At 65.5% G+C, this 47,441-nt stretch carries 86 protein-coding genes (1 of these 86 cut by a window edge); 8 read left to right on the top strand and 78 right to left on the bottom strand.

Annotated features, from left to right (window positions below; genetic code table 11):
- On the bottom strand, nt 1-2,038 hold the beginning of the coding sequence (locus ACVCAG_RS29750; protein WP_447190733.1) for a hypothetical protein. The gene continues 2,762 nt to the left of window position 1, outside the view; the window shows 2,038 of its 4,800 coding nt (coding positions 1-2,038); it begins with the start codon at nt 2,036-2,038; its stop codon lies off the left edge, out of view.
- Nucleotides 2,039-2,139: 101 nt separating this feature from the next.
- Between ACVCAG_RS29750 and ACVCAG_RS29755 the strand changes: the two genes are divergently transcribed.
- The gene (locus ACVCAG_RS29755) at nt 2,140-2,427 is read left to right on the top strand and encodes a hypothetical protein (protein ID WP_447190734.1); all 288 of its coding nucleotides are present in this window, start codon (nt 2,140-2,142) and stop codon (nt 2,425-2,427) included.
- Between the two features lie 379 nt (nt 2,428-2,806).
- On the opposite strand, the gene ACVCAG_RS29760 is transcribed toward ACVCAG_RS29755, so the two are convergent.
- The 27 genes from ACVCAG_RS29760 to ACVCAG_RS29890 all read right to left on the bottom strand — a co-directional run bounded on the left by ACVCAG_RS29760 (nt 2,807) and on the right by ACVCAG_RS29890 (nt 20,377).
- Nucleotides 2,807-3,346: a hypothetical protein gene (locus ACVCAG_RS29760; RefSeq protein WP_447190735.1), complete on the bottom strand. Its 540-nt coding sequence runs from the start codon at nt 3,344-3,346 to the stop codon at nt 2,807-2,809.
- On the bottom strand, nt 3,347-3,835 hold the full coding sequence (locus tag ACVCAG_RS29765; protein WP_447190736.1) for a phage tail tube protein: 489 nt from the start codon (nt 3,833-3,835) through the stop codon (nt 3,347-3,349).
- Nucleotides 3,832-4,101, bottom strand: a complete 270-nt coding sequence (locus ACVCAG_RS29770) for a hypothetical protein (RefSeq protein ID WP_447190737.1) — start codon at nt 4,099-4,101, stop codon at nt 3,832-3,834. Before ACVCAG_RS29770 ends, ACVCAG_RS29765 begins: the two co-directional genes overlap by 4 nt.
- A complete protein-coding gene (locus ACVCAG_RS29775) occupies nt 4,101-4,424 on the bottom strand; it encodes a hypothetical protein (protein ID WP_447190738.1) in 324 nt (107 codons plus the stop codon). The genes ACVCAG_RS29770 and ACVCAG_RS29775 overlap by 1 nt, the downstream gene beginning before the upstream one ends.
- A gap of 62 nt (nt 4,425-4,486) precedes the next feature.
- Nucleotides 4,487-4,900, bottom strand: coding sequence for a hypothetical protein (locus tag ACVCAG_RS29780; RefSeq protein ID WP_447190739.1), 414 nt, complete (start codon nt 4,898-4,900; stop codon nt 4,487-4,489).
- Complete coding sequence (locus ACVCAG_RS29785; RefSeq protein WP_447190740.1) at nt 4,897-5,289, bottom strand: hypothetical protein; 393 nt, start codon at nt 5,287-5,289, stop codon at nt 4,897-4,899. The genes ACVCAG_RS29780 and ACVCAG_RS29785 overlap by 4 nt, the downstream gene beginning before the upstream one ends.
- A gap of 1 nt (nt 5,290) precedes the next feature.
- The gene (locus tag ACVCAG_RS29790; RefSeq protein ID WP_447190741.1) at nt 5,291-5,683 is read right to left on the bottom strand and encodes a DUF6093 family protein; all 393 of its coding nucleotides are present in this window, start codon (nt 5,681-5,683) and stop codon (nt 5,291-5,293) included.
- Entirely contained in the window at nt 5,680-6,279 is a 600-nt protein-coding gene (locus ACVCAG_RS29795) for a hypothetical protein (protein ID WP_447190742.1), read from the bottom strand. The genes ACVCAG_RS29790 and ACVCAG_RS29795 overlap by 4 nt, the downstream gene beginning before the upstream one ends.
- Before the next feature lie 60 nt (nt 6,280-6,339).
- On the bottom strand, nt 6,340-6,927 hold the full coding sequence (locus tag ACVCAG_RS29800) for a hypothetical protein (protein WP_447190743.1): 588 nt from the start codon (nt 6,925-6,927) through the stop codon (nt 6,340-6,342).
- Nucleotides 6,924-7,292: a hypothetical protein gene (locus tag ACVCAG_RS29805; protein ID WP_447190744.1), complete on the bottom strand. Its 369-nt coding sequence runs from the start codon at nt 7,290-7,292 to the stop codon at nt 6,924-6,926. Before ACVCAG_RS29805 ends, ACVCAG_RS29800 begins: the two co-directional genes overlap by 4 nt.
- 28 nt (nt 7,293-7,320) lie before the next feature.
- Nucleotides 7,321-7,776, bottom strand: a complete 456-nt coding sequence (locus ACVCAG_RS29810; protein ID WP_447190745.1) for an endonuclease VII domain-containing protein — start codon at nt 7,774-7,776, stop codon at nt 7,321-7,323.
- 419 nt (nt 7,777-8,195) lie between these two features.
- On the bottom strand, nt 8,196-9,266 hold the full coding sequence (locus ACVCAG_RS29815; RefSeq protein ID WP_447190746.1) for a major capsid protein: 1,071 nt from the start codon (nt 9,264-9,266) through the stop codon (nt 8,196-8,198).
- 14 nt (nt 9,267-9,280) lie between these two features.
- Nucleotides 9,281-10,030: a hypothetical protein gene (locus ACVCAG_RS29820; protein ID WP_447190747.1), complete on the bottom strand. Its 750-nt coding sequence runs from the start codon at nt 10,028-10,030 to the stop codon at nt 9,281-9,283.
- Nucleotides 10,031-10,101: 71 nt separating this feature from the next.
- The gene (locus ACVCAG_RS29825; RefSeq protein WP_447190748.1) at nt 10,102-10,371 is read right to left on the bottom strand and encodes a hypothetical protein; all 270 of its coding nucleotides are present in this window, start codon (nt 10,369-10,371) and stop codon (nt 10,102-10,104) included.
- Nucleotides 10,372-10,445: 74 nt separating this feature from the next.
- Nucleotides 10,446-11,468: a VG15 protein gene (locus ACVCAG_RS29830; protein ID WP_447190749.1), complete on the bottom strand. Its 1,023-nt coding sequence runs from the start codon at nt 11,466-11,468 to the stop codon at nt 10,446-10,448.
- A 3-nt stretch (nt 11,469-11,471) separates the two neighbouring features.
- A complete protein-coding gene (locus ACVCAG_RS29835) occupies nt 11,472-12,989 on the bottom strand; it encodes a phage portal protein (protein ID WP_447190873.1) in 1,518 nt (505 codons plus the stop codon).
- A gap of 22 nt (nt 12,990-13,011) precedes the next feature.
- Nucleotides 13,012-14,613, bottom strand: coding sequence for a hypothetical protein (locus tag ACVCAG_RS29840; protein WP_447190750.1), 1,602 nt, complete (start codon nt 14,611-14,613; stop codon nt 13,012-13,014).
- Nucleotides 14,614-14,659: 46 nt separating this feature from the next.
- Nucleotides 14,660-15,112: a phage terminase small subunit gene (locus ACVCAG_RS29845; RefSeq protein WP_447190751.1), complete on the bottom strand. Its 453-nt coding sequence runs from the start codon at nt 15,110-15,112 to the stop codon at nt 14,660-14,662.
- Nucleotides 15,113-15,341: 229 nt separating this feature from the next.
- Nucleotides 15,342-16,271, bottom strand: coding sequence for an HNH endonuclease (locus ACVCAG_RS29850; RefSeq protein ID WP_447190752.1), 930 nt, complete (start codon nt 16,269-16,271; stop codon nt 15,342-15,344).
- A 114-nt stretch (nt 16,272-16,385) separates the two neighbouring features.
- Nucleotides 16,386-16,637 (bottom strand): hypothetical protein, encoded by a 252-nt coding sequence (locus tag ACVCAG_RS29855; RefSeq protein WP_447190753.1) that lies wholly within the window; start codon nt 16,635-16,637, stop codon nt 16,386-16,388.
- 239 nt (nt 16,638-16,876) lie between these two features.
- Nucleotides 16,877-17,065, bottom strand: coding sequence for a hypothetical protein (locus tag ACVCAG_RS29860; RefSeq protein WP_447190754.1), 189 nt, complete (start codon nt 17,063-17,065; stop codon nt 16,877-16,879).
- Between the two features lie 159 nt (nt 17,066-17,224).
- Nucleotides 17,225-18,151: a hypothetical protein gene (locus ACVCAG_RS29865; protein ID WP_447190755.1), complete on the bottom strand. Its 927-nt coding sequence runs from the start codon at nt 18,149-18,151 to the stop codon at nt 17,225-17,227.
- 47 nt (nt 18,152-18,198) lie between these two features.
- Entirely contained in the window at nt 18,199-18,585 is a 387-nt protein-coding gene (locus ACVCAG_RS29870) for a hypothetical protein (RefSeq protein WP_447190756.1), read from the bottom strand.
- The gene (locus ACVCAG_RS29875) at nt 18,585-18,830 is read right to left on the bottom strand and encodes a hypothetical protein (RefSeq protein WP_447190757.1); all 246 of its coding nucleotides are present in this window, start codon (nt 18,828-18,830) and stop codon (nt 18,585-18,587) included. Before ACVCAG_RS29875 ends, ACVCAG_RS29870 begins: the two co-directional genes overlap by 1 nt.
- Entirely contained in the window at nt 18,827-19,327 is a 501-nt protein-coding gene (locus ACVCAG_RS29880; protein ID WP_447190758.1) for a hypothetical protein, read from the bottom strand. The genes ACVCAG_RS29875 and ACVCAG_RS29880 overlap by 4 nt, the downstream gene beginning before the upstream one ends.
- Nucleotides 19,328-19,423: 96 nt before the next feature.
- On the bottom strand, nt 19,424-19,579 hold the full coding sequence (locus ACVCAG_RS29885; RefSeq protein WP_447190759.1) for a hypothetical protein: 156 nt from the start codon (nt 19,577-19,579) through the stop codon (nt 19,424-19,426).
- Nucleotides 19,580-20,041: 462 nt separating this feature from the next.
- Nucleotides 20,042-20,377 carry a hypothetical protein gene (locus ACVCAG_RS29890; protein WP_447190760.1) on the bottom strand — a complete coding sequence of 112 codons (336 nt, stop codon included), beginning with the start codon at nt 20,375-20,377 and terminating at the stop codon, nt 20,042-20,044.
- A gap of 140 nt (nt 20,378-20,517) precedes the next feature.
- On the opposite strand from ACVCAG_RS29890, the gene ACVCAG_RS29895 reads away from it, so the two are divergent.
- From ACVCAG_RS29895 to ACVCAG_RS29905, 3 genes are all read left to right on the top strand, one after another.
- On the top strand, nt 20,518-21,141 hold the full coding sequence (locus tag ACVCAG_RS29895) for a hypothetical protein (RefSeq protein WP_447190761.1): 624 nt from the start codon (nt 20,518-20,520) through the stop codon (nt 21,139-21,141).
- Between the two features lie 3 nt (nt 21,142-21,144).
- The gene (locus ACVCAG_RS29900) at nt 21,145-21,609 is read left to right on the top strand and encodes a hypothetical protein (protein ID WP_447190762.1); all 465 of its coding nucleotides are present in this window, start codon (nt 21,145-21,147) and stop codon (nt 21,607-21,609) included.
- A gap of 1,239 nt (nt 21,610-22,848) precedes the next feature.
- The gene (locus ACVCAG_RS29905; RefSeq protein WP_447190763.1) at nt 22,849-22,980 is read left to right on the top strand and encodes a hypothetical protein; all 132 of its coding nucleotides are present in this window, start codon (nt 22,849-22,851) and stop codon (nt 22,978-22,980) included.
- A gap of 460 nt (nt 22,981-23,440) precedes the next feature.
- Here ACVCAG_RS29905 and ACVCAG_RS29910 read toward each other — a convergent pair whose 3' ends face one another.
- The 14 genes from ACVCAG_RS29910 to ACVCAG_RS29975 all read right to left on the bottom strand — a co-directional run bounded on the left by ACVCAG_RS29910 (nt 23,441) and on the right by ACVCAG_RS29975 (nt 29,421).
- Nucleotides 23,441-23,896 carry a hypothetical protein gene (locus tag ACVCAG_RS29910; protein WP_447190764.1) on the bottom strand — a complete coding sequence of 152 codons (456 nt, stop codon included), beginning with the start codon at nt 23,894-23,896 and terminating at the stop codon, nt 23,441-23,443.
- 3 nt (nt 23,897-23,899) lie between these two features.
- Nucleotides 23,900-24,193 (bottom strand): hypothetical protein, encoded by a 294-nt coding sequence (locus ACVCAG_RS29915; RefSeq protein WP_447190765.1) that lies wholly within the window; start codon nt 24,191-24,193, stop codon nt 23,900-23,902.
- Nucleotides 24,193-24,471: a hypothetical protein gene (locus ACVCAG_RS29920; protein ID WP_447190766.1), complete on the bottom strand. Its 279-nt coding sequence runs from the start codon at nt 24,469-24,471 to the stop codon at nt 24,193-24,195. The genes ACVCAG_RS29915 and ACVCAG_RS29920 overlap by 1 nt, the downstream gene beginning before the upstream one ends.
- Before the next feature lie 67 nt (nt 24,472-24,538).
- The gene (locus ACVCAG_RS29925; RefSeq protein ID WP_447190767.1) at nt 24,539-24,676 is read right to left on the bottom strand and encodes a hypothetical protein; all 138 of its coding nucleotides are present in this window, start codon (nt 24,674-24,676) and stop codon (nt 24,539-24,541) included.
- 116 nt (nt 24,677-24,792) lie between these two features.
- The gene (locus tag ACVCAG_RS29930) at nt 24,793-25,089 is read right to left on the bottom strand and encodes a hypothetical protein (RefSeq protein ID WP_447190768.1); all 297 of its coding nucleotides are present in this window, start codon (nt 25,087-25,089) and stop codon (nt 24,793-24,795) included.
- Entirely contained in the window at nt 25,086-25,472 is a 387-nt protein-coding gene (locus ACVCAG_RS29935) for a DUF6221 family protein (RefSeq protein WP_447190769.1), read from the bottom strand. The genes ACVCAG_RS29930 and ACVCAG_RS29935 overlap by 4 nt, the downstream gene beginning before the upstream one ends.
- Before the next feature lie 31 nt (nt 25,473-25,503).
- Nucleotides 25,504-25,638, bottom strand: a complete 135-nt coding sequence (locus tag ACVCAG_RS29940; protein WP_447190770.1) for a hypothetical protein — start codon at nt 25,636-25,638, stop codon at nt 25,504-25,506.
- A 179-nt stretch (nt 25,639-25,817) separates the two neighbouring features.
- Nucleotides 25,818-26,657, bottom strand: coding sequence for a BRO family protein (locus tag ACVCAG_RS29945; RefSeq protein WP_447190771.1), 840 nt, complete (start codon nt 26,655-26,657; stop codon nt 25,818-25,820).
- A 259-nt stretch (nt 26,658-26,916) separates the two neighbouring features.
- A complete protein-coding gene (locus ACVCAG_RS29950; RefSeq protein WP_447190772.1) occupies nt 26,917-27,075 on the bottom strand; it encodes a hypothetical protein in 159 nt (52 codons plus the stop codon).
- A gap of 104 nt (nt 27,076-27,179) precedes the next feature.
- On the bottom strand, nt 27,180-27,734 hold the full coding sequence (locus ACVCAG_RS29955; RefSeq protein ID WP_447190773.1) for a DUF6221 family protein: 555 nt from the start codon (nt 27,732-27,734) through the stop codon (nt 27,180-27,182).
- Nucleotides 27,731-28,021, bottom strand: coding sequence for a hypothetical protein (locus tag ACVCAG_RS29960; protein ID WP_447190774.1), 291 nt, complete (start codon nt 28,019-28,021; stop codon nt 27,731-27,733). The genes ACVCAG_RS29955 and ACVCAG_RS29960 overlap by 4 nt, the downstream gene beginning before the upstream one ends.
- Entirely contained in the window at nt 28,018-28,434 is a 417-nt protein-coding gene (locus ACVCAG_RS29965) for a hypothetical protein (RefSeq protein ID WP_447190775.1), read from the bottom strand. Before ACVCAG_RS29965 ends, ACVCAG_RS29960 begins: the two co-directional genes overlap by 4 nt.
- Nucleotides 28,434-28,886 carry a hypothetical protein gene (locus ACVCAG_RS29970; RefSeq protein ID WP_447190776.1) on the bottom strand — a complete coding sequence of 151 codons (453 nt, stop codon included), beginning with the start codon at nt 28,884-28,886 and terminating at the stop codon, nt 28,434-28,436. Before ACVCAG_RS29970 ends, ACVCAG_RS29965 begins: the two co-directional genes overlap by 1 nt.
- A 286-nt stretch (nt 28,887-29,172) precedes the next feature.
- On the bottom strand, nt 29,173-29,421 hold the full coding sequence (locus tag ACVCAG_RS29975; protein WP_447190777.1) for a hypothetical protein: 249 nt from the start codon (nt 29,419-29,421) through the stop codon (nt 29,173-29,175).
- 216 nt (nt 29,422-29,637) lie between these two features.
- Between ACVCAG_RS29975 and ACVCAG_RS29980 the strand changes: the two genes are divergently transcribed.
- Complete coding sequence (locus tag ACVCAG_RS29980) at nt 29,638-30,609, top strand: hypothetical protein (protein WP_447190778.1); 972 nt, start codon at nt 29,638-29,640, stop codon at nt 30,607-30,609.
- A gap of 4 nt (nt 30,610-30,613) precedes the next feature.
- Here ACVCAG_RS29980 and ACVCAG_RS29985 read toward each other — a convergent pair whose 3' ends face one another.
- Nucleotides 30,614-31,453, bottom strand: coding sequence for a hypothetical protein (locus ACVCAG_RS29985; RefSeq protein WP_447190779.1), 840 nt, complete (start codon nt 31,451-31,453; stop codon nt 30,614-30,616).
- Between the two features lie 12 nt (nt 31,454-31,465).
- Between ACVCAG_RS29985 and ACVCAG_RS29990 the strand changes: the two genes are divergently transcribed.
- The gene (locus ACVCAG_RS29990; RefSeq protein WP_447190780.1) at nt 31,466-31,708 is read left to right on the top strand and encodes a hypothetical protein; all 243 of its coding nucleotides are present in this window, start codon (nt 31,466-31,468) and stop codon (nt 31,706-31,708) included.
- A 61-nt stretch (nt 31,709-31,769) separates the two neighbouring features.
- On the opposite strand, the gene ACVCAG_RS29995 is transcribed toward ACVCAG_RS29990, so the two are convergent.
- The 18 genes from ACVCAG_RS29995 to ACVCAG_RS30080 form a co-directional block, all read right to left on the bottom strand.
- A complete protein-coding gene (locus ACVCAG_RS29995) occupies nt 31,770-32,189 on the bottom strand; it encodes a phosphatase domain-containing protein (RefSeq protein ID WP_447190781.1) in 420 nt (139 codons plus the stop codon).
- A complete protein-coding gene (locus ACVCAG_RS30000) occupies nt 32,186-32,584 on the bottom strand; it encodes a hypothetical protein (protein WP_447190782.1) in 399 nt (132 codons plus the stop codon). Before ACVCAG_RS30000 ends, ACVCAG_RS29995 begins: the two co-directional genes overlap by 4 nt.
- A gap of 49 nt (nt 32,585-32,633) precedes the next feature.
- On the bottom strand, nt 32,634-32,846 hold the full coding sequence (locus ACVCAG_RS30005) for a hypothetical protein (RefSeq protein WP_447190783.1): 213 nt from the start codon (nt 32,844-32,846) through the stop codon (nt 32,634-32,636).
- Nucleotides 32,843-33,028 carry a hypothetical protein gene (locus ACVCAG_RS30010; RefSeq protein ID WP_447190784.1) on the bottom strand — a complete coding sequence of 62 codons (186 nt, stop codon included), beginning with the start codon at nt 33,026-33,028 and terminating at the stop codon, nt 32,843-32,845. Before ACVCAG_RS30010 ends, ACVCAG_RS30005 begins: the two co-directional genes overlap by 4 nt.
- Nucleotides 33,025-33,270: a hypothetical protein gene (locus tag ACVCAG_RS30015; protein ID WP_447190785.1), complete on the bottom strand. Its 246-nt coding sequence runs from the start codon at nt 33,268-33,270 to the stop codon at nt 33,025-33,027. The genes ACVCAG_RS30010 and ACVCAG_RS30015 overlap by 4 nt, the downstream gene beginning before the upstream one ends.
- Entirely contained in the window at nt 33,267-33,482 is a 216-nt protein-coding gene (locus ACVCAG_RS30020) for a DUF2283 domain-containing protein (protein ID WP_447190786.1), read from the bottom strand. Before ACVCAG_RS30020 ends, ACVCAG_RS30015 begins: the two co-directional genes overlap by 4 nt.
- Nucleotides 33,479-34,021: a hypothetical protein gene (locus ACVCAG_RS30025; RefSeq protein WP_447190787.1), complete on the bottom strand. Its 543-nt coding sequence runs from the start codon at nt 34,019-34,021 to the stop codon at nt 33,479-33,481. Before ACVCAG_RS30025 ends, ACVCAG_RS30020 begins: the two co-directional genes overlap by 4 nt.
- Nucleotides 34,008-34,283, bottom strand: a complete 276-nt coding sequence (locus tag ACVCAG_RS30030; protein WP_447190788.1) for a hypothetical protein — start codon at nt 34,281-34,283, stop codon at nt 34,008-34,010. Before ACVCAG_RS30030 ends, ACVCAG_RS30025 begins: the two co-directional genes overlap by 14 nt.
- A 65-nt stretch (nt 34,284-34,348) precedes the next feature.
- On the bottom strand, nt 34,349-34,819 hold the full coding sequence (locus tag ACVCAG_RS30035; RefSeq protein ID WP_447190789.1) for a beta barrel domain-containing protein: 471 nt from the start codon (nt 34,817-34,819) through the stop codon (nt 34,349-34,351).
- Between the two features lie 3 nt (nt 34,820-34,822).
- Entirely contained in the window at nt 34,823-34,948 is a 126-nt protein-coding gene (locus tag ACVCAG_RS30040; protein WP_447190790.1) for a hypothetical protein, read from the bottom strand.
- A gap of 4 nt (nt 34,949-34,952) precedes the next feature.
- Nucleotides 34,953-35,117: a hypothetical protein gene (locus tag ACVCAG_RS30045; protein WP_447190791.1), complete on the bottom strand. Its 165-nt coding sequence runs from the start codon at nt 35,115-35,117 to the stop codon at nt 34,953-34,955.
- Between the two features lie 3 nt (nt 35,118-35,120).
- Complete coding sequence (locus ACVCAG_RS30050; RefSeq protein WP_447190792.1) at nt 35,121-35,396, bottom strand: hypothetical protein; 276 nt, start codon at nt 35,394-35,396, stop codon at nt 35,121-35,123.
- 4 nt (nt 35,397-35,400) lie between these two features.
- Complete coding sequence (locus ACVCAG_RS30055) at nt 35,401-35,853, bottom strand: DUF6283 family protein (RefSeq protein WP_447190793.1); 453 nt, start codon at nt 35,851-35,853, stop codon at nt 35,401-35,403.
- Nucleotides 35,854-36,067: 214 nt separating this feature from the next.
- Entirely contained in the window at nt 36,068-36,268 is a 201-nt protein-coding gene (locus ACVCAG_RS30060) for a DUF7167 family protein (protein WP_447190794.1), read from the bottom strand.
- Nucleotides 36,269-36,366: 98 nt separating this feature from the next.
- Nucleotides 36,367-36,582: a hypothetical protein gene (locus ACVCAG_RS30065; RefSeq protein ID WP_447190795.1), complete on the bottom strand. Its 216-nt coding sequence runs from the start codon at nt 36,580-36,582 to the stop codon at nt 36,367-36,369.
- A 74-nt stretch (nt 36,583-36,656) separates the two neighbouring features.
- Nucleotides 36,657-36,875, bottom strand: a complete 219-nt coding sequence (locus ACVCAG_RS30070; protein WP_447190796.1) for a hypothetical protein — start codon at nt 36,873-36,875, stop codon at nt 36,657-36,659.
- A 358-nt stretch (nt 36,876-37,233) separates the two neighbouring features.
- Entirely contained in the window at nt 37,234-37,485 is a 252-nt protein-coding gene (locus ACVCAG_RS30075) for a hypothetical protein (protein WP_447190797.1), read from the bottom strand.
- A gap of 79 nt (nt 37,486-37,564) precedes the next feature.
- Nucleotides 37,565-37,945: a hypothetical protein gene (locus ACVCAG_RS30080; RefSeq protein WP_447190798.1), complete on the bottom strand. Its 381-nt coding sequence runs from the start codon at nt 37,943-37,945 to the stop codon at nt 37,565-37,567.
- Nucleotides 37,946-38,040: 95 nt separating this feature from the next.
- Here ACVCAG_RS30080 and ACVCAG_RS30085 point away from each other — a divergent pair, with 95 nt between their 5' ends.
- The gene (locus ACVCAG_RS30085; protein ID WP_447190799.1) at nt 38,041-38,322 is read left to right on the top strand and encodes a hypothetical protein; all 282 of its coding nucleotides are present in this window, start codon (nt 38,041-38,043) and stop codon (nt 38,320-38,322) included.
- 4 nt (nt 38,323-38,326) lie between these two features.
- Here the strand turns inward: ACVCAG_RS30085 and ACVCAG_RS30090 are convergent, their stop codons facing one another.
- The 16 genes from ACVCAG_RS30090 to ACVCAG_RS30165 form a co-directional block, all read right to left on the bottom strand.
- Entirely contained in the window at nt 38,327-38,638 is a 312-nt protein-coding gene (locus ACVCAG_RS30090; protein WP_447190800.1) for a DUF6011 domain-containing protein, read from the bottom strand.
- Nucleotides 38,554-38,865 (bottom strand): hypothetical protein, encoded by a 312-nt coding sequence (locus ACVCAG_RS30095; RefSeq protein ID WP_447190877.1) that lies wholly within the window; start codon nt 38,863-38,865, stop codon nt 38,554-38,556. Before ACVCAG_RS30095 ends, ACVCAG_RS30090 begins: the two co-directional genes overlap by 85 nt.
- A complete protein-coding gene (locus ACVCAG_RS30100; protein ID WP_447190801.1) occupies nt 38,858-39,283 on the bottom strand; it encodes a hypothetical protein in 426 nt (141 codons plus the stop codon). The genes ACVCAG_RS30095 and ACVCAG_RS30100 overlap by 8 nt, the downstream gene beginning before the upstream one ends.
- The gene (locus ACVCAG_RS30105) at nt 39,273-39,584 is read right to left on the bottom strand and encodes a hypothetical protein (protein WP_447190802.1); all 312 of its coding nucleotides are present in this window, start codon (nt 39,582-39,584) and stop codon (nt 39,273-39,275) included. Before ACVCAG_RS30105 ends, ACVCAG_RS30100 begins: the two co-directional genes overlap by 11 nt.
- Complete coding sequence (locus ACVCAG_RS30110) at nt 39,577-39,783, bottom strand: hypothetical protein (protein WP_447190803.1); 207 nt, start codon at nt 39,781-39,783, stop codon at nt 39,577-39,579. The genes ACVCAG_RS30105 and ACVCAG_RS30110 overlap by 8 nt, the downstream gene beginning before the upstream one ends.
- Entirely contained in the window at nt 39,783-40,157 is a 375-nt protein-coding gene (locus ACVCAG_RS30115; RefSeq protein WP_447190804.1) for a hypothetical protein, read from the bottom strand. The genes ACVCAG_RS30110 and ACVCAG_RS30115 overlap by 1 nt, the downstream gene beginning before the upstream one ends.
- Nucleotides 40,158-40,212: 55 nt before the next feature.
- Nucleotides 40,213-40,437, bottom strand: coding sequence for a hypothetical protein (locus ACVCAG_RS30120; RefSeq protein ID WP_447190805.1), 225 nt, complete (start codon nt 40,435-40,437; stop codon nt 40,213-40,215).
- A gap of 79 nt (nt 40,438-40,516) precedes the next feature.
- Nucleotides 40,517-40,876, bottom strand: a complete 360-nt coding sequence (locus ACVCAG_RS30125) for a hypothetical protein (protein WP_447190806.1) — start codon at nt 40,874-40,876, stop codon at nt 40,517-40,519.
- 32 nt (nt 40,877-40,908) lie between these two features.
- Nucleotides 40,909-41,457 (bottom strand): hypothetical protein, encoded by a 549-nt coding sequence (locus ACVCAG_RS30130; protein WP_447190807.1) that lies wholly within the window; start codon nt 41,455-41,457, stop codon nt 40,909-40,911.
- A 148-nt stretch (nt 41,458-41,605) separates the two neighbouring features.
- Nucleotides 41,606-41,929, bottom strand: coding sequence for a DNA translocase FtsK (locus tag ACVCAG_RS30135; RefSeq protein WP_447190808.1), 324 nt, complete (start codon nt 41,927-41,929; stop codon nt 41,606-41,608).
- The gene (locus ACVCAG_RS30140) at nt 41,926-42,144 is read right to left on the bottom strand and encodes a hypothetical protein (RefSeq protein ID WP_447190809.1); all 219 of its coding nucleotides are present in this window, start codon (nt 42,142-42,144) and stop codon (nt 41,926-41,928) included. The genes ACVCAG_RS30135 and ACVCAG_RS30140 overlap by 4 nt, the downstream gene beginning before the upstream one ends.
- On the bottom strand, nt 42,141-42,614 hold the full coding sequence (locus ACVCAG_RS30145) for a J domain-containing protein (RefSeq protein ID WP_447190810.1): 474 nt from the start codon (nt 42,612-42,614) through the stop codon (nt 42,141-42,143). The genes ACVCAG_RS30140 and ACVCAG_RS30145 overlap by 4 nt, the downstream gene beginning before the upstream one ends.
- A 6-nt stretch (nt 42,615-42,620) precedes the next feature.
- Entirely contained in the window at nt 42,621-42,860 is a 240-nt protein-coding gene (locus ACVCAG_RS30150; protein WP_447190811.1) for a hypothetical protein, read from the bottom strand.
- A complete protein-coding gene (locus tag ACVCAG_RS30155; protein ID WP_447190812.1) occupies nt 42,857-43,471 on the bottom strand; it encodes a zinc finger domain-containing protein in 615 nt (204 codons plus the stop codon). Before ACVCAG_RS30155 ends, ACVCAG_RS30150 begins: the two co-directional genes overlap by 4 nt.
- The gene (locus ACVCAG_RS30160) at nt 43,468-44,574 is read right to left on the bottom strand and encodes a helix-turn-helix domain-containing protein (protein WP_447190813.1); all 1,107 of its coding nucleotides are present in this window, start codon (nt 44,572-44,574) and stop codon (nt 43,468-43,470) included. The genes ACVCAG_RS30155 and ACVCAG_RS30160 overlap by 4 nt, the downstream gene beginning before the upstream one ends.
- Nucleotides 44,575-44,650: 76 nt before the next feature.
- Entirely contained in the window at nt 44,651-45,991 is a 1,341-nt protein-coding gene (locus ACVCAG_RS30165; RefSeq protein ID WP_447190814.1) for an HNH endonuclease, read from the bottom strand.
- A gap of 135 nt (nt 45,992-46,126) precedes the next feature.
- On the opposite strand from ACVCAG_RS30165, the gene ACVCAG_RS30170 reads away from it, so the two are divergent.
- Complete coding sequence (locus ACVCAG_RS30170; RefSeq protein WP_447190815.1) at nt 46,127-46,375, top strand: hypothetical protein; 249 nt, start codon at nt 46,127-46,129, stop codon at nt 46,373-46,375.
- A gap of 26 nt (nt 46,376-46,401) precedes the next feature.
- Here the strand turns inward: ACVCAG_RS30170 and ACVCAG_RS30175 are convergent, their stop codons facing one another.
- Nucleotides 46,402-46,671, bottom strand: a complete 270-nt coding sequence (locus ACVCAG_RS30175; RefSeq protein ID WP_447190816.1) for a hypothetical protein — start codon at nt 46,669-46,671, stop codon at nt 46,402-46,404.
- Nucleotides 46,672-47,441 lie beyond the last annotated feature (770 nt).

A 47,441-nucleotide genomic window follows, 5' to 3' on the forward strand; every position in this document is an offset into this window, starting at 1 on the left:
GCGTACCCAGCGCGAATGCCGACGCCTTGATAAGTGGCGTGCCGACCTCCATACCAGTAGTCAGCAGATCCATGCCGGATCGAATCGTGGGGAAAATGGCTGGCTGGAGGCTCTGCTGCCACTTCTCGTAGGTGTCGGTGAAAGCCTTGATGTCCTTGGCAAGCTGTCGCTCTTCTTTGCTGAGCTTGCTCATCTTGGTCGCAGCACCGCCAGCGGCAGCACCGGCCTGCTCCATGGCCGCCTTCTGCTGAAGCTGCTCGACCCTTAACGCCTGACGAGCGCGAAGCTCGTCACGCTGCGCCTTGATCACAGCTTGCTGCGCTTCGGCCACCTTGCGCTGAGCGTCGCCAATGTCACGCAGAGCACGAGCCGCGTCCTGGCTCGCCTGAGCCGCATCACGCTGAGCAGCCGCAACGCCCTGAGCGGCCTGTGCCTGCGCCTCTCCTACAGCCTGAGCCGCCTCCGCTTCACGACGCTGAGCGTCGATGAGCCTTTCCTTCGCGGCCGTGACCTCATCGCTGCCCTCGACGCCTTTGCGGTCCGATTCGGCCTTTTCCTTGGTGAGGTCGCCGTTGCGTTCACGGACCTCTTCGAGGCGCTGCAGCGCCTCCCGGTAGGCGAGGTCGGCTTCGCGTTTGGACAGGTCCGTGGACTTCGGGTCGGCGTTGATCGCGTCCAGGCGCATTTTGGCGCGCTCGATCGCGATATTCGCACCCTCTTCGTCCAGCGCCCCACGCTTGGTCGCCAACTCAAGATCTTCGATGCGTTCGATGGCCCGCTCACGTGCCCGCGTGAGATCTTCCACGGCCATCTGGGTGGCGCGGTGGGCGTCGGCCAAGGATCGTTCGGCTGCGCTTACCCGCGCGGCTCCGGCAGCCTGCGCCTCACTGACCCGCTCAGCCGCCAGGGCGGCATTCTCCTGAGCCGTTCGGTACGCCTCCTGCGCGTCTCTGACATTCCTCAGCGCATCGCGGACTCCCTGCTGAGCAGTTTTGACCGCCGTAGCAGAGTCCTTAACCCGGTCCTGCGCCTGCGCTAATGACAGCGCCTTGGCCGCAGCCTCAGCCGCCGCCTGGGCAGCCGACTTCATGGCGCCACCCGCACCACCCGCTGCGCTCTCAGTCTCCTTGAGCGCCTCGTTCACGCGGCCAATCGCCGGCACCGCAGCAGCGGCGAAACCTACGGCGCCCAAGCCGGCGGCGGAAAGAGCACCACCGAGCACACCCACGCCGATGCTGATCGTCGCCGCTGCAGGCAGGGACGCGACCGCAGCAGCGACCGCAGCAATGACGAGCAATGCCCGAGAACCATCTGCGGTAATGCTGATATTGGCCGAGCGTCCGCTCATCCGGGACGTCTCAGTGCTGACAGCCCGGATCTGCGCCAGTGCCTGCGCGGTGTCCGCGCGCACCTTCACATCAGCGGAGGTGGCGTTAAGACGCTGCAGATCGCGCTGAATCGCGGACAGCTCCGCTTTGGCCGCGCCGGCATCCAGGTCGACGCCGATCCTGCGACGAGCGTTGAGCTCGTCCAAGCGTCGGCGAAGGTCGGCTACCTCCTGTTGCGCCTGCGCGGTATCAGCATCGACGTCTACCCGGGCGGACTCGCCGCTGATCCGGTCGACCTCTTGCTGGATTCCTCGCAGTTGCGTCAGAGCCGCCCCGATATCAGCCCGCACCTCGAACGAGGCGCCACGCTCAACCTCTGCGAGCTCCCTTTGAAGGGTGGACATCTCGATGAGCGCCTGGGTGACATCAGCATCGACCTCGATGTCCTTCGCAGCCAGCTTCTCCAGCTTCGCGCGGAGCTCCGCGACCTTGATCTCCGCAGGCTTGGAGTTGGCGTCGATCTCGATCTTCGGGAGCTTCTTCGTGGCGTCTTCGAGCTTCTTCCGCATGCCCGCCGCGAACCCAGCGGTCTCGGTGAGCTTGCGGTTGACGCCCGTCAGGTTGCGCTGGATTCCCTTACTGCCCGCTTCGAATTCCGCGATCTTGAGGCGGACTCTGATACTGACGCTGCGCTCCGCGATCGGACTCACCACCTATCAGTTAAGGAATGAGTCGTTATGACGGCGTGCCGGGATGCGGCGTGGGATCATCACCAGCGGATCGGGGGATCTCGGAAAAGTGAGGAGTCCCCGTGGCCTGGAATGAAGTCCTTGCCTTGGCCGCAGCAGTAGGCATCGGCGGGTTTCTCGCTTGGCGAGCAGCCGCCCTTCTGAAGCGATGGGCGAAAGGCGTCGGCGGAGTCGAGCCGCCCGACCTCGTACAGCGCCTGGACGCCAAGTTCAACGGCGACCGCGAGGTCACCTGGCGTCTACGAGGCGGCTTCATCTATCTCGAAGACCTCGTCACAGCCGCCGGCACCAGGGGATATCGCTTCGTAGGTGAGGTCAACGGTGAGGCGATTTTTCAGCGCAACTACTAGCAGTCGCAGGCTTTCTCAATGTGCCTCAGTAGCGCCCCTGGCCGTTTGACGTTGTCTTTCGCCGCGGCGTCCTGCGCCCGAATGAGCGCATCACATGCCTGGCAGCGGGCAGGGGCAGGCACCTTGTAGGTGTGGACCGGCCTACCGTTCGCCATTTCTGTGGTCTCATCCAGTGGTAGACCACACGGGCCTGGACACCGCGTGTTCTGCTCGCGCAGGTAAGCGGTGTGCCAGGCCACGTCTTCCTCTGTCCACTCCGGTTCCCGTGTGGTGACGGAGCGAACCAGTCGGCCTTGCTTGTCGTAGTGGTGCCGCGTGATCTCCCTCGGCTCACGGCCGAGCAACCGACTCCGCGGGATGCGGAGGGCGTGGGCGAGCGTCAGCTCCTCGTGGAGCTCCGCAGAATCCCGGAGGCGGCGGATGAGGAAGGGATGTCATGCTTCACCCTGTTCAGCAGGAATACCTGCTGCCATAGGGTGTCCCACTGGCCCTGGGTGAGGATCTCGTCAACGAGTTCTTCCACTTCGGGGATGCTCATCTGCGGGTCCAGGCAGCATGCGGCGACCGCGGCGATGGGCCCGGTTTCCAGGTTGCACATGCCGCCCTCGGCCTTGTCTTCGGGCCGAGGCGGGTGCTTGGCCATAAGGTCTCGCCACTGGGTGCGCGGTAGGGCGCGCAGCCGGAACACGGTGACCTCGTCTGCCATCTGCTGACGTAGAGCCTCGATCTTCTCGGCGAGGGCCCGCTCCTCTGCGCTCGCTCCGCCAGCCATCGTTCTGGGGCCTTCGGGGCGGGCGCTGATCTCCTCCAGTTGGCGGACGAGGTCTTCGAAGGTGCCTTGCAGGTCACCTGTCAGGCACAGAGGGACTGACCTCTCGGGCAGCTTGGCCTTGGCCTTGATGTCTGCGAACTTGGCCACCTACGCCGCCACGGTGGAGTCGATGTTGTACGTCGAAGAGGCGAACATTTTGATCATGAACTTCTCGTACGACTCACGCTCGATCGGCACCTTACGACGCTCACCACAGGTCACGCCGTACACGTCCACCTTCTGCGATGCCGCATACCCGGTCGTCGCGGCCATGGCCGTACGCACCACCAGGTAGCCGGCGGTGCCGCGGACCATAACCGACCACATGCGGTCAGACGCTGGCGAAGAGTCCCGGTACCCGGTCAGCTCGATGTTCGCCTTGATACGCCCCGGACCTTCGAAGTCCTGAACGGACGCCAGAGTGGGGCCGGTCACCACACCCTCGTCGAACTCGATGCTCAGGCCATCGTCGGTGAGGGTGTTCTCCAGCGGGACAATGCCGACCGCAGTCAGTTCCGCCACCGTCGGCGCGGTGATGGAGGCGATGCTGGGCACGAACGTCACCTTGGTGTTGCCGTCAGTCAGAATCTGGCTCATCGGGGACCTGCTCCTTCAACGTTCTGGGCAGGCCGCGAGGCCGCCTTCCTTGGGGTGGTGGGGGTGCCGGGCTCCTCCGGCGGAGTGGGCTCACCAGAGGTGGGCTGCGCCACGCCTGAGGAGGTGTCGCCAGGGGCAGGCTTGGCGTCCGGTTCAGGGGCAGGGCCGACGATCGTGTAGCCCTCGCGGTGCTCCCAGAACGGCAGCGCGGACTCGTCGATCTCGATCTCACGGGTGGCCGGGTCCCGGACCACGTAGCGGCCCATCAGTGGCGCTCGTAGATGAAGGTGACGCTCGGCGTAGCCGACCACGTCAGCGAGATCAGGCCGTCTGCTGGGTCGATGTACACCGGCAGCATGAGCGCCGCCTTAGTGACGCCCGCCCCCACAGTGATCACCGGGTCAGGGTTGGGCTGCCCGTATGAGTTGTTGCCGACGACGGTGATCGTCGCGGTGATCGAGCCGCCGGAGTCATTGGTGATCCGCAGGATTGCGTTCGTGTCGTAGTTGAGCTTGTCGCCGGCTGCGGCGGTCCTCGGCGTCAAGACCACGCCTGCGGCAGTGATCGGTTCAGCAGTGTAGGTAGCCATCTACGGGCTCTCCTCAAGGCATGAAAAAAGCCCGCACGTGGCGGGCCGGAATGGGTGAAAGATCAGAGTGGATCGGAGCGGCTCAGATACTGAGCTGTGGCGTAGAACAGGCCTGTGCTCGCGTCGTCTCTACGAATGGGTTGCGAGTCCTCTTCGATCGCAGGCCACACTCGGCGACCCGCCACAGTGGGGACTGCGGTAAGCAGGGCATAGGCGACCTTGTCCGCCACCCACATAGCCTGTTCGGGATCGGTACCGACGGATGTGATCTGGTAGCGAAGCTCATCAGGGCCGTTGTTGGTGAGGGTCCGGTGAAATGCCGACTTCATGCCGGTGTCCGGGTACATGACCGCGTACTTCGCCGGTCGAGCATCTGGCGCTTCAGCCCAGTACACGGGGCATGTGGCGCCAAGCGCGGTGTTCAACATGGCCAGCAGGGCTTTAACGAGGGACCGGGACTCAAGCGGAGCGTTCACCGAAGAAACTCCGCCGCGATTTTCTTGACCGCAGCTTCGAACGGCGCTTCGATCCCAGCCACTGCTCGTGCGCCATCGAGGTGCGGCGGCTGAGTCGGGCCGCCGTACTCGAAACCTGCACCCATCCCGCCCTGCGGCAAGGCCGACTCGGGGCCGACCTCCCAATCAGGGCCGTCGAGTACGAACTTCTGCTCAGCCGTGATCGATCGCGGGTAGTGCTTGCCGTGCTCGCGGGCAGTCGACCGGGCGTTCTTCCGCCAGTCTTTCTTTAGCTTTTCCGCGAACTCTTTAGCGACCGGGTATGCCTTCTCCGCCAGCCGGTGCGCGTCGGCTTCAACGTCTGCTTCCAATTTCAGCAGGTCCGAGAAGTCCAGCTCGTAATTAGCCACGTCACCCCTCGTTGTCCTCGACGAGGATCCGCCGCGTTGTTGAGGTGCCAGCAAGAGAGACGCCGATGACTTCGAGGTGTCGGCCGATCAGCCACGCGTCATCGGATGCGGTGACTGTGACCCGGTCTTCGCGGTGAAACTCGGGCTCGACATCCCAGGGGAATCCGACGGTGTATTGGTGCAGGGTGACTTCGTGTTCGCCCCACACCGTTTCGCTGGGTGATCGCGGCTTGACCCGGCAGATACCGGTGTGGATGACAGCCCATGCCTGCACGGTCTCGCCGGTGTCCTCGTCGAAGATGGGGTCACCGTTTTTACGCTCGACCGTGCAGGTGTCTCGCATGAGCTTCAGGGCTGCGGCCCGCCCGCGGGCGAGAACCCCGTCGATACTCATCGGGTCCTCACTGCGTATGCCGAGGGTGGCGACCCGAGGAATGCACGCAACTCAGCCTCCTCGCCCGGCAGAAGACCCGAAGCAGCATCAAGTGCCTCGACCGCGTAGGTCACGGAGTAGTCGTCGATGGATTCGGACCTGACGCCTGCTTCCATGCCGCCGCTTGCCGGCACGGATCCGATCCGGGCTGCGACAGAGCAAACCAGATCAAGGAGCTCGTCAGGGATAGTGGTCCAGCCGTGCGTGTAGGTGACCATGACGTCAGTCGGCCAGCACGCCCAGGCGGGCAGGGTGGTTGTGGGTGAGGTGTTGATGCCGTGGATTCGGTCTCGGCCGTCCCACCGCCATCCCGTCACGGCGGCGCCGCCGTCCTCAGCGAGCTGAGTGACGGACGTGACTGCGGTGATGGGATTGCCGAGCAGCACCGCAGTACCGTCTTCGACCCGCACGCGGACCGTGGACGTGATGCTGCTGATGTGCTGCCTGGCTGCCCGCCGGATTCGGGCGGACGCCCGCCTCAGGAGCGCCTCTGCCTCGCCTGCGGGCAGGGTGTAGCCGAGCCTGACCGCGTCCACCGTTGAGGCGAGCGCAGTCACGGCATAGTCCTCACCGGGAAATGAGTGGTGGTCTCCACCCGGGCACCTCCAGAAGGTTGCCTAGGAGATGATGACCAGCGGGCACTTCGCGACGGCGGTCTGCGTGCCGGTCGTCGCCGGGGCAGTGCCGGCCAGGGAGGACCCGAAGGTGAATCCCGGGGCGAGACTGTTGGTGTGCACCGACGCGGTGGCCGTGACGATCGGCGCGCACCCGATGAGGGTCTGCACCGTGGACGCCGTGGTGGAGGTGGCGACGATGTACCAGCCGTCAGCGGCCACGGTGTACGGGGTTGACAGGGCGAGCTTCTTCGCCGTGTTCGCTGCCCACGCTGCGGACGTCTGGTCAGCGGACTGCGCGATCAGCGCACCCGCGGGGCTGTACAGGGCGTGCCACCAGTTCGTCAGGGTGGCCGCCGCGGTGTTGCCCGACACGAACGTGATGTTCGTGACCACGTCGGTCTTTCGCAGGAAAATCCTGGTGCCGATCGCGACACCGGTACCGGTCGCGGTCAGGTCGCTAGTGCACTGGGTGACGGCGATGTTGCTTCGGACGAACGAGTCCTGGTCCACGCCGGGCAGCGCGTTGTAGGGGTAGTCGAGCGCGGGGCTGTCCGGGACAACGCGCGGGTATCGGCCGAGGGTCGTCACTTGCCGTCCTCCTTGGTGCTCGTGCGGCGGCCGGAGGTGCTGGTCTTCTTGGCCTCCGCGTCCTTGGCGTCCTTGATCTCGTCCGCGATCTCAGACGGGGTGGGCTCGGCCTTCTCAGCGCCCACGGAGGTGCCAGGCGAGTGCTGCAGGTTGTCCGGTCCGCTGCCGGGCGACGAGGCACCCTCGGACACGACAGCGTCCTCGCCCTTGCCTCCGTCGAGCTTCTCGACGCCATAGCCCTTACGCAGGAAATAGTTCAACACCCTCGCCGCAGGGTCGTTGACCAGGCCCTCACCGTGAGCGAACGCGACGCCGGCGACTTCGCCAGTCCAGCGGGGCTCCGGGGTAGTGATCAGGTATCGCATGAAGCCACCTGCTTGTGATTCGGAAGATTCATAATCTTCGACTCTTTTCGAGATATGTGATTGCTGCGGTTAGGCGCTGGATGTCGTCCGCAGCCATGCCGAGCAATGCGTTGCAGTTGTTGCAGAGGAGACCTCGCACGTCGCCCGTGCTGTGGCAGTGGTCCACCACGAGAGGGCGACCGTTAGGAGGAGGTCCGCTACAGATAAGACAGACGCCGTTCTGGGACTCAAGCATCTGGTCGTACTCGTCAGCCGTGATGCCGTACTTGCGCTTGAACCGCGCGTTGCGCGCGATCTTTGAGACGCATGACTTACAGGCGGTGAACCGTCCGTCCCCCATCTTGGGGTTGCGACTGAACTCGGTCTTGAGTTTCGTCTCTCCGCACTTCGTGCAGACCTTGTCAGGCGCTGCAGGGTCACTCTTCCGGTTGAGACGCTCAGCAGGTCCCGGCTCGCCCGTCAACCGCCAGCGGTTGTAGTGCATGACGCACCACCCACGAGCTACGACAGGAGCACCGCAACCAACCGAGCATAAATCGGTACGAGGACTCCTCGGCTTGATCGGAATATCTGCACGTACGTCGCCGTACGTCTTCCACCGGGAGTAGTGCGACCCGCACCAGCCTCGCGCATACGCGAGTGCCTCACAGTTTTCGACGAAGCAGATCTGCCCCGCCGCGTAGGTTCGGCTCGGCTCGGTGGAGCCAGTCTTCAACTGGCGGCGGTAGTGCGCGTTGCACATCCCTCGCCGCAAGCGCTCGATTGCTTCACAGCCATCGACGGCACAGCTACGCTCAGACATGTCGGCCTGCTTTCATCAGGTCGTCCACGCCCCGGGCCTGTTACCAGCAGGTGCCGGGGTTTACTCAATTGTCCCAGGAATAGCGTATTTTCGCAGGTGAACTAGCTGACCTTGACGTTCCTGAACACTCCGCACGCCTTGACGTTGCGCAGCACAGCGGCCACGGGGCCCATCTCGATCTCGCCAGTCTTGACCGCGCCAGGCTCGGTGAAGTCCGGCAGGTAGGTCTCGATCAGCGGCGAGCCAGCCATCGAAGCGCCGTGGAAGGCGTCGAGCCCAAAACTCACGGCGTACAGGTCGGTGAGACCAGTGATGTTGCCGCCGGCACCAACGCCATCGGCGTCGCGGGTCTCGATCGGGATGATCGGGCTGGAGCCGGTGACGCCGTCGCCGATGTCGACGAGGTTCCACGGGCCGTACATCTCGATGTGGCGGCCCAGCGCGTCCTGGTTGGCGGTGTACATGCCGGCCCAGCGGGCGAGGCCACGCAGCCGGGTGATGGACGTGGTGTTGCCGAGGATGGCCTTGACGCCGACGGGCAGCGCGCCGGCGGTGCCGAGGTTGCTGCCGGAGCCGACGCGGGACGGGACGATGCGCGACAGCCAGTCGTCCAGCCGCGACAGGGCGGTCATCGCTTCGGCCTGGGTGTCGACGGTGGACATGGTCCAGTCGACGTAGCCGGTGGAGATGCCCTCCTCGTTGGGGTCGTACTCGGTGGTGGAGTTCGTGAGGATCTTGTCCAGGCCGTCGAAGCCTGCGCTGTCCACGGCGGTGTCACCGTTGATCAGCTCGTCCTGGAACTTGATTTTGATGCTGGTGAGAAGCTCCTGCATCTGGAACGCGATCTCGTTGGTCGCCGCCGGGCCCAGGCGGGCCAGCTTGCGGTCGACATTGAACGCGCCACCGAGGGGCTTGAGGTCCACCGTGTACCGCTGACGGATCGCCTTGTCCGCGTTGAACTCGGTGTTGAACTGGCGGAAGCTCGCCTGGCGCGGCGTGAGAAGCCGCGTGTAGGCGTAGGTGAGGCTGGCGTCTCCGGTCGAGCCGGGGGTGACCACGTCGTCGAAGACGATCTGGTCCATCAGCCAGCTGTAGCGGCGCAGGTTGTCAATGACGGTGTAGTCCACGTCATCCTGGGTGTTGACCTGCGCCTGCGCAAGGGTGACAGGCATTCAGTGCTCCTGATCTAGGTTTTGTTGAGAGCTCGGGACACGGCCTCGTGGACGCTCCCTGGGCGGGGCTGCTTGGTGGGCTTTGCGCCCCCGTCGCCGGATCCGCTGAATCGCTTGCTGCCGCCTTGCGCTGTCGCAGCCAGGTGTGGAGCACGCTGGAGGAGGTCCTCCAGAGCGTCCTGAATCGCCTCGACGTCAGGTTTGCCCGTCTCGTCGAGGAAGTCGTCGGTGTTCTTCTCCCGCATCAGCCGGGACACGGCGTCTGCGGGGTCGATGAAGGTCCGGGTGGCCTTCAGTTCGATCTTGTCGAGGACGCGCTCAGCAGCCTGAGCCGCCTTCAGCTCCGTCTCGACCTGCTCGCGCGCCTCACGCCGGAGCTCTTCCACATCCACCGGCTCCGCCGCTTCCGCATCAGGGACGGAAGCTTTCTTCGCAGCGGGCTCCTTGGGGGTGAGCTTCTCCAACTGCTTGCGGAGATCCGCCATTTCCGCGTCCCGGGCGGCGGTTTGTGCCCTGACCTGCCGCAGAGTGGCCCGCAGAAGACGCGCCTTCTGCTTCTCTGCGGTGAGCGCCTTCTCGCCGGCAGGACCAAGGGGCTTGTCGTCGCCGTCAGCGTCGTCGGCATCGTCAGTGCTGTCGGGCTTGGTCTCTTCGGCGGTGTCGCTGTTGACCGCGTCGGCCAGCAGCTCTTCGGCCTGAGCGTCGTTGTCCTCGGTTGCCGGGGATTCGACGTCAGCGGACGTTGCGTCCTGCTGATCAGCCATGAAGTGGTTCCTTTCGGGGCATGCAGAAATGCCGGTCCCGCGTTGCGCGGCCCGGTCGAAATGCGGAGGGGTTAAGCCTTCAGGGATCCGTCGGCAGCCCAGGTGTCGGGGATGAGATCCGTAAGGTTGAGTTCCTTGGCGCGCTTGAGGATGAAGCGGCGCACCGCGGCCTGGCCCGCTTCGCCGCCCTTGGCGCGGCCGACAGCCTTGATCGCCTTCTCCAGATCGCCGCGGTTGCGGATCGGGAAGCGACCGCCGGGCATCGCGTCGCCTTGGCTGGCTGCGCGCTGGCGCTCACCTGAGGGAATATCAGCCACGAGTTTCCTTTCGTAGGGCGCCATGAGGGCAGGTGAAAGCTCCGAGCCTGCGAGCGGCAGACCCAGACGAGCGGGGTGTGAACTAGGCGACGCCGGACTCAGGCGGACGTTGTGCCCGCTGTGCCATTCGAGGCAGCGTCGCGTCGACGCGTACTCGACGCGTCCAGGTATCCGAATCGCTGAAGAAACTGGATCGCGAGGTCCCGGTCGCCGTCGGCGTCCGCGATGAGCTGTTCCGGCATCGGCCGAACAGTTCGACTACGCCGATACCGCTCGCCCGCGACTTTCTGGAGGTTGCCGAGCTGCCTTCCCGCCGCACCTCGAACTGTTGTGCCTTCGGTAGTGACCAGGCGCCCGCCAGCAGCGGTTCGCATGCCTCGCCGAGCGTTGACGACCTGGCCCATATCCGCGCCCAATCGCAGTGCCTCCGCGCCCGCCTTACCAAAAGCCCGGTCCTGCTCTGCGGAGCTCATTTGCGTGAACAACTGCTCCGGCGTAGCGGACGGATCATCACCAGCACGCCGTGGCATCATCGAGCAATCACAGCGCTCATGGCGTTGGAAACCGGTCGACCACGAGTACTCCCTGCCGGCCAAGATGATGCACCTGGAACAGGCAGGCAGGTTCACCACCCGGACGTAAGTCACCCATTCGCGGGTTGCTGTGATGCCCACGTTCACAGCTCCCCGGCCGGCGTCGGCTACCTGAGTGGATGCGATCAATGCCATGAAGGTCGTCGCCTGCCGCATAGCCTCTTCCGGCTGTTTTCCCGCCGTCAGAAGCCGCTTGAGGAGAATGATCGGTTGATACAGCAGCGACTCCAGCGGACGCCCATCGGAGGCGACTCCCGACAGGGCCGACGGCACCAATGCCCCCATGTCGGCGAGAACGCCTTGCGCTGCCGCCAGTTCCTCCAGATAAGCAGGAGCAGCAGCAGCGGCAGCAAGCTGAGCCTGCATGACCGTCTCAACCATCTGCGGTCCAATCCCAGTCTGCCAGGACCGGGTGAGGTTGTGCTCGTCGAGACGCTTCCACAGGCCGAGCACCGCGGCGATGACCGCGAGGATGATGTTCTTCTGCTGCCTCTGGTACGCGCTGGCGATCTGATCTGGGGTGGCCATGGGCTACCCCCCGACGGTGACCGGTTCCGGTTCGACCGCGAACGGATCCTCGGTGATGCGCGCGGTGGGCGCTGCGGGAAGTTTCGCGCCGCCACCCATCATCACGTTCATGGGGTCCATTTCAGCTTGCGCTTCCACCATCGCCATGACCCGGTCCACCTCAGGCGGCTCCAGGCCGTACTGCTCAGCGATCCACTGCAGCGGGAAGCCCATGGCCTTGAGCTTCATGAGCGCGTCGACCTTCTGGCCGATCGCCCGGAACTGAGTATCCGCCCACATGACCGTGCCTGATCGGCACGCCTTCGCCTTGTCGTCATGCCCTTGAGCGGAGGCGGTGAGAGCAAAGATCTCCCGAATCCCCGAGTTGACATAGACAATCCGCTCACCGGTCTTACTAACGAGTCCGGTCTCCGCCGCAGTCAAGGCCTCTGCGCTGAGATTCGCAACCTTGCCGATCAAATAATGAGGGGGCGTCCTCGTCTGGGCTGCGATGTGCTCGATGGCCCGCTCGATCACGTGGCTGTACGCCTGCAAATCCGCCGCCGGCCACGACCCGATGCTCGTCTTTTCGCCCGTCAGCCAAAGAATCCGCTCCTTGGCCAGCAGATCCAATTCAAGAGGCCGCTCACCAACGATGCGGCCCTGGTCGTCGAGGACCGGAACCTTCGGCACCTCGGATCCCATGACGACACGCTGCGGCAAGCTCGCGAAGTCCAAGGCGTTCAGCAGGTAAGCCCATACGAGGTTGACGGCGTCCTGCATGGCGATCACACCGTCGATATCCGACAGCGGGTTGTCGTCCAGCAGTGTCTGGTTACGCAGCTCGACCATCGGAACAGCCTTCATCGGGTTACCGATCGGCCAAGTGTCGTCCAACTCGCCCTGCCGCGGCTCCCATCCGCCCGGCAACGCGTTCTCCGCAGTCCGAGACGACGACACCACCAGGCCGGCGACGCTGTAACCCGACGTCGTATACCGAGACCTGCTGAATTTCCACACGGCTTTCGGCAGGTACAGCGTCGCGTACTCCATGGTGTCGTCGCCCCACAGCTTCAACGCTGCAGCCCGCGCCCCGGTGTCACTGTCATAAGCGACGATCGCCTGATCAGGCCGCTCCCACGTGACCCGAGGCGTGTCCTCATCCAGCGGGTTACCCCACACCAAGGCGTACGACCTGGCCGCCGCCAGCGTGACGACGAACGCCTCGGACGAGCCGCGCTCGCAATCCGCGGCACGCCACGCCCGCGACAACTCCACATCAGGCTTCTGATCGTCAGAATCGATCCGGATGCCGAGGATGTTCATCCGCTCGGCCGGCGCCGACGCCACGGGCGCGGTCCAGTTGTCGGAGAATCCCTTGAACTGGTCGGCGAAGTAGTTTCGGAACTCAGATGACGCATACGCGAGCTTGTGCTCGCCCCGGTAATACTCCAGGCGCTTCTTCGTCACCTTCTGCCGCAGCCGCAGCTCATCCACGAGCCGGTTCAGGATCTTCACGGCCGAGCGCGCTTCAGACGACATCTCGACCACCGGCAACCCACCCCTATCTTCTGCCTCGACGAGTGGATGAAGCCGTGTACACGTACGAAGTACTCGGCTGAATGACGGTGAACAGGCCCGCGGCCCGCGCGTCCCCCGCTGCCTCGTGGGCAAGAACAGAGCACACCGCGAGGTCGATTTTCTGTGTCTGCTTCGGCTTCGCCAGCACGTACTTCTGGCCGGCGCGAGCCGCTTTGCGGGTGTTCTTGATGTGGACAGACGTGAAGCTGCATCCGTCGTGGTGGAAAGGCGACTCGGATTTCGTGGCGTCGATGCGCAGACGCTCCGCCGCGGCATGCATCTGTACAACCCGGTAGGTAGCCCACCTCAGAACAACTTTTTCGCCGTACTTCTCGACCCAGCCATCGATCTCGGTTTTCCAGTCCGGCGGGTCCGCATACAGGCGTACCACCGTGTAGCGGGACATGAGCTCATCGACCGCTGCGTCCACTTCAAGACGCGGCACCTGGCCATTGGTTTCGGCCGGGTTCCAGATCGTCGGCTTGCGGTCATCGCCGTACACCGGTGTGAACTGGTAGCCGTCGCCCGTCTCCGCGCGAATTCCTGTCCAGTCGTCAACGTCGGATCCATCGAAACCGAGCACGATCGGCGTACCGTCCGGGATCTCGCGAGATTCAACTCGCGCATCCCATGCGTCGCCATCGAGCCAGGAACCGTGCCCGTAGACGATGCGGTTGCCGAAAAACCGCTCAGCTTGCGCAGGATCTCGCTCAAGCAGGTCCGCGGCCTCTGCCTCGATCGAGTCGAGGTCGACGTGCCCGCCTTGTTCCTTGAGCGCTTCGCCGTACACGAAGCGGTGAATCTTCCGCCGCTCAACCTTGTTCCGATACGACAGATGCGCCGGCGGCTGAGAGAACTGCCGGTAGATGTCCGTTGCAGAGGATTCGAACTGCTGCTGGGCGACGGAGTTCTCCGCCGGATCCCACGCGTTCGTCGTCAACGACGCCCGCCCACCCATACCCGCAAGACCGCGGTACTGAGTGTCAGCGACCTTCGTCATCTTGTTCGACGGCGTCCACAGCCCAACCTCGTCCTGAGGAACGAACGTGACGCGCTGACCAAGACGCGACTGCGCCGACGAAGTGACCGTGTCGATCCGCCCACCACCTGGTAGACGAATGAACTCCTCACCAGTCTTCGGGATGAGATCCGCCAGAGGCCCCTGCTCGATCATCGGACGAAGCGCGCCATAGATGTTGTCCGTCTGCTCTTCGCTCAGCGCAGTGATCTGAATCAACGGCGTCGGCCACGGCATGCCCATCGGCTCACCTGGCTCGTACGCGTACTCCCAGCCACAACCACAACCAAAGTCAGCGCACACATAACCGTCATCACGCCCCGCCCAACCCGCATACAGAGCCGGCCCGACGCCTTCCAAACACACATGAGATGCCGTGTGGGGGCCCTTGCCGAGCTTCTGCGGCCCAGCGAGAAGACCTCGCCGGTACACGAACGCCGGCCCCAGCACGGGATCCGACGGCACCCACCGGGCATCGCCACGAACCAGGTAGAAGTTCGCGTAGTACCGCAGCTGGTAGTCATACAGGCGGAATGGAGCACCTTGCCGGAACCCGTCAGGGATCACACAGTGCGCCTCAACCCACGATGGTGCGACGAGCAGCGGACGCGGACTACGCTCCTCCGCCATCGATAGCCTTCAAGCGATCCTTCATCGACGGCCCAGCCGAAGCCTTCACCCGGCGTGAATCCCGGCGCTCTCCGACCTCGTTCGCCGCGATCCGCCACCGGTTCCGCAGCATGCCTTGCGTCGACAAGCCAAGACTGTCCAGGTACTGGCGGACGACCTTCTGAAGTTCTACTGAACTCTTCGGCTGCTCGGCGCGGGCGAGCATCCGCACACACATCGCGACCTCATACAGCTGCCCGAGACGCTCCCACATGATGGCCTGAGGCTTCCGCCACAGGTCCGCCCACAGTTCCCACTCGCGACCGTCAGCGTCCAGCAGCGGCCACTCCGGCGGATCACCAGCACGGCCCTCCGCCGGCAAGGTCGTCCACGTCGCCGCATCACCAGGCCGATCACGCCGTAGCGCATTCGGATCCGGCGGCGGACCAGAGACCACGCGGGCCCCACCTCTAGGCATGATGACGCTCCCTACCAGCCGCATTGCGCGGCACCGAGGCGAGATCCAGCCTTGCGCCGGATCTCGAAAGCTGAAGCAGACGACCGTGGGCATAACCCTCAGTAACCACGGCCAAGAAAAGTGACCTTATGAACCCGCCCGACCACGGAGAGCCCTCCCCCGCGGTCCACTAGGGGCCCAAATCGATCTTGGGTCCCTCCCCAGGGGGTCACGCTGTGTGAGGTGCGAGGACGATCGAGAGGTGTGCGTAGAGCGGGTCCCCGCGGCGCCACTCAGTGACCCGTGGCGTGAGGTGCCTGCGCTCTCTGTCGAGAGCCCACTCGTGTAGGAGTAGGTCTCTCTTGTCGCTGTTGCATGGCGAACAGCTCGGCAGGATGTTGGTGATGCTGTTCGATCCACCTCGGCTGAGCGGCACGACGTGGTCGGGTTCAGGTTGTCCCTCTACCTCTTGCTTGCAGTAGGCGCAGCAGCGTTCGAAGTCGAGGAACAGGTGGACGACCTCAGCCCATGTGTACGTACCACTCGCGTTGCGCTCACGCGCGCGACGACGTGCGTTCTTGGCTTTCGTCTTGCACTGGGTGGCGCAGAACACGTGGTCCATACGATGAGCAGCGAACTCAGTGCTGCACCATAGACATGAGCGTTGCGTAGGCGCGGGCCATAGACGCTGTCGCTGGCTGGGTGGTACGTAGCCGAGAGCAGCATGACGCTTGGGTATGTCGCACCGTGGCCATATGCCGTGCTGAAGGTAGGCGCGGCAAATGTCCGAGCAGACGCGGCGCCTACTATCTCCTACGCGCTGGTCTACCTCTATCCCACATGCGGCGCAGGGCACGACAACAGTGGGCCGCTTGCCGTACTCCTGTCTCCAGTCGCGGGCGCACAGGCCGCGGGCGCGGAGGGGACGATTGCATCCGTCTCGCGTACATGTCTTGTCTGGGGAATCGCTGGCGCTGCGGACGGGGTCAGGCTTCGGTTCTCCAGTGAGGGGAGACCGGCCTCGCTTGCATCGGAGGGAGCAGTACAGCTTGGTCGGGCGTGATTCCGTCGGCAGATTCCCGCCGCAGTTCACGCACGTGCGCGCCACACCCGGGGTGGGTGAAGCACAGGCGGGCAGCGTGGATGTACCCTCGCTCATGTCGGTTCCTCTGATCAGGTCCGGCCGCGCCCGGGGAGTGTTAGCGCACTCGCCCGGGTTTGCTATTGGGTTGCCACACCAGTCTCTCAGGTAACACTGACAAACCAGGGCGCATCAGTCGTCTTCGTCGTCGCACGCGCAGGGTTGGCTGACGTCGCTTCGGATGATCTCGTTGGCTGCGGTGATCAGGCCGAGGCGGTCGAGCCAGGACGTGGAGTGGCTGGAGGTGATTGCCAGGGAGACAGATCCGTCGGGTCTGAGGACTTTGACGATGACGAGGGCGTCAGAGACGAGGTCGCCGTCGTTGAGTTCGAGGGGGATGTCGAGGCCATCGAGGATCGAGCCGAGAGTTGGGCTGGCCGTCACTGCGCTCCACCGTGAGTGGAGTTCTCATGAGAGGTGGTCAGGGAGAGAATCCCGGACAGGGAAGTAACTGGGGTCTCTGCTCCATCGCTGAGGCTAGCGCCGTTCTCGTATAGGGCGAGGGGCTGGTTGGCTTCGGGGCATCGGCGGCAGCGTATGGAGATGTGTCCGCCTGGTTCTACGTCGAGGTAGTAGCGGGCGTCGATGATGTGCGGGACCTGGATGAGGTCGAGGATTATCAGCTACTCCTCCTTCTGCTCTTGGTGGTGTTCGGCTCGGGAGGTTTGCCAGCTTGCCCAGTGGCCGGCGATGTTCGCCCAGACGCTGATGATGACGAGCCAGGGAACGGAGTCTTTCCACCACAGCAGCGACGGGATCATGAGGAGTGCCCATGTGATCGTGGCAATGAGGTGGAAGCGCTGCCAGAACATGGAGCTCACAGGGCGGTGTCTTCGCCGCGGCGAGTAGATGCCCGCAGCCAGGTGGTTGAGATTAGGTCCGGCATGGGTGATTGATCCGCCTCTCTGGCGTGGAAGCGAGAGACTGGATCATCTACGTCAGCAGCTCCGATAGCGTCCTGCCGTGCCTGCTTAGAGGGCGTCGACCACGTCGTGGAGCGTGTCGGTAAATTCCTCGTAGCTCTTCGGAGTTACAACGAATGCCCAGCTACCGTCGTCGGCTTCGATGAGTAGATCGCCGTTCGCGCCGTCCGGGGAATCGATTGGTGGGGTGCCTTGCTGGGTGACGTGAATGCGCTTCCCTCCTCCTATGGAGAAGGATGTTTCACTCACTCCAGATTCGGGGCCGTCAGGGTCTTCGTGGTCGAAGCCCTGGTAGACGACGCCAATGGCGTGGTTGAGTTTGCGGGCTTGAGCGGGCGACAACTCGATGTCTACGGGTGTGCCGTCGTTGCCAGGGGTTCGCAAGCCCAGATTGTCGTTTGAGGTGAGGTAGATGTCGGCGTTGCCGTTGCCTGTGTCGATGCGGTGGTTGTACTCCGTCAAGAGCGTTGAGGTGTCGTTGATCTTGTCCAGCTGGCTTTCGGTGAGCGTGAGTCCCGGCTTTTCGTCGGCGTCGCTGCCGAGATGCAGGGTGTAGGTGCCTGATCCGACGCGAGTGATCGCCGCATAGGTTGTGAAGTCCTTCGAGTCGCGGACCCACATGGTTTCGCCGGCGGCGAGCTTTTCGGTGTCGCGGATGACGCTGGGTAGCATGCGTTCCCGGATGCGGGCAGGCAGTGTCGCCGATCCGTGCGGGGTGGTGATGGTGAGGGAGCCGTCGCCGTGGTGGTCAAACTTGACGGTGCCGTCCTTGCCTTTGATCTCGGCGGAGTTGACGGCGTCCGGCATGAGGACGCGGTAGTTGCCGCCGCCTTGCCTTGCCCGGATGGTCGCCTCGGACGGTTTGCCGCTGCTCGGGGTGGAGGATGCGGCGGAGCTGGCGGAGTGGCTCTCCTCGCCGAACCTTCCCCAGTCGTCGCGCACTACATCGGCTTCGCGGAAACTATGGCGCCCCATGAGGGGATCACCTCCAATGAGTACGGCGAGAGGTGATCAGGTTCGGGTCAGTCGACAGGGCGAATCGGCGGGGGCCAGTAGGCGACGCCGCACCCGTTGCAGAGTCGACGGCCGGGTGGGGCGCCGAGGGATGAGATGTCAACGCTCGACTCGTACGCGCTGGCGTGGTCGCAGGTGAACCATGAGGCGGGCAGTTGGGCATCGCAGGTCGGGCAGAGGGCGGCGAGAAGTTCGTCATCGACGACCGAGCGGACCGGTACAGCGTGGGTGTGGTCGCAGCGCGCCGAAGACGAGGCGGGGGCGTCGAGTCGGGCGGCCAGCTTGAAGCCGACCATGGCACCAAGGTGGTCGAGGTCCGCTCGGCTGGGTTCGACCACAGCGCACGGTCCTTGAGGGGCGGAGGTCACGGCGTCTCCCCGGATGGGGCCAGACATCAGCGGTTCCTCCGCCGGTATTCAGCCTTCGCCCGGTGTGCGTCCGGATGGGAGCGGCCGAACCTAGCCCAGTAGGTGGCCCACGGGACGCGGGCACAGATGCGCACTTCGGAGCCCGGCCCGAACAGCATCCGGGCGGGCAGGATCACAGGCTCGTCGCCAGGGATTACGAGCACGCCGGTCGCGATGCTGCCCTCCCGGTTGGGGAAGCCGTCGTAGAAGGTCACCTCGTCGAGGACAGTCATCGAGCGTCCTGCTCTGGGCTATTCGCTACGACGTCGTCGGGGATCTGCTCCCAGTCGGGGTGCTGCTCCGCCAGATGGGTGCGGGCTTGTGCTAGGACGACGGTGTTGCGGTTACAGATGAGGTGGCCGCAGCCGCAGCGGAACGTCACCTGCCCGGTCGGCTCCTCGATGTCGTAGCGGCCGTCATCAGACACTCGACCCCGGGTGTGGGCTTCGATCTCCCACGCGCCGAACCTGCTCGTCCCAGGTCGGGGGCGCGGCGGGGTCCAGCCGAGGCCGACGAGGAGTTCCCTCGTGGCGTCCGGGATTTGTGGGATAGCGGCGAGTTCGGCGTCCTCGATGGACCAGACGACCAGGTCGAGAGTGGCGACGGGCAGGTCGTGGTCGACGCCCATCTGCAGCGTCAGGTTGCGGATGCCGTTCGCGACATCGAGGCCGTCGAGGCGGACTTGGTAGGTGCCGGGTCCGCCGGAGATGCTGAGCTTGCGCTGGGGCATGAAGGGGGTTCCTCCCGGAATTGCGAGAGCTCCGAGCCGGGAGGACTCGGAGCTCTCTGACCCGCAGGGATCAGCTGCGGGGTTCTGGCGTGGGGGTCAGTCGGTGATGACGTCGGCGCCGCCAGCGAGGACGAGGCAGAAGAGGGCGGCGCAGAAGAGAGCGGCGACCCAGGACTTCTGGATTCCGGCGACGACTGCGGCGGCTCCGAGGAGGATGAGCGCGAGGAGCGTGAACAGTCCGTTGATGCTCAAGGAGTTCTCCGTTTCCTGGGACGATTACGTGCGGTGATCGCCGACCGGTCTCCCGGGGGTGAGGAGTTGTACTGCGAGTGACCGGCAAGCGTGATCAACGGGCGTTCCAACCGCCTGCCTGGCTCGGATTACGCCCGGTCTCCTGCGAGTGATGGGGCTTGCATAAGCCCCGCCCGTACTTCGGGTCATCAGCGTCGAGCCCCCGCCGGACCAGCTCTCGCCGATCCATCGGCCAGTGGTCCGCCTCGGTGGATTGCTCCGAGCATCCAGGCATCGTGCAGATCGGATCCTTGGCGAGGACACCAGTGCGGAAGGTGCTGCGGTGGCGTGAACCGTAGCCGCGGCTCGATGCGCTGCCTCGTGAGCGTTCAGCCGCGGCCTTGCATGGGTCGCACCGGCCGCTTGGTGTGAGATTCGGGCATCCGCTCCGGCTGCACACCGATAGAGCTTTACGCGGACTCATCAGGCGTCCGAGATAGTGAGCCATCCCCAGATGGCTGTACGGGTCGAGGATCCTGCGGTGACGCGGATCTTGTAGAACCACGTGCTCGGCGACCCCATAACCGCGTCAGGGAAGTCCAGCCGCACCGTGCTCTCACCCGCGTCCACGATCGTGAGCCCGTCGCCCTCCTCTAACAGATAAGCAGTCGGTGCGTCGTCTTCGACGTGCTGAGTGGGCTTGATGACCGCGAACACCTCAGCGGACCCCAACCCCAGCGGGATCCCGCCCGTGGTGATGACGAAGGTGGCTGAGTCATCGTCGTCCTCAGTCAACGTGATGTTGATCGCGTCAGGCACAGCCACCTCCTCACGTGAGACGTCCGCCGAGACCAGTGCTGTACAGCCGAGACCCACCCAGGCCGTTGGTTGAGACGAGCGAGCCGCCGAGACCAGACAGGTCAGGTGGCGGTTCGCCTGTAGATACGGCCGGGGTGGGGATGCTGGCTGTAGCCGCGACCGTGGTTGGTCTCGCCGTGGTGGTGATGGACGCGGCGGGGATCGTGGTCGTGGCCTGCACTGTCGCCGGGTTGGCGATGGTGGCCGTGGTGGTGGCCGGCGCGTGGATCGCCGCCGCAGCCGTGACGACGGATGCGGTGATGGTGGCGCCGGCCTGGGTGGTGGGCGCCGGTATGGATGCGGTGGAGGCGACAACGGCTGGTGAGGCGGTGGTGTTGCCGTCTGCGGTGACGTCCGGTGTGGGAATGGTCGCCGACGCTGTGACGGTCGCTGGAGTAGCGGTCGCGCCTGAGGTGGTGGTCGTGACTGGGCTCGGGATGAGCGCAGACGCCACCACAGCAGACGGTGAGGCCGTGACCCCTGTCGAGATGCCTGGAGCGGGTACCGATGCCGTAGCGGCGACTACAGCCGGGTTGGCTGTGGTCGACGACCCCGACTGCACACTCGGCGCCGGGATCGACGTAGTAGCGGTGACAATCCCGGGTGTCAGCGTCGAGCCCGAGGTGACGGCTGGCGTTGGGATCGACGAGGTCGCCGAGACCGTTGCTGGGCTGGCGGTCGACCCCGCCGAAACGCCCGCTGGCGGCACCGTGGCCGAGGACTGAACCGTGGCCGGGGCTGCGGTTTGGCCGGCGGATGCGGTGGGCGTTGGGACGCTCGCCGCAGCTGAGACAACCGCGGGGTTCGCGGTCGTGTTGCCGGCGGCCGACACGCTCGGCGTCGGGATAGACGCAACTGCGGAGACGACGTTCGCCGTGATGGCCGAGCTGGTGGCCACTGTCGGAGAGCCGACGCTCGCCGCGGCCTGGACGGCGGTTGGGGACGTGGAAGCGCCCGTGGTCGTCGTCGGGGTTGGGACGCTCGTGGAAGCGCCCACAGTCGCGGGTGAGGCAGTGGAGCCCGCAGAGACGCTGGGAGCTGGTACCGAGGTGGTTGCCTGTACCACGGCGGGTGAGGCCGTCTTGACCGCTGTGATCGCCGGAGCGGGCACCGCGGCCGAAGTCGCCACCACGGCAGGGGTGGTCGAGGCTCCCGTCGACACCGCAGGTGCCGGAACAGACGCGGTGGCCTGAACCCTGGCCGGCGAAGCGGTGCTGCCAGTCCTCGTGGAAGGGGCCGGAATCGACGCGGCACAAGCCACCACAGCGGGAGCGGCCGAGGATCCTGTTCTCGTGGACGGCGCCGGGACGCTCGCCGTCGCGGAGACCGCGGCCGGCGCCGCTGTGGAGCCGGCCGCAGCGGTCGGGGCAGGGACCGAGGACGTCGCTGTGGCAACCGCCGGAGTAGCGGTCGCGTCTACCTGGCCGGAAGCGCCGCCAGTGATGGCGAGGGTGAAACCGGCGTGGTAGCCGAGATCATCGGACGCCGTGAAATTCTCAGCGCCGGTTGAGCTGCTCGAAGACAGTTGCCGGGTGGCGATTGTCGCGGACGTGTAGTTCCGCGATTGGAGATCGCCCTCCTCGGTGTACCCGGCTGGTGGGGTCCAGGTGATAGTGCCGGAGCCGCCATCAGCCATGGCGGCGGCGACACGGATCTCAAGGTCTGTGGACCCTTCAGGGGTGATGCCCGGGGTGGTGGCGGTGGGTCCGGTGCCCGCAGACGACTGAGCGACTACAGGGGTGGTGTCGGCGGCGTCTTGGATCGCGGTGACGAAGACGACGCCGTCGGCGTTTGCGTTTTGCGTGAACTCGTACGTGGCGGGCTCGCTCGGTCCCGCGATCTTGTGCCACACGTTGACCTGCAACGTGGACGTTCCGGCGGTGTAGGAGTCCAGTAGTAGCCATGTGGTGCCGCCGGTCGGGGCGGGCATGTCGTCGAGGTCACCGGAGTCAGCGGCATGCACGGCGATCATGGCGTCGCCTGCGACGACGCCGTCTGGCTTGTCGACGGCGTTGACGTCCAGCAGCAGATCAGCGGCGACAATACTCCGCAGAGTGGGCGGCTGTGAGCCGTCGGAGACGTCCGGGGCGGGAACAGAAGCTGCTGCTGCGACCACCGCCGGGGCGATGGTGGAGCCTGCCCTGGTAGTCGGGGCCGGAACCGCGGCCGAGGCGGCGACGACGGGGCGAGACACCACAACAGCAGTCGAAGTGGTGGGCGCCGGGATCGACGCGGACCTCGCCACCACAGCCGGGCTGGCGGTGGAACCCGTCGACTTGGTAGGTGACGGAACAGACGTAGACGCCGCCACCACTGATGGGGTAGCGGTCGCGCTCGTCGCACCAGCCGGCCCCAGCCAGCCATCGGTACTCACGGCGAAATCGTCGAAGTAGCTGATCGCGGTAGAGGCGGAGAAGCGGCAGATTTCCTGCGTGACGACAGCGCCAGCCATGTTCGTGGCGGTGCTCGCGGTCGCGGTCGCGGTGGTGCTGTCGGCGCTGTTGAACAGGCGCGCCTCAGCGCCGGAGGTTGTGGAAAACTTCGCTTCGATCCGGATCCACTGATTCAGGGCGATCGCACCGGACACGTTGACCGTGACGCCGTTGCACACCAAGTCAAGATCGCCGTTGGCTTTGCTGTTGATGCCGCCCATGTACGAGCCGGCAGCGTCAGAAGAGCTCCACAAGCGGATAAGACTCATCGCGTGGTGCTGCGGAATCCACGCGTAGATCCGCACCCAGAACGTGGTCGCTGACTGCTCGTAACCGATAAACGTGAACGCAGAAGCGGGAAACCGGCACGACAGGGTGCCGGAGTGCGCCTGCGTGTTCGAAAACGCCGGGCTGCCGCTGATGTACTGCAGTGCGTCGCCAGACGCGCCGCCAGAGTTCCCCTCAGTGATCGTCGTGTTGTTGGTGCCGCCATCGAAGTTGTTACTGAGGACAGCCACCTCGCCCGGCCTCCCTCACCTTGAGGCCGGGCATGAAAAAACCGCCCGGAGGCGGCAGGATTACTTTGGTGCAGTTATGCCAACGTCAGGGTGAAAATTCCTGACGCGGACCAAGAAATGACCAGGCTTCCCGCGCTCGTGGAATAGTCGGCGCCGAGGTTGACGAGAACAATGGCGTTGTTTCCGGCGAGAGCGTCGGCGTAGATCAGTGCGCCCTTCGCGGCGGTGATCGTCGAGGTGGACCAGGTCACGTCCGCCGCGTCGAACGTGGCGACACCTGCGGCGCCGGTGAACGTGGCGGTCGCGAGGGTCGCGCCACCAGCGGTGTAGCCCGTGCCGGAGACTTCGTTCGTCGCCCACGCGCCAGCGCCATAAGCGGCGTTCGCGACAGAAGCGTTAAAGTCCGGGGTCGCCGAATTTGTATAGAGGGCGACTTTATGCGTGTCGAGGTCGAGGTCCAGCGCGACCTGGCTCGTACCAAGAGCCGCAACGAATGTGTTGACGAACAACCCCGAAGCTGAAATGGCCACGTCTCAGCCCTCCTGGGTGTTGTTGGTGGCGCCCAGGTGGACGGTCTGAACGGACTGGGGAACCTCGTCGGGGTTGGTGAGGAACGCGTCTCCGCCGACGCTCACCCCTTCGGAGCGGGACTCGGCGCGGGCGGCTCGCAGCGCCTCAGCGGCGGCTTGCTTCGCTTCCCATTTCTCGTCGGTTCGGTCGTCGAGGTAGGCCTGCATGGCTTCGGTGTAGGCGTCTTCCAGCGTGGCGAGCTCGCGGAGAGCGTCAGCCTGCGCTTGGAGTTCGTCTGCTCGGTCCAGGCTGGACATCAGCTCTCCTTCGTGGTGGGCGCGGGGATGACCGCGTGGACGGTCTCGGGGTTCTTGATGTGGACCGACTGCTGGTCGGCGCCGTGCTGGACGGTGTCGTTGCCGAGCTGGTCCGTCGTGGCCTTGAAGCGCCGGCCGTCCTTGCCGTAGCCCTCGCGGACCTGGTCGTGGGTCGCGTTCGTCCAACCGGTCGGCCGAACCTGCGGCGCCTTGTTCTTCAGCCACTCGGCGTAGGTGAGGCCCGTCTCCGGGGTCCAAGCGGTGGGCGAGAGAGCCACAACGACCTCCTCGGGCGCACGCAGAAAAGGCCGCCCGCATGGACGGCCTTTCAGGTGGTGATCTACGTCAGGTCAGGGTGGGGACGGCGGAGTAGTCCTCGCCGGGGATCTGGGCGATGTCGGCCAGCGGCACCCACTGCTCATTCACGTGCCGGTTGGGGCCGACCTGCGTGTCCCAGTAGACGAGCGCGAGCCAAGAGCCCAAGTCCGTGTAGCGGCGGGCACGAACCCACGCCACCCGGTTCCGGAACACGACAAGCGGCGGTCTCGGCGGTAGCCCTGACTCGTCCACGAGCGCAGACTACGAGGTGAGACCGACAATCAGGCCGGAGGCAGAGGCGGGAGCGACGACACGAGCATGGTCTCCTCGACCGTCACCAGTTCGTCTCCGGCGTCGTTCGCGATGCGCTTGCCGTTCTCGGTGAGGGCGTACCTCGTTACGCGGGCGAACGGGCAGTCCACCACGAACACCTCGACACGGCGGGTATCGTTCGGCGCCATGCCCTCGGCGAGCATCCATGCGAGGAGCTCGCCATGCCACGGCAGCTCGTACAGCCCGCGATCACTCAAGGTTTGGGCGTCGAGATCGAAGTACGGGTCAGGCAAGGTCGCGGTCACGTCGTCACCGTACCGACAGCAGAGACGTAGTCCTCGTACACCCACCGTGAAGCCACGAGAGCGGCATAGGCGGGGTGGTCGGAGAACCGAGCGATGCGGATCGGGAAGATGTGCTGCTCGTACTCGTCGCGCGCTACGTCGAGGGCTTCGTTGCCAGGGACCTGACCGCCCACACGAACGCAGTAGTCGTAGCGCTCCAGGAGCTTGTGATCAGCCTCGACGTCGCGAAGCATCCGCTCTGGGTCGAACCGCTGGTGGTACGGCGGCCCATCGTCGTCGCAGAAGTCGACGTGCCAGCAGGCGTCTTCTCCGGCGCGGGCGATCTGCTCGTCTTCGCGGAGACGGGCTCGGAAGAACTCAACGATCGCGGTCTCACGGTTCACGGGGCGTGCTCCCTGGGGGACGGGAAGGAGGTCAGGCGTGCGGGTCGATGTCGAGGTTCGTGATGATCAGGCCGAGTTCCTTGGCCTTCTCCTCGATCTGCAGAGCGGCAGCGGTTCCCTGCTCCAGGTCGCGGAACCTGCTCTCGAACGTGATCGCGATACGCATGGTCACTCCATCAGGGGGTCGGGGGCGGTGCCGGGCGGGAGGCGAACCCAGCGAAGGCCGCAGAGATCAGGAAAGTGGCCGAATGAAAGACTTTGCTGTCCCGCCTTGCCGCCCGCCCGGAACTTGCTCGGCCCGGCAGCCGAAGGTGAGCACAACAGCCGGGCCGAAGATCATGTGGGCTACACGTCGATCAGCCCGTGGTTGCGAAGCTCCTCAACGATCTCCAACTGACCTTCAGGGAGGATCCACGCGACGTCCACGAACCCGCCCGTGGGGATCTTCGTGGGGACGACCTTGAAGCAGTGTCCCCAGTCAGCCGTAGGCAGGTTGCGGGGCTTCTTCGTTCGGGGGTGAACATCACGACGCATGATGCCGAGATCCCGAAGGTGCCCGTTCAACTGCTGGGCGGAGCGGAGACCGATGCGCTTCGCGAAGTCCGTGGTCTCAACGGCATTGTCAGGGTCGAGCCAGTCGTTGTAGACGGCGACCTTCTCCGCGCCCGCTTCGATCTCCTTCTGCTGCCCGGCGATCAGGGCGTCCTTGGCCTCGATCTCCCGCTGCTGCTTGGCTGCCAACTCTAGAGCGTCAGCGAAGGACGTGGGCACGGCGCGCTGGGCGGGCACCAGTTGCCGGAACGCCGGGATGACGACCTTGACGACCCAGCGGCGGAACACCCTCGGGCCATCACCTCGACCAGCGAGACCGATCGTGGCGAAGCCGTCCTCGTTGACGAACCACGCCTCGGCGTTCCCGGTGCCCGGTGTCGGGAACCTTACGGCGGTTTGACCTGCGGAAAGAGTCCGCATGTCGATCTTGCGCTTGTCTTCCTCTTCCACGAGGTGGATCGCAGAGCGCGTGTTGGTGTGCCCAGTGCCCTTGCAGATGTCTGCGAAGTGCAGCCACGGGACGCCGTCGATCTTCACCCAGCGTAGGGACTGCCCCGTCTCCGGGTAGTGGACCACGCCATAGTCGCCCGCGAAGTTGGCGGATGCCCCACCGAAGAGGTTAAGTTCTGACACGTCGGTCTCCTGGTTGAGTCAGGTTGATCGGCAGCCCGGCAGTCGGTCCTAAGTCGACTGTCGGGCATTCTCATTTGAGGGGCCGAATACCACTAAATTCTACCAGCCCATACCGTTACGGACTGAGCGGAAAGCGCTTGCTGTGCCGCAGGTGGTGGGCGATTTGTACAGCGAAACGGATGAGCGGCAAACAGATCGCTAGGTCAGTGAGTGACCTAGCCTCCGCGACCTCATCAGGGGTAATCGCTCCCCACCCGGTTTAGGTTAGAAGTGTCCGTTTCGGTTCGGCGCGGGCTTCGTCTCGCTGCCTCACCACGACCAGCACGACGTACAGCCACGCCACGTCGATCAGCCGGAGAAGCGGAACAGGCCAGCCCGGTACGAAGTTGAGCAGCGCCGCCACGAACCAGACCGGCACCGCCAGCCGGAGGAGAGCAGCGGTGTCACTGGCGGGCGGGTCAGCGATTACTCGCCAAGAGCGGCGGGGGTGGGCGAGGATCCGCCAGATACGACGGAGGACGCTCACTCGGCCACCCACTCAGGGTTGAAGCCAGGGCGGTGGCGGTAGCCGTACGCCTTGGCCCGGATCAGCCGATCCACCAGGGCGTCCCGGCCGCAGTCACACGGCTCACCAACGCGATTGTCGTGGTAGCAACTCAGTTCGCCATGCTCGTCACGGGCCTGCGAGCACGAGAACCACTCGTCATCGTGGACACGCTGGTGCGGGATCGCCTCGATCACGTCCAGCTCGACCAGTTCAGCCTCACACCGGGCGATCGTGTCCCTGGGGTCGTGGATGGCGATGTGCTTGAGGTCGGCGTCCAGCCCTTCAGAGGTCGAGCAGCAGCAGCCGCAGGACGCGCTGACGATCGCTTCCGCTTCCGGGCAGACCGGCTCGACAGCGTCCCCGTCTCCGGCGACCTGCCATTCGCCGCTGTACTCGACGGGCTTCTTGTCCCACCGGTACCCGTTCTCGTCCTTCACTGAGACCTTGATGAGGCGAGGCGCTCCAGCCGCTTCGGCTGCTGCTTTGTCGCCCTCGATCGTGGAGCGGAGCCACGAGATCAACTCGCTCACTCGACGTCTCCGCTCGCGACGATGGTTAGTCCGTGCTCTTTGAGGTCGAACAGGATGCCGTCCGCGAGGGCTTGGGCGTGTCCCTCGGCGAGGAAGTCGGCTTTTCGGAGGGAGGCGGTGAGGACCTGCCGGGCGGTGAGCCGCTCGGGCGGGCACCTGTCGGCGAGGGCGTAGCTGAATACTCGCGCCACCTCGGCGGGGTCGGCGCCTTCGGGGAAGGAGGAGATGTGGACGACCGGTGCGAGGTCTCCGGGTTGGGAGCCCCGGTGACGGCGGAACCACCTCACGGCTTCTGCTCCCTCAGGGAAGGCAGACTCTTCGCGAACGCCGCCTTCACCTCGTCTGTGCCGCCGAACATCGCGTGCAACAGCAGCAGGCTCACCGCGATACGTGCCGGTGTGTGCTTGCTGTCGAACAGGTCGCGAGGCACGTCGTAGCTCGCGACAAGGAAGTCAGCGAGGGCGACGAGGTCGCGTTCCGCGTCGCTGTCCTCGGCGGTCACGGCGTGCCGGTCTACGACCTCAACGGTCTCTGGGGTGACCAGGACCGCTTCGGCTCCGCATCCCTGCTTGAAGTGGTTCCACCGGTCGAACTCTTTCTCGGTGGTGGGCGCGTCGTACTGGTCCACGATGAGCGCGAACGGCTGCGTGGAGACCTCACCAACGACGGCTCTGGGCAGAGGAAGGATCTGGATCCGCATCAGGCGTCCACCTCGCCGGGCGTCCACTCCGCCTTGTTCGGGTCCCACACCATGCCGAGCGCCTTGCAGTTCAACCACTCCGCGCGGAGTTCCCCGTACACCTTGCGGACTCGCTCTATGTCCCAGCCCCCGACGGTGAGACTTTCTGAATCCCACCTGTGCTCTACATGCCTGGGGCGGCCGTCGTAGTCGCGGCGCCCCGAGTGCTCGTGTCGCGGGTTCATGAGGGTGAAAGTGCGACCGGTGTGGATCGTCTGCTGATGCTCGCCGTCTGGCTCATTGGAAAACCAGCGGATCGTGTGCCACAGCCGGGTTTCCACCGGGCCTTCCTCGACCTCGAACTCTTCGACGTCGTCGGACAGTTCGTAGGCTTCGGCGTCCTCGCGGCGGGCGAAGACGCGCACCACCTCGAAGTCGGAGTATGCGCCGTAAGTAGCTAGGTAGACCTTCATGGTTGTTCTCCAGGGGGTTGGAGTGGAGGTTGTGTGGTCCGGCTCTTCCGGCGACCCCCCGCACAGGAGAGCCGGGCCACGGTGTGCGGCGAACAGCGTTGTCGGGGGACTCTGCGTTCGGCGTCGCACAGCACACCCACCCCAGAGGGAGGGTGCGCGACTGGTGGGGGTTGGCCGGCCGTCTCGCGCACGACCGACCAACCCCAGGGGCTCAACACGGCACGGGGAGCACCATGGAGCCCGGCCCCACCCGCCAGGAGGGGCATCTCGGAATGTCTAAGGGAATCTAGGCTGCGGCGCCGGCGCGGATCGCAGAGCGGATCTCGTCGCGCTCTTCCGGGGTGGCCGGCACCGGCTCGCCGAGATGGAGCTGCCGGGCAATGGTGGCGATATCGCGCCAGTCGTACCAGGCGGTCTTACCGCGCTTGAGGAGCTTGCGGGCGTGGTAGCGAGACGCCCACACGCGAACGGTGGACTCCGGCTTACGTAGCCGGGCCGCGGCGTCAGCGATGGTGATGCGCTCGGGTCTGTCCATGTGGACCACCCCCGAACATGCAAAAAGCCCCCGGCACCTGAGGTGTCCGAGGGCTGGCAATTCCACGATCACTCCGATTTATAACAGGTCGCGACGTGGATGCCAAGTTGTCCACGTACTGCTACCCGCCACGTGTCTTGCCGTCACCAGCGCTGCGGCCCGACAATCGTTCTCCGCGGTGCACGTCACACCCCCACACGGCGAACGGCAGGGCTTATGGCTGAGACGAACTGGGAAGTGGTCAATAACGGACTGGACTTCCTAGAGAGCGCCGTCGACCACCTCGCGGAAGGCGATGCCCGCGCACTTCGCTACGCAGCCCTCCACCTCGGCGCCAGCGTCGAGATCCTCCTGAAGGCTCGGCTTGCCCGAGAGCACTGGGCATTGGTGACCAGCGATGCCAACAAGGCCACCCGAAGTGGCTTCGAAACTGGGGTCTTTACGAGCGTTGGTACAGAGCAAGCTATGACCCGCTTGGAGAACATCGCTAACGTCACCTTCCCCCGTGACGCCCGGGATCGGTTCGCGAAACTCGGGCAGATCCGCAACCGGGTGGCCCACTTCACCCACCTCGACTCCGATCCCCTCGCAACCCAGACCGTAGTTGCCGCAGCGATGGACGCGCTGATCCGCTTCATCGAGAAGGAACTCGTCCCCGGGGCTCCCAACGATGAGAAACGGGCCATTGACGCCACGCTTGAGACGGTGATGTCGCAGGTTCGAGAAATCGACGTATTGGTGCGCGAGCGGATGAACTCCCTCAAAGAGGAGCTCGCGGCGGCGGATTTCCCGGTCGTCAAATGTCCGGAATGCCTCCAAGACGCGTACGTGTTCGGGGACGGAGAGAACGGCGCTTGCCTGTTCTGCCGGTACGCACCCGCAGGTGAAACAGCAGCTGGGGACTACGGGTGGAGCGTCCTCAACTACAACGAGTACCGGGCAGTCAAGGAAGGTGGGGAAAGAATCATTACCCACTGCCTCAGCTGCGGCGCAGAAGCCATGGTCGAAGGCATCGTGACCGTTGGGGCCGTTGAAGCTCACCACGGGTGCTTCGCCTGCGGCTTCTACGCCACCCAAGACCGCCTCGACCGTTGCTGGCGGTGTGGAGAGTGGACAAGCGCCTCCGGAGAATCCGGCGAAGGAGTCGTGTGCTCGAATTGCATGGATCGATGGATGAACGAAGATTAGGCTTTCACGCCCGCCGGGACAGCAGATCATCCTTGGCCGATGCCGTGACCGTACGGCGGCGGGCGCCGGACTTCTTCACGACCGCGGACTGCTCGTCCGTCAGCTCCTTGTACGTGCCGGCGTTGTAGTCCTGCCCGCACTGGCGGCACTTGGCGCCGGCGAACTGGCCGTCTTCGAGGATCTCGTACAGCTCGCAGAACCCGCAGTAGCAGGGGATGCCCTGCAGGTGGCGGGCGGCTTTCGAGGTTTCGGTGAGGAACGCTCGGCACCGCCACGCGAGGTCCAGCACGTCGAGGCCGGCGTCTGCTCCGCCGAGGTCGACGAGTTCCCCATCGCGCATCATCGGCTCTGCTTCCAGGGCGAGGAGCGCGTCCAGGTGGGCGGCGAGGATCGTGTATGCCTGGCTGAGGATGACTCCGTCGCGGCGCCGGCGTGAAGTGGTGGTGTCGAGCTCCGTCAGGCGGGCGATGCGGCGGACTCGCTCTTCCCATGAGACGAGGATCGCCAGGACCAGGCGGATCAGCTCGTCGGCGCGCAGGGACACGGGGGTTGGGGCGCTCTTCGAGACGGACACGACCGGGCCGTTTGCGGCCTGCTGAGAGCCACCAAGCTCCATGTGGACACGCACAAACAGTATGGGGATGTCGTTGAGGTCTCTGGCGATGACGCCGCGGTCTGAGTCGCAGAACGCCCGCGGCGTGAGGGCAGGAAGGCGAGCCGTTTTCCCGTTGGCGGTCTCAATGCGCGGGTCTGAGCATCGGCTGGCGCGGGCGCATTCCCGCAAGCCGTCGTCGCGCCAGTGGCCGTCATCGGCGTTCGGGTCAGAGTGAATCCACGCGGGCATGATGGCCTCCCCTTGGTCGTACTCTTGGGAAAGGCTCTGGTGATGGTGGGGCTGACGAGGTGGGGCGGGCGGCTCTCCGTGTGGCGCGGGGGGCCGTTGCCGTGTCTAGCGCTCGGCGCGGTTCAGTTCTTCCCGGCCGCGCGCAGCGAGCCATTCGCCGACGTCAACGAGTTCGTCACCGCCGAGTTCGACGCCTACAGCCAGCAGGTACGACTTCCCTGGGCGTGGGCCACGGTGCAGCGTGATGCCGGGTAAGCGCGGGTGAGTGAGGACCAGTTCCGGGGACATGATTGATCATTGTCTCAGGGCGTCCCGGTCAGAAGTTTCCTTCGGCGACTTGAAGGACGGTCAGACCTAGTGAACGCCACATTTTAACCACGCCTGCTCTGTCGTCGATGACTCCGGCGACGGCTTGGTGGGCGAAGTGCTTCTGGTAGATGTCGCGTTTGACCTTCACGTCGGGCCGGTTGTCGTGGTCAGCGCGCAGCCACAAGCCCTCGGCGTCGTCGAGGTGGCCGACGTTCGCGGCCAGCCACATCTCCGTTTGGCGGCGGCACTGCTCTTTGCGCCCGGACACGTACGCGATCGGGTGGCCGGCGACGATGAGGGCTTGGACGATCGTCACGATGGGCGGGTTTGGGACGTCCTCCCCTACCCGGTGCCAGTCGTACGGGCCCCGGTCTCCTCGGATGGCGAGGGTGCCGTCGATGTCGACGATCCACAGTGCCTTGCTCAACGACCTTCCCCCATTATCCGCTGGAGAACGCTCGCAACGTGCTGGCGCCCGCTGTACTCAACGAATCCTTCATAGCCGACGTCGACCTGTATGCCGATGGTCGTTTCCCTGCGGTGGCGTGGAGCGAGATCGTAGACGCCCATCCATTGCGGATCTTCCTCTTGGACGTCCACGTTCAGTTCGGTCTGCATCGGGTTGGGGATTTCCAGCATCATGACCTGGTCGCCTTGTTCGATGATGACCGTGATGCGGGTCAATTCCCGCTCTGCGGGCGGGGTGCGGCGAGGCGTCGCGGGTGGCTCTTGCTCGGGTGGGCTCCACGTCATGGCGTCGCCCATCGACAGGTCCCATGCGAGAGCGCCGTCTATCGCGTCAAGGACATGCTCGGTGCTCAACGGTCCTCCTGGGGGTTGGGCTGCCAGCCTGCCACCTCGCGGGCGGCGGTCAGGGCATCTCGTCGAGGAGGTCGAGGATCTTCCCGCGCCACTTCTGGTGGGCACGCTGTGAGGCGATCTGCATGTCGACCGGTGAGGCCACGACGGGCTCCACCGAGATGACGCCCTTCACCATGCGGAGAGCCGACAGGATCGCTTCCGCGTCGTCCTCCCGAACGTCCTCAGCCAGGGTCACGATGTAGCCGGCGTGGCGATCGGTCACGGCGTCTCCCTCGCTGCCTTCGCGGCGATGTCGGCCACGTCTTCCACGGTCAGGCGGATGGTCGCCATGCCGGGCGGACCGGAAGCGAGACCGCTCTCCGCTCCAAGGACGCTCACGCCAGCGCTGTCCAGGTCTCGGAGCGCGGCATAGAGCCGTTCGGCGATGCGGTGTTCCAGAGTCATGAGGTCTCCTCGGGGGTGGTCGTTGCTTCACCGTAGAACGCATCCATCTGGAGATCCACGTAAGCGAGATCGGGGTGGGCGGCGATGAGGTCAGTGGCGTCGCTTCGCTGCACGACCTGTACGAGGTTCTGTACGGCGGCGCCGACGGTCAGCATGGTGGCGGCCAAGTCCAGTTGCGCCGCCCGCGCTCGGTAACTGTGAGCCTGCATTCGCAGCATCCACACCCGCAAGTTGACGCTCACAGGCTCTCCTCGGTGGCGTTGACGGTTCCGGGCAGGGCTCCCACGATCTCGATGCCGAGGAGGCGCCCATCCTCGTCGAGGTCAGCTTGCACGACAGCGTGCACCTCCACCGTTTGGGCGACGCCTCCCGGCGGCATCGGGGCGAGAGCCACGTACGCGGCGCCCACCTCCGGGTCGTAGGCGAACGTCGCGGGAACCTCGATCGGGCTCAACGGTGGTTCCTCCTGCGGCTATACAGCTTCTCGGGAGCGTCGGTGTTCGGCAGCCTACGAGCGGAGCCGATGGAGCGTCGTGCGCCCTCTGAAAGGCTCACAGCGAGGACGTCCTCCGGTGATGGAAGCACCGGGGCGTACAGGATCGGCGGTGCAGGCGGGTCTCCGAGAGCGACGCCGTCTGGCTCGGGCAGCTCGGCGACGGAAACCGTCTTCGCCAGCAGCTTCGGGTAGTCGAGGAGGTACGCCTGCTCAATCCTCGCCCGCATCTCGCTCTGGAAGTCCGGTTCAGGAGGCACAGATAGGTGCGTCGACTCATCGAAGAGGACTCCCATGCTCTCCACCCAGCCGAACCTCAAGCTGTCGAGAGCGCGGCTGACTTGCTCGAAGTACTCAACGAATATCGTCATATCGAGCCTGAGCTCAACCCGCAGTTCAGGCTTGGGCTCGTCTGGCGCCCACCGCATGGCGTCGGGGCCGACGTCGTAGTCCTCAAGGCAGGCGTCGATCGCGGCGAGGACGCCGTCAGGGTTGGACATGGCTCTCCTCTGGAGCGTCGAAGTCGGCGAGTCCACAGTTGCACGGCTGGGCCACCCAGAAGGAGCAGTCTCGGCGGTGGGAGGTGTACTCCCGGAGACGGCTCAGAGCGTTCATGCGTGCCGAGGGAACGATGACCATGCCGTGCTCGGCGAGAGCGGCGACGTTCTGTTCAGCGTGGCGCCGGCACACCTCACACGGGTCCTTACGTCCGTAGCGGAGGCCGCTGCAGCGGGACCAGGCGATGACCTCAGCGGGCGTCAAACGTGCTCTCCTTCAGGTAGGCGGTGCGGGCGGTGTCTGCCCGTAGGAGGCGGGCCGACAACGGGTCAGGGCTCGGCGGGCGGATCGGGGACGACCGCCCACTCCGGGACAGGGCGGGACACCACTACAGCGTCCACGGGAAGGTTCTGGCGGGGCTGCCACGCTCGTGTGTCCCTCACCATGCGGCGAGCCTCACTCAGCCCAGAATCGCCTGTACCAGTGAAGTCGTACTTGACGACCTGCTTCTCAATGCCGTCGGTGTTGGTCCAGGCGGTGAAGCGGCAGGCGTACTCGATCCGCTCAGGTTCGCTGGTGAGAGCTTCGACCTGTTCCAACGTCATGATCCACTGATGCCCGTAGGCGTCGTTGATTCGGCCGGTGCCCAGGAGAAACTGGCCGGTTCGCCCCCGGTAGGAGACTGTGGCGTACCGGCGGCCGACCTTGATGACCTTGCCAGGCCAGCCGCCTTCCGGCTGGCCCATCTCAGCGCCGTCGACGTCGAACACGCGGACTTCCTGGCCAACGTGGTAGGCCATGGGTCAGTTCTCCTCGTCGTCGTAGGGCTCCACCCGGAGGTCCTCGCTCCAGCCCGGGTTCTCCGGGCAGTCGTTGTCGTGGTCCTCGGGCTCAGCGTCATCAGGGGCGTAGCAGGTGCAGTCGTCCATCAGGTCAGTCCTCCTCTTCGTCTTCGTAGGCGTCGAGCTCAGCGCCGCACTCCCGGCACTCGGGATCTCCAGGACCCGCAGTGTGGTCCCACTCCCAGCCGCAACCGGCTTCCTCGGGAAGGGTCTCGCTGGGAAGGTCTGGGCGGTCGTCGATCTGGTTCGGCTCCATCGGTCAGGTCTCCTCGGTGTCGGTGGGGAGCAGGAAGGACAGCTTGCGCGTCATCTCCAACGCAGCAGCGAATGAGGCAACCTCGCCGGCGTACTGGACCAAGCGGCGGCTGTCTCCGGCGAGCGTCCCTGTGTCGGTGCCCTCGTCGAGATCAGCGGTAAGCGCTGCAGCGCGCTTCTGGACCTCGGCCAAGGCCAGGCGGAGCTGCTTGGCGGCATTGTCGTGGTGCTGGCGATAGCCACGCGTCAGCAGGTCGTCGGAGAAGCGGGGGTCGGACATCAGGTCAGTCCTCCTCGGGGTGAGGCAGGTACTCCATCGGGCGGTCCCCGCGGCACGGCCTCAGAGCCGGGTCGTCCGGGTCCACACCGTTCGCGGTCGCCATGTCCCGGTAGTCGTCGTACAGGTCAACCGTCGAGTGCACGCCGGAGAAGTCGGTTCGGCTTATCCGGATCGCGAGGTTGTCGGAGGCGCCGCGCAGGAGGAAGCCGGCGCAGGTCTTCGGCCGATCTGAGCCTGAGGTGTGGCAGCCGAACTTCGACGTCGCGAGGTCGTAGGCGGTCTGCGCGGAGTGGCGGAACACCTCGGGCGGGAATGCACCGGTTGGGGCGTCTCGGCGCCACGGGCAGGTCGGGCACGGATGTGTCTGGTGGCTGCCGTTCTTGTACTCGATGGAGGTGACGCCCCACACGCCGTCGCCTCCGTCGTGGACGTTCACGACCTTGGGCTTGCTCGTCATCGGGTCAGGTCTCCTCGGGGTCGGTCAGGGGCGGGCGGTCAGGACGGTGACGAGCGCCACCACGACCAGTCCGGCGGCGAAAGCGTGGGCGAACTGGCGGGGCGTCAGGGGGAAGAACACGGCGGGCTCCGATCGGGTCAGGTGAGGGGTGGTGTTGGTGCCCTTCCCGCGCCACGAACGCGAGCCCGCCCGAAGCGGGAGAAGGGCTGAAGCGCTACTCAACGACCTTCCAACTGCCGTCGATGTACTCCCAGATCCACTCCTCCCACTCCTTTTGGCCCCGCTCCTGCCGCTCCTCGTCGGTCATGGCTTCCCACTCGGACACGGGGATGCCGGTCTCGATCTCGCCGTCCTGATCGGCGTTGCTGATGCCGATGCCCAGGCTGACCTTGAGCTTGATCGTCTCTTCGCCCATCTCGGTTCTCCTTGCTGATCGGGGGTGGTGGTCTGGTTGCTCTCTCTTGCGTCTGAGGCTGTCCGACCAGAGATGCCGGAAGAGAGAGCCGAGGAAGGTCAGTTCTCGGGGATGGGCCAGCTCTCGACCTCAGCGGCGACGGCGAGAATCACGTCGCTGATCGCGAGGGGGAAGGACAGGCCATGCCGGGCGATGAAGTCGCGCTGAGCGAGAACGTTGGCAACCTTCAGACCGCCGATCTCTCTGAGGCGGGCAGCGACCTTCTGGCGCTCGTCGTGGCGGACTGCCTGGATAGCGAACTGCGTGGGGTCCATGTCGGTTCTCCTCTGGGGGTAGGGCGGGTCAGGTGGTGGGGAGGCCCGGGGTTGTCCTCCGGGCCAGAGGTCGTCTACTCGCCGCGCACCCGGGCGACGGTGGCCAGGTAATCCGGGTGGGTGTCGTGCATGGTCTGCAGCGCGGCGTAAGCGCGGGCCTGGTCGACGGTGCCGGGGTAGGTGAGGCGCCGGAGGGCCTTGCCGGTCTCCGGGTCGCAGACGTGGACGCGCTGCAGGCCGAAGTCGTCCTGGGTCTCCTCGTCGGGGACAGGGCGGGCGGTGGTGGTGGTCACGGGGCTCTCCGGTTCGTTCAGGCGGGCGGGGCAGGAGCGGTCTGTCGAGGTTTACTCCGACCACTCGCGAGAAGCGTTGACGTCGCGGTGGGGGCCGTTGTGGCCAGCCGGGAGGCTGCACGAGAGGTCCCAAGTCCCGGCCAAGCCGATGCGGAACCACGAGGCGGGGCACGTTCCCGAGATCGCTGGCGGCGTCTCAGCGGCGGTGATGTCCAAGGCGGTTCTCCAGTTCGTTCAAGCGGGCGGGGCGGTCGGTCTGGTCGGGTGGTCGGCGAGCCTCTCCATGTAGTGGAGCTGCTTGCGGATCGTCCGTTCAGGGGGTGCGGAGGGGCTCCCGTGGGAGCCCCGATCGCGACGGTCAGGCGGCGGTAAGGAGGGCGATCGCGTCATGGAGCAGCTCGACGGCGGTCTCGGTGTCGCCCTCGGCGACGTGGGCGGCGGCGCTGCGGGCGAGGCGGTTGGACTCCTCAAGGCGGGCGGCGCGGGCGGCCTCGGCGAGGTCGGCGGCCTTCGCATCTTCGGCCTTCGCGTCGGCGACCATTTCCTCGACCAGGGGGTTGGCGCGGGCGGCGGCGATGATGTCGGTGAGGAGGGTGCGGGGGGCGGTCATGTCGTTCTCCCTGTTCGTGCGGGGGCGGGTCGGTCAGGCGGAGTGGAGGGGACTCCTCATGGGAGCCCCCTCCGTCCCGTCAGAGCGAGGCGTGGTTGGCGATCAGCCATCCGTCGCAGATGCCGCCGATCGTGGTCTCGGGGCACTCCTTGGCGATGCGGGCGACCAGGCGGCACAGCTGGTACGGGGTGTAGGTGGCGATCCGGTTCTCAGAGGCGGCGTTCATGCGACCGGAGACCATGCACTTACGCAGGGCGTAGGCGACGGTGTGGATCCGAGTGGTGAGGTTGGACTTGTCGCTGCGGGCCAGGGCTGCAAGGACGTGGTCGTAGCGGCGGCCTTCGCTGATCGCGATGCCGTACTCGTCGGTGAGGGAGAACTTGCGGGTGCGGGTACCGATCTTGATGGCCTTGGCGATCTCACGGGCGGTCATGTTCTCGGCGGTGATCGTGGCGGTCATGTCGTTCTCCCTGCAGCTTCGGCGGTTTGTTCCGATACTCAGTATCATAGCCTCATGAACTTGAGTCTCGCAACTCTGTTTCGTATCCTCTTCTCATGAGTAGCCTCGACGACCTCAACCAAGCCGACAACGAATGGACAGCAGCCGAAGAAGCCGCCGCCAAGCACAAGGCCGCGCTCTTCGCCGCCTGCGCTGCCGCTGTACGGGACGGCCACACCCCCGACGAGATCGCCGCCCTCCTCAAAGCACGAAAGACCCCGGAGCAGATAGAGGCTGGCTTCACCTTCAGCGCGGCGTACATCCGCAGGAAGGTCCGCGAGATCGGCGTCCCAGCTCTCCCCCATGGGCCAAAGCCCCGCAAGCAAACCGCCGAGTAGCCCGTCACGTCTCCTCCTTCAGGAGGTTGCCCTGCCCTTCGACGTCTCCGCCGGCCCGCACCCCGCCCAACCTCACCCGAGGAGACGACACGGGCAGGAGGCCGAGTTTCGTGGCGCAGTCCTCGCCCCACCCCAGGGCGATCCACCGCGGGTCGTACAGGGGGCGGCGGCATTCCCGGCACCGGCCCCGGACAGGAACGTCCGGGGCTTCCTCATCGGAGGGGAACAGCGTCACCGGGACTCCGGCGGCAGGTCGAGGGCAGTAAGAAGATCCTGAGCGCGCCCGTGCGGGCAGCGAGGCTCGGTGTCCATCCATCCGTGGGCTTGGCAGTAGCCATGGTGATCGAACCAGCACGAGTCCTCGTCTGTGAGATCTCGGACCAGTTCCCGCAAAGACTCCAGTTCCTCGTCTCGGACGGCCAGGATGCGGTCTACGGCGGCGAAGACGCTTCCGCCGTAGTGGGCGCTCTCTTTGATCTCGTGAGGCTCGTAGAAGTCGCTGAGGACCGCGGAGGCGTACCGGCGGCGGAGGTCGTCAGGCATTGGACTTCTCCTCGGTGTCAGGGGCGGCGACGATCGCGGCGACCTGGGGACCGCCTCCGTTGTTGACGACCTTCCACAGGATGGGGAGACCTTCAGGGGTGGCGGTTTCGGTCCAACCGGGAGACGTCTCCGAGGGGCGTTCGGGGGTGTGCTGGGAGTTGCACGTCATCGGCGTGTGGCGCTTCCCTAGTCCGGGGTCGCAGTGCCAGCAGCGAGGCTGCCCGCAGGAGTGGCAGATGCCGATCGGCTCGCCACAGCTGCACACGAAGGCGACAGTCAGGCCGTGCCCGCCGAGGGCCATGACGACCTTCGCGGAAGCGCGTTCCGGATTCAGGCGGATGTCGCCGTACGGCTCTGTCCGGTACGGGCTCAGCGCTTCGATGCCGATCTCGTAGGCGCGCTGCTGCTCAGGTGTCACGGCTAGTCTCCTTCGGGAAGGCTTCACGGGCGAGGTCAGCGGCGGTGTCGTAGCACCAGCAGTCGAGGGCGATGGCGTCGCCGCGTGCTTCGAGTACGAGGGCGATGTGCTCGGCGAGGAACGGCGCCGCAGCCTCCAGCGCGGCGCGGGCGGCGGCTTCCGCTTCCATTCCAGACAGCATGATCGGCTGCCCCTCCGAGGCGTGTGCGAGCGCACGGGGCCCGGGATGGATGCGGACGTGGTCGCGGATCGCGGACTCGGCGGCGCGCAGGGCTTCCGGTGGGAGGGAAGGCTCAGCCATGTGCTCTCCTCAGGCGTCGTCGGGGGCAGACCAGGACGGTTCCGTCCTGGAAGCGGACCGCGACGTTGACCGGCGCGTAGTCGCTGATGCGGGGCAGGGGAAAGCGCTGGGGTGGGCGGTTCGTTCGTCGCTGGTTCGGGCTCACGACGACCGTCACGGGTTCGCCGGCGAGGAGGTAGCGGCGAGGCTCAGCGAGCATTAGGGAGCCTCCTCGCGGCGCATGATGGTCAGGCCGTGCTCGGCGAGAGCCTTGAGGAGCTCAGCGGCTAAGCCTTCACGGGGCGCATCCTTCTCCTGGTGGGCGAGCTCTTCGGCGATGTCGCGGAGCTCTTCAGAGAGGAGCTCGTCAACGCGCTCGTCGGCCACGGAGATCACGGCGTGGGCTGCTGTGTTCACCTTGGAGATGCGGTCGCCGGTGACGTGGCTGTAGACCTCGCTGGCCGAGCCCATGAAGGCGTGGTAGTCAGCGAGCTCCCGCATGAGTTGGTCACGGTTGAGGGTGCCGTCGGGGTGCTCGACGAGGTCCTTCCAGAACTTGTCGTAGGTGATCACGTAGTCGGGCTGCTCGGCCATGTCGGTCCTTTCGGTGCCCCGCCCAGACACGCAGGGGCGAGGCAGGAGGGGGAAGTCAGGAGTCGCTGTCAGGAGACAGTTCGGCGGACGGGTCGAGCAGCGACTCGCCCAGCAGGAAGACGTCGTCCGCGTAGTTGAGAGCGACTCTCCATGCGACCGGGTCACTGTCGCCGTCGGACTGGTCGAGCCAGCGCTCGTCGTCGTGGTCGCTGAGGCGTGAGGTGGTTTCGTCGTCGCGCTCGTAGACGGTGTAGATGCCGTTGGCGCGGGTGACGATCACGGTTTTGTCATCGGGTTCGTCAATGAGTTCTGCGAGGTGGATCGAGGAGGCCATTAGGGTCCTTTCGTTGATCTTGTGGTCAGGCGGAAATCGCGCGGATGCGCTCAGGCTCGACGCGCTCGGTGTCATCCACCGCGCCGAGGCCGGTGAGGATCTCCACGAGCCCGGCGAGCGTGGTCGGCTTCGCCTCGCTGATCGCCTTGAAAAACTCTGGGATCTGCTCGAACGCGGCAAACGAGTCGTTGAAGATGCGCAGGCGGATCGAAGGTCGCTGCGGGCCGAGGTCGGCCTCTTCGGCGATGAACTCCCAGGCGCAACCTCCGCCTCGGGAACTGGCCACGATGCTCAGTCGCGGGACGTCGATCACTCCGGGGACCTTCGCGTACCACGCCTCATGGGAGATGACGTAGGTCAGGTAGCAGTCGTTGGGGAGGTCCATCAGGGGTTTCCTTTCGGGAAGTCAGGGGCGGGTCAGCGGCGGGCGTTTCGCACGTAGGCGTCGACGCTCTGACCGCCCAACCAGCCGGGCTCCACGCCGAGCAGTTCCGAGACGGGCGCGGGGTCTACGGCGGGCGCCGGCGCGGGCAGGTCGAGGCCATCGAGGAGCCCGTCCACATTCGCGGACATCTTGGTGAGCACGCGGATCCCCTCAGCGGGTCCGCGGCGGTGCGCTGTCTGGATGGCGGTGCGGATCATCTCTGCGGCGGCGTCGGTGTTGCGGGCGCACTGGGCGGCGTCGCGAAGGGCGCAGTCCCGATCGGCCTCGGCGCGGAGGGCGCGGGCCTGCCAGTCCACGGAAGCAGCCCGTTCTGCCCGCTGTGCCTGCTCTCCCTTGCGGGCGAGCTTTCGGCGGATCTCCAGCCGATGCCGTCGAGCCATCGCTTCGGCTTTGCCCTTGGACGGGTCCTCGCCCACCTCGTGCAGGCCGTGGCCGCAGATCGGGTTGAAGCAGGAGACGTCCCAGATGCTGGTCGTTTCGACCTGGACGACGATCACGTTGAGGTCGTCGGTGCTGGTCATTGGCGTATTTTCCGTTCTGGAGTACGAATAATGGATCTTGATTCGTCAATCAGTTCCAGATCATGAGCCCAAAGAAGCGCTCAGATCCGCTCAGAAGCGTTGAGTTGTGGAGCCCTAAGCCCGTGTCCCGCGAGCCCTACACGCGCCTCTACGGCGTTGCTGGGGGCTCTCCCGCAGCCATTGAGGCAGACGGGGCCAGAGCGGCGAGACCCAGCTTCTCCAGATGCGCGGGCAAGCCCTCAGGTGTCACCAGGAGCCGACGCCCGGGCGGCCCCTCGTGAGGGGCGACGATCCCGCACTGCTCCAGCAGGTCCAGCAGCCGCGCAGCCTTCACGAACCCGACCCGGACCCGCCGCTGAATGTTCGAGGCCGACACCGACCGGCAGGAGACGACCAGCCCGGCCGCTTCGACCAGCAGCCGTCGATCGTGGCCGATCTCGGTGAGCAGCGTCTCGGTGTTCGAGGTGGTCATGCTTTCTCCTCAGCTTCGTGATCTTGGGGGTGGCCAGGACGAGACAGCACAGGCTCCACGCCGAGCACCCCATCCACATCCGCGCCCAGAACCTCCTCGATGCCGCGGAACACCACCTCGGCCAGAGCAGACGGGGACGCCGGCGGTTTCGGAGGGGTCGGGCGCAGACGCTCGGCTTCGAGGGAGGCGAGGCGGTCCCGGAGTTCGTCGTTCATCGGGTCCTTCCTGTGAGCACGTCGTACGCGTGCGTGATGCGCTTGAACCGCTCGGCCGCGGCCGGATCCGGAGTCACGTCCGGGTGGAGCTGGCGGGCCAGACGCCGGTACGCCTTCTTGATTTCCGCCGGCGTCGCGGTGAGCGGAACGCCGAGCACGGTGTGAAAGTCGGACGCTGACGTCGTGCGGCGCGGCGGCCTGGGCGGAGGCTTCGGCGCGGGCTTGCACGTCGCGGCGTGCGGAACCATCAGCCGCTCCCACCGCAGAAGCGGCTGCTCCACCGAGACGCGACGCGACCGCAGCACGCCGTGGGAGTCCCGCAGCACCGCCGTGTTCGCAGTCGCCGCCTCCGGCCCGGCGGGGTCTACCGGGTTCGGATCGACCAGGAACGTCTTGCCTGCTGCGCTGGTCGTCGCCCGCACCTCGGCGTGGCACCGCTTGCACGCCCGAAGATCCGCCTTGCTCAGCATGGGAGATCACCGGTCTGCCGACATGTCCGACAGAACCCGGACGAGCTCAAGGATCTGCTTGCTGCTCAGGCCGTTGACGAGCATCTGGGCGACGAACAGGGTGTCGTCCTGGGCTTCAGCCCCAGCCTGGACTTCGGCGTCCTGGATGGCTTTCCGAAGCGCCTGCTGAGCAACCCTGGTGACCGAGATGCCATGCGACCGGGCCTGGGCGGCGAGGTGATCCGGCACGTAAAACGACGTCTTCACTTCGACTCCTCAGAGGTCAGCGCCTTCTCGGGGATCAGCTCCGCGGTCTGCTGGCCGCGGATCTCGACCCACCGGGCCAGGCCAGCGGCGACGAGGCGGGCGTCGTGGGCGGGAGCGGTGGACAGCGGCTTGTTCCCTGCGTTCAAGCACCGGTCGCCGGGCATCGCCTTGCACCGCGGGCACTGAACGACCATCGCCGCCACCCGCAGCTCACGGTGCGGGTCATCGCCGCGGGCCTTGACGTACTCGCCGTTCGGCTCCGCGCCACCACCGGACACGATCGCCCGCGGAGGCGTCCACCCGCCAGCAAGCCGCTTGAGGCCCTGCTGAAGCTGAGCCTGGTAGTCGCGGGGGTCGCCATCCGATGCGGGCGCGTCCAGCACGGCACGCTCCAGCCGGCGGGCGCGGATCGCCTTCACTCGCACTCGGACGTGGGCAGGCATCAGCCAGTCCGTCGTCTCGGTGTAGTGACCAACGACAGCGGTCTGAGCATCCGGATAGTCCAGGTCACCGACTGCGGCATGCCAGGCGATGACGTCAGCCTCACCGACCTTGCGGCGGTCATAGGCGGCGGCAGTAGTGAGCAGGTCAATGACCTCGTCGTGGGTCATGAGGTGATCTCTCCAGCGATAGTCGAGGGGGCGGCCGGACCGAACCGGCCCTTGAGTGCTTGGGCTTGGGCCACACGGTCATCAGTGGTGGAGCGGGCCGGCGCCGGGCCAGTCGTGCCGGTCGGGCGAAGCTGGTGGACCTGGGCATCACCGCGATGCCCGCGGGACTTCATTTCGAGCTGGCCGTACTTGTCGCGAAAGGTCGGCATCGAGTGGATGTTCTGGCTCCAGAAGCCGTCCCTCTGAGACCAGTTGAGGACCTGAAGTGCTTCCTCAAAAGGGACCTCGTCCTTGTCGAGGAGAAGCCGGGCTTCCCGCCGCCATGCGTCGCTGACGGCGTCGGGGGTCTTGCGCACCTGGTTGTGCTTCATCCACCCGAGGAGCCGGGCACACAGCCGCTCGACGTCTTCCCGCGGTACGGCGTCGGTGGCAGGTTTGCTCTTTGAAGGCTTCTTGGGGGGAGAAGAAGAGGGGTTGTTCTTTTGGTAGTTCTCCGTAGGAGAACTACTTGCGCGGCCAATTTGGCCAGTGGTCAATTTGGCCACTGGTTCCGAGCTGGGGATGTCCGTTTCGGAGGGCTCCCCTACCGGCCAATCTGGCCACAGGTCAGATTGACCATTGGCCAAATTGGCCGGTAGGTGTTCTCCCTGCTCAGGCCCACTGTCCAGATTGACCAGTGGCCAATCTGGCCGTTGGTCGGGCTCCCTAACGGCCAGATTGGCCACTGGGCTGACCTGCCTACCGTCCAAATTGGCCGGTAGGGATTCGCTCGGGTTCAACCGGCACCGATCCGAGATCCGATGCCCCTTTTCGTCGAACCGCTTGTGCCGCTGGATGTGCCCGCCGTCCTCCAATTGCTCCAGGTATCGGCGGACCGAACGGGCGGACAGAAGAGCAACTTCGGCGATCTCTTCCTGGCTGGCCAAGCACTCCCACGAGTCGTCTGTCATGACTGCGAGACACAACAGAACGATCCGCGCGCCGGGGTTGTTGGCGACCGGCTGAGCCCACGCCCAGGCGACCGCCTCGCGGTCCAGGCCCAGATGATTCCCGGCCGCCGGCATGGCGGTCTGGACGGCATCCCGGAGCGTGTTGTCGTTCACCTGGACGAGTTCTCCTTGCTGGTGGTGCTCTTGCTGAGGTAGCTGAGTGGGGCCCGCCCAAGGGCGGGCCCATGGTTCAGAAGGGCGGATCGGTGTCCTCCGCGGGCTCGATCGCGCTGAATTCGGTCACGACGAGCGGCAGGCCGGTACTGGAGCTGATGATCTGGCCGTCGACAAGCCGCTCCAAGTGGCGCTCGCAGACGATGTGCGCATCGCATTCCTCGCCGCAGCTGACGCACGCCTCAAGTCGCATTACGTACGCAGGCTGGCCGGGACACATTGCTCCGTGGTCGCCACGGGTAGTGCACAGACCGCCGAAGACCGTCCGATTCGCTTTGTTCTTCTGGGCGTAATTGGCGGCCATCACCTCGATGTGCATCAGGCGATGAGGGTCGTCGCTGTAGCCAAGGAGCGTCGTGGCGCACGCGATCCACTCGGCGCTCTCCTCCGGCGGAAGCTGGTTGAGGTACTCGCGCGCTTCCTCGAACTTGCGCCGTCGCCACATCTCGTTGACGGTGTGGATGAGGATGTCGCGGTCGCTAGGCTCCTCCCCTTGGTGCGCCTTGATCTCATCTATGGCGTATTCGCGGCACTTGGCCACCAGGTCTTCGGGGTGCAGCTTCAGCAGGCGCTCGATCGTGTTGTGCAATCTCTCAAGGTCGTAGCGCGCCTCGGTGAACGCATATTCGGCGGCCGTGATCTTGCACTCGATCTCGTCTTCAGGCTGCTCGCCATACTCGCGAGCTTCAACGAGGTACTTCTCCTGCTCCTCTTTGTCCAGATTGTCGAGCAGGCTGGATGCGAGGTCGTGGCGCCCGTCTTGAAAGTCATCGACGATGGGGCCTGGATGGGACGGCACGAGCTTGGCGCCCGCGACGATGATGTGCGCCGCGTCCTGGAGCTTCTTCACTTCTTTCCATGCGGCGCCGCACATGTACTTGAAGACGTCGTCGGCCTTCACATGGCGGGCACGCATGGCGATATCCACACAGTCCAGCAAGATCGGCAGCGGAAGCCCGACCTTAAGAAACCTGTCGACGGACAGTCCCCAGTCCTCCGGGCGCGCGACCGGCGGCCGGCCTTCGCCCCACGCCCGCCACTTCTTGTCGAACGCGGCGCGGGCCGCCTCGTGCTCGCCGACCATGTTCTCGGCCGCGGCCTCGATCGCGCGGGCCCAGCGGAAGGCGTCTTCGGAGACCTGCTTGACGGTCGCGGCGTTCGGCGGGACGGAGGTCTTGCCGCTGTTGCAGGGCGCGCAGGCGGTCACCAGGTTCGATGGGTCGTCGCTTCCGCCGAGGGTGACGGGGATGACGTGGTCGATGGTGATCTCTACGTTGGGCGCCTTGGCTCCGCAGTAGTGGCAGGTGCTGTTGTCTCTGCGGAAGATCTCAGAGCGGAGACGCTTGCTGACGGCCAAGGGGGGCTCCTGTTGCGGATGGTTCGGAGATGTCCCACCCACTCTATGCCACAAAGATTGAGGCATACGACTTTGAGGCTTGTAACTTGTTGGCCTCTGATATGTTGGCCTCAAGTGAGGTGCGATCATTGAGAGGTGTCCGACCCGATGACCGGTATCCGTCGCGCTGCATCCGCCCTTGAAGAGGCCAAGAAGCAGGCCCGGCAGCTGATCGCCGACGCTCAAGTCGAGCTCGGCCGGGAAATCCTGGCTGCCCGCGCTAGCGAGGTCCAGCAGAAGGACATCGCCGCCGAGCTCAAGCTCACGCGGGAACAGATCCGACGCTTCCAAGTCGCGGCCCGCGACGCCGACCAAGCCGCGGCCGGTTCTCCTGCGGCTGAGTGAGGGGTTCACCCCTCCCCCCTCGGTGATCATGGAGTCACCTCCACGACTTCGATCCCGGCCGCTGCTGCTCGTCGCGTGCAGTCCTGGGCGAACTCTCCAGCGATGTGCTCCAACACGATCACCGCGATAGCCCGCGGGTCGTCGTAGATGAACCCGTGATCCTCCGCATGCCGGCACTCCTGCCAGAGGACGTCGACAAGCGAATCCGAACATCCAGGCTGGTCTTCTCGCAGCGCGGCGGCGCGGGCCTGGAGACGTTGCACGGCGGCGGCGAGAGCATCCGTGTCGCTGGTCATGGATCCCGGGCTCCTTCTCGTTTGGTGGGTGGGGTGGGCCGGTAAGCCCACCCCAGGGGACGTCAGATCAGGCGAGAGCAGGGGTGACTAGTCGGGACGGGTGGGAACGGGGTGTCTCCGGGGAGCTCCGGGTTTGGGAAGGCATGGGTAGTCGGGTCGGCTGGGACGGGATCGCGTCGGGCCGGCGCAGGATTGGTCCGAGCTGGAGAGTCGGCGCGGCTTGGGGCGGCATGGCTGGGCACGGCGAGGTCAGGCTGGTATTTGGGTGGACAAGTCGGGGAGGGCTCGATGCGGCGAGGGATGGCCTGTCGGGTCGGCACGACATGAGATGGCAGGGGTCGAAAAGTCGGTGTGCGACGAGACGGCAGGGGTTGAGAAGTCGAATTGGGTCGGCGCGGGCGGGGTAGAGATGTCGGCTTGGCTGGGTGTGGGCCGGGAAGGCATGTCGGGTCGGCGGGGCATGGTGTGCTGCGGCTCGGGTTGGCGTGTCGGCTGAAAGGACTGGTCCGGGTAGGCGAGGTGTGTCGGCACGGAATGGCTGGGCTTGGGTTGTCGGGACGGGCAGGTCAGAGCGGGGATGGCTAGTCGTCAGGGGCAGGAAGGCAGTGGATCGGCTTGTCGGGTCGGTCAGGCGGGGGGTGGCAAGACATGTCGGCAAGGCGAGGACGGGAGTGGGGTGGACTGTCGGTAAGGCTCGGCGGGGATCGGGTAGGCGTAGGCTCGTCGGCCTGGCTGGGGTGGGGGTGACAGGGCATGTCGGCGAGAGAGGG

The organism is Streptosporangium sp. G12 (assembly GCF_052983175.1).

Bases quoted from the DNA above. Each gene is read 5' to 3' on its own strand.
- ACVCAG_RS29765 (WP_447190736.1), bottom strand. From the start codon at position 3,835: ATGAGCCAGATTCTGACTGACGGCAACACCAAGGTGACGTTCGTGCCC.
- ACVCAG_RS29770 (WP_447190737.1), bottom strand. From the start codon at position 4,101: ATGGGCCGCTACGTGGTCCGGGACCCGGCCACCCGTGAGATCGAGATC.
- ACVCAG_RS29775 (WP_447190738.1), bottom strand. From the start codon at position 4,424: ATGGCTACCTACACTGCTGAACCGATCACTGCCGCAGGCGTGGTCTTG.
- ACVCAG_RS29790 (WP_447190741.1), bottom strand. From the start codon at position 5,683: ATGAGTATCGACGGGGTTCTCGCCCGCGGGCGGGCCGCAGCCCTGAAG.
- ACVCAG_RS29805 (WP_447190744.1), bottom strand. From the start codon at position 7,292: ATGCGATACCTGATCACTACCCCGGAGCCCCGCTGGACTGGCGAAGTC.
- ACVCAG_RS29810 (WP_447190745.1), bottom strand. From the start codon at position 7,776: ATGCACTACAACCGCTGGCGGTTGACGGGCGAGCCGGGACCTGCTGAG.
- ACVCAG_RS29815 (WP_447190746.1), bottom strand. From the start codon at position 9,266: ATGCCTGTCACCCTTGCGCAGGCGCAGGTCAACACCCAGGATGACGTG.
- ACVCAG_RS29820 (WP_447190747.1), bottom strand. From the start codon at position 10,030: ATGGCTGATCAGCAGGACGCAACGTCCGCTGACGTCGAATCCCCGGCA.
- ACVCAG_RS29825 (WP_447190748.1), bottom strand. From the start codon at position 10,371: ATGGCGCCCTACGAAAGGAAACTCGTGGCTGATATTCCCTCAGGTGAG.
- ACVCAG_RS29830 (WP_447190749.1), bottom strand. From the start codon at position 11,468: ATGGCCACCCCAGATCAGATCGCCAGCGCGTACCAGAGGCAGCAGAAG.
- ACVCAG_RS29835 (WP_447190873.1), bottom strand. From the start codon at position 12,989: ATGTCGTCTGAAGCGCGCTCGGCCGTGAAGATCCTGAACCGGCTCGTG.
- ACVCAG_RS29850 (WP_447190752.1), bottom strand. From the start codon at position 16,271: ATGAGCGAGGGTACATCCACGCTGCCCGCCTGTGCTTCACCCACCCCG.
- ACVCAG_RS29860 (WP_447190754.1), bottom strand. From the start codon at position 17,065: ATGTTCTGGCAGCGCTTCCACCTCATTGCCACGATCACATGGGCACTC.
- ACVCAG_RS29865 (WP_447190755.1), bottom strand. From the start codon at position 18,151: ATGGGGCGCCATAGTTTCCGCGAAGCCGATGTAGTGCGCGACGACTGG.
- ACVCAG_RS29870 (WP_447190756.1), bottom strand. From the start codon at position 18,585: ATGTCTGGCCCCATCCGGGGAGACGCCGTGACCTCCGCCCCTCAAGGA.
- ACVCAG_RS29875 (WP_447190757.1), bottom strand. From the start codon at position 18,830: ATGACTGTCCTCGACGAGGTGACCTTCTACGACGGCTTCCCCAACCGG.
- ACVCAG_RS29880 (WP_447190758.1), bottom strand. From the start codon at position 19,327: ATGCCCCAGCGCAAGCTCAGCATCTCCGGCGGACCCGGCACCTACCAA.
- ACVCAG_RS29895 (WP_447190761.1), top strand. From the start codon at position 20,518: ATGCTGGCTGTAGCCGCGACCGTGGTTGGTCTCGCCGTGGTGGTGATG.
- ACVCAG_RS29915 (WP_447190765.1), bottom strand. From the start codon at position 24,193: ATGTCCAGCCTGGACCGAGCAGACGAACTCCAAGCGCAGGCTGACGCT.
- ACVCAG_RS29940 (WP_447190770.1), bottom strand. From the start codon at position 25,638: ATGCGTATCGCGATCACGTTCGAGAGCAGGTTCCGCGACCTGGAGCAG.
- ACVCAG_RS29965 (WP_447190775.1), bottom strand. From the start codon at position 28,434: ATGCGGATCCAGATCCTTCCTCTGCCCAGAGCCGTCGTTGGTGAGGTC.
- ACVCAG_RS29970 (WP_447190776.1), bottom strand. From the start codon at position 28,886: ATGAAGGTCTACCTAGCTACTTACGGCGCATACTCCGACTTCGAGGTG.
- ACVCAG_RS29975 (WP_447190777.1), bottom strand. From the start codon at position 29,421: ATGGACAGACCCGAGCGCATCACCATCGCTGACGCCGCGGCCCGGCTA.
- ACVCAG_RS29980 (WP_447190778.1), top strand. From the start codon at position 29,638: ATGGCTGAGACGAACTGGGAAGTGGTCAATAACGGACTGGACTTCCTA.
- ACVCAG_RS29985 (WP_447190779.1), bottom strand. From the start codon at position 31,453: ATGCCCGCGTGGATTCACTCTGACCCGAACGCCGATGACGGCCACTGG.
- ACVCAG_RS30010 (WP_447190784.1), bottom strand. From the start codon at position 33,028: ATGACTCTGGAACACCGCATCGCCGAACGGCTCTATGCCGCGCTCCGA.
- ACVCAG_RS30025 (WP_447190787.1), bottom strand. From the start codon at position 34,021: ATGTCCAACCCTGACGGCGTCCTCGCCGCGATCGACGCCTGCCTTGAG.
- ACVCAG_RS30035 (WP_447190789.1), bottom strand. From the start codon at position 34,819: ATGGCCTACCACGTTGGCCAGGAAGTCCGCGTGTTCGACGTCGACGGC.
- ACVCAG_RS30040 (WP_447190790.1), bottom strand. From the start codon at position 34,948: ATGGACGACTGCACCTGCTACGCCCCTGATGACGCTGAGCCCGAGGAC.
- ACVCAG_RS30045 (WP_447190791.1), bottom strand. From the start codon at position 35,117: ATGGAGCCGAACCAGATCGACGACCGCCCAGACCTTCCCAGCGAGACC.
- ACVCAG_RS30050 (WP_447190792.1), bottom strand. From the start codon at position 35,396: ATGTCCGACCCCCGCTTCTCCGACGACCTGCTGACGCGTGGCTATCGC.
- ACVCAG_RS30055 (WP_447190793.1), bottom strand. From the start codon at position 35,853: ATGACGAGCAAGCCCAAGGTCGTGAACGTCCACGACGGAGGCGACGGC.
- ACVCAG_RS30060 (WP_447190794.1), bottom strand. From the start codon at position 36,268: ATGGGCGAAGAGACGATCAAGCTCAAGGTCAGCCTGGGCATCGGCATC.
- ACVCAG_RS30065 (WP_447190795.1), bottom strand. From the start codon at position 36,582: ATGGACCCCACGCAGTTCGCTATCCAGGCAGTCCGCCACGACGAGCGC.
- ACVCAG_RS30075 (WP_447190797.1), bottom strand. From the start codon at position 37,485: ATGACCGCCCCCCGCACCCTCCTCACCGACATCATCGCCGCCGCCCGC.
- ACVCAG_RS30080 (WP_447190798.1), bottom strand. From the start codon at position 37,945: ATGACCGCCACGATCACCGCCGAGAACATGACCGCCCGTGAGATCGCC.
- ACVCAG_RS30085 (WP_447190799.1), top strand. From the start codon at position 38,041: ATGAGTAGCCTCGACGACCTCAACCAAGCCGACAACGAATGGACAGCA.
- ACVCAG_RS30090 (WP_447190800.1), bottom strand. From the start codon at position 38,638: ATGGATGGACACCGAGCCTCGCTGCCCGCACGGGCGCGCTCAGGATCT.
- ACVCAG_RS30095 (WP_447190877.1), bottom strand. From the start codon at position 38,865: ATGCCTGACGACCTCCGCCGCCGGTACGCCTCCGCGGTCCTCAGCGAC.
- ACVCAG_RS30105 (WP_447190802.1), bottom strand. From the start codon at position 39,584: ATGGCTGAGCCTTCCCTCCCACCGGAAGCCCTGCGCGCCGCCGAGTCC.
- ACVCAG_RS30110 (WP_447190803.1), bottom strand. From the start codon at position 39,783: ATGCTCGCTGAGCCTCGCCGCTACCTCCTCGCCGGCGAACCCGTGACG.
- ACVCAG_RS30115 (WP_447190804.1), bottom strand. From the start codon at position 40,157: ATGGCCGAGCAGCCCGACTACGTGATCACCTACGACAAGTTCTGGAAG.
- ACVCAG_RS30125 (WP_447190806.1), bottom strand. From the start codon at position 40,876: ATGGACCTCCCCAACGACTGCTACCTGACCTACGTCATCTCCCATGAG.
- ACVCAG_RS30130 (WP_447190807.1), bottom strand. From the start codon at position 41,457: ATGACCAGCACCGACGACCTCAACGTGATCGTCGTCCAGGTCGAAACG.
- ACVCAG_RS30135 (WP_447190808.1), bottom strand. From the start codon at position 41,929: ATGACCACCTCGAACACCGAGACGCTGCTCACCGAGATCGGCCACGAT.
- ACVCAG_RS30140 (WP_447190809.1), bottom strand. From the start codon at position 42,144: ATGAACGACGAACTCCGGGACCGCCTCGCCTCCCTCGAAGCCGAGCGT.
- ACVCAG_RS30145 (WP_447190810.1), bottom strand. From the start codon at position 42,614: ATGCTGAGCAAGGCGGATCTTCGGGCGTGCAAGCGGTGCCACGCCGAG.
- ACVCAG_RS30155 (WP_447190812.1), bottom strand. From the start codon at position 43,471: ATGACCCACGACGAGGTCATTGACCTGCTCACTACTGCCGCCGCCTAT.
- ACVCAG_RS30175 (WP_447190816.1), bottom strand. From the start codon at position 46,671: ATGACCAGCGACACGGATGCTCTCGCCGCCGCCGTGCAACGTCTCCAG.